Annotated in this window: 48 protein-coding genes and 1 pseudogene (1 of these 49 running past the window's edge); 26 read left to right on the forward strand and 23 right to left on the reverse strand. The window is 60.5% G+C overall.

Annotated elements, in window-relative coordinates:
* Positions 1 to 240: 240 nt before the first annotated feature.
* Complete coding sequence (locus BFP89_RS20670; RefSeq protein WP_065887272.1) at positions 241 to 672, reverse strand: bleomycin resistance protein; 432 nt, start codon at positions 670 to 672, stop codon at positions 241 to 243.
* Between the two features lie 220 nt (positions 673 to 892).
* Between BFP89_RS20670 and BFP89_RS27815 the strand changes: the two genes are divergently transcribed.
* The 3 genes from BFP89_RS27815 (at position 893) to BFP89_RS20680 (ending at position 2,642) form a co-directional block, all read left to right on the forward strand.
* On the forward strand, positions 893 to 1,363 hold the full coding sequence (locus BFP89_RS27815; RefSeq protein WP_083208123.1) for a hypothetical protein: 471 nt from the start codon (positions 893 to 895) through the stop codon (positions 1,361 to 1,363).
* Between the two features lie 87 nt (positions 1,364 to 1,450).
* Entirely contained in the window at positions 1,451 to 1,729 is a 279-nt protein-coding gene (locus tag BFP89_RS20675; RefSeq protein ID WP_057722259.1) for a hypothetical protein, read from the forward strand.
* Positions 1,730 to 2,084: 355 nt separating this feature from the next.
* Positions 2,085 to 2,642 carry a hypothetical protein gene (locus BFP89_RS20680; protein ID WP_065887275.1) on the forward strand — a complete coding sequence of 186 codons (558 nt, stop codon included), beginning with the start codon at positions 2,085 to 2,087 and terminating at the stop codon, positions 2,640 to 2,642.
* Positions 2,643 to 2,787: 145 nt separating this feature from the next.
* On the opposite strand, the gene BFP89_RS20685 is transcribed toward BFP89_RS20680, so the two are convergent.
* Positions 2,788 to 3,306 carry an isochorismatase family protein gene (locus BFP89_RS20685; RefSeq protein ID WP_065887277.1) on the reverse strand — a complete coding sequence of 173 codons (519 nt, stop codon included), beginning with the start codon at positions 3,304 to 3,306 and terminating at the stop codon, positions 2,788 to 2,790.
* A gap of 1,039 nt (positions 3,307 to 4,345) precedes the next feature.
* On the opposite strand from BFP89_RS20685, the gene BFP89_RS20690 reads away from it, so the two are divergent.
* Positions 4,346 to 5,161 carry a hypothetical protein gene (locus BFP89_RS20690; RefSeq protein WP_065887279.1) on the forward strand — a complete coding sequence of 272 codons (816 nt, stop codon included), beginning with the start codon at positions 4,346 to 4,348 and terminating at the stop codon, positions 5,159 to 5,161.
* A gap of 175 nt (positions 5,162 to 5,336) precedes the next feature.
* On the opposite strand, the gene BFP89_RS20695 is transcribed toward BFP89_RS20690, so the two are convergent.
* On the reverse strand, positions 5,337 to 5,885 hold the full coding sequence (locus BFP89_RS20695) for a hypothetical protein (protein ID WP_065887281.1): 549 nt from the start codon (positions 5,883 to 5,885) through the stop codon (positions 5,337 to 5,339).
* 148 nt (positions 5,886 to 6,033) lie between these two features.
* Positions 6,034 to 6,927 (reverse strand): LysR family transcriptional regulator, encoded by an 894-nt coding sequence (locus BFP89_RS20700; RefSeq protein ID WP_065887283.1) that lies wholly within the window; start codon positions 6,925 to 6,927, stop codon positions 6,034 to 6,036.
* A 94-nt stretch (positions 6,928 to 7,021) separates the two neighbouring features.
* On the opposite strand from BFP89_RS20700, the gene BFP89_RS20705 reads away from it, so the two are divergent.
* The 4 genes from BFP89_RS20705 to BFP89_RS20720 all read left to right on the forward strand — a co-directional run bounded on the left by BFP89_RS20705 (position 7,022) and on the right by BFP89_RS20720 (position 11,469).
* Positions 7,022 to 8,227 (forward strand): MFS transporter, encoded by a 1,206-nt coding sequence (locus BFP89_RS20705; RefSeq protein ID WP_065887285.1) that lies wholly within the window; start codon positions 7,022 to 7,024, stop codon positions 8,225 to 8,227.
* Positions 8,228 to 8,243: 16 nt separating this feature from the next.
* Positions 8,244 to 8,630, forward strand: coding sequence for an ester cyclase (locus tag BFP89_RS20710; RefSeq protein WP_065887287.1), 387 nt, complete (start codon positions 8,244 to 8,246; stop codon positions 8,628 to 8,630).
* A 299-nt stretch (positions 8,631 to 8,929) separates the two neighbouring features.
* Complete coding sequence (locus BFP89_RS20715) at positions 8,930 to 10,306, forward strand: pyridoxal-phosphate dependent enzyme (RefSeq protein ID WP_065887289.1); 1,377 nt, start codon at positions 8,930 to 8,932, stop codon at positions 10,304 to 10,306.
* Positions 10,303 to 11,469 (forward strand): cystathionine gamma-synthase, encoded by a 1,167-nt coding sequence (locus BFP89_RS20720; RefSeq protein WP_065887291.1) that lies wholly within the window; start codon positions 10,303 to 10,305, stop codon positions 11,467 to 11,469. Before BFP89_RS20715 ends, BFP89_RS20720 begins: the two co-directional genes overlap by 4 nt.
* Before the next feature lie 656 nt (positions 11,470 to 12,125).
* Here the strand turns inward: BFP89_RS20720 and BFP89_RS20725 are convergent.
* From BFP89_RS20725 to BFP89_RS20735, 3 genes are all read right to left on the reverse strand, one after another.
* Positions 12,126 to 14,324, reverse strand: a complete 2,199-nt coding sequence (locus BFP89_RS20725; RefSeq protein ID WP_065887294.1) for an OsmC domain/YcaO domain-containing protein — start codon at positions 14,322 to 14,324, stop codon at positions 12,126 to 12,128.
* Positions 14,325 to 14,468: 144 nt separating this feature from the next.
* Positions 14,469 to 17,951, reverse strand: coding sequence for an AAA domain-containing protein (locus BFP89_RS20730; RefSeq protein ID WP_065887295.1), 3,483 nt, complete (start codon positions 17,949 to 17,951; stop codon positions 14,469 to 14,471).
* 141 nt (positions 17,952 to 18,092) lie between these two features.
* Complete coding sequence (locus tag BFP89_RS20735) at positions 18,093 to 18,794, reverse strand: glutathione S-transferase (RefSeq protein WP_065887296.1); 702 nt, start codon at positions 18,792 to 18,794, stop codon at positions 18,093 to 18,095.
* 141 nt (positions 18,795 to 18,935) lie between these two features.
* Here BFP89_RS20735 and BFP89_RS20740 point away from each other — a divergent pair, with 141 nt between their 5' ends.
* Positions 18,936 to 19,499, forward strand: a complete 564-nt coding sequence (locus tag BFP89_RS20740) for a TetR/AcrR family transcriptional regulator (protein WP_065887297.1) — start codon at positions 18,936 to 18,938, stop codon at positions 19,497 to 19,499.
* Positions 19,500 to 19,537: 38 nt separating this feature from the next.
* Here BFP89_RS20740 and BFP89_RS20745 read toward each other — a convergent pair whose 3' ends face one another.
* The 3 genes from BFP89_RS20745 to uvsE are packed head-to-tail and all read right to left on the reverse strand — an operon-like array spanning position 19,538 to position 21,859.
* Positions 19,538 to 20,314 carry a nucleotidyltransferase domain-containing protein gene (locus tag BFP89_RS20745; RefSeq protein WP_065887299.1) on the reverse strand — a complete coding sequence of 259 codons (777 nt, stop codon included), beginning with the start codon at positions 20,312 to 20,314 and terminating at the stop codon, positions 19,538 to 19,540.
* Positions 20,311 to 20,790: an AAA family ATPase gene (locus BFP89_RS20750; protein WP_065887301.1), complete on the reverse strand. Its 480-nt coding sequence runs from the start codon at positions 20,788 to 20,790 to the stop codon at positions 20,311 to 20,313. Before BFP89_RS20750 ends, BFP89_RS20745 begins: the two co-directional genes overlap by 4 nt.
* Before the next feature lie 40 nt (positions 20,791 to 20,830).
* Entirely contained in the window at positions 20,831 to 21,859 is a 1,029-nt protein-coding gene (uvsE, locus tag BFP89_RS20755) for a UV DNA damage repair endonuclease UvsE (protein WP_065887304.1), read from the reverse strand.
* A 252-nt stretch (positions 21,860 to 22,111) separates the two neighbouring features.
* Here uvsE and BFP89_RS20760 point away from each other — a divergent pair, with 252 nt between their 5' ends.
* From BFP89_RS20760 to BFP89_RS20770, 3 genes are all read left to right on the forward strand, one after another.
* Positions 22,112 to 22,435, forward strand: a complete 324-nt coding sequence (locus BFP89_RS20760; protein WP_065887307.1) for a hypothetical protein — start codon at positions 22,112 to 22,114, stop codon at positions 22,433 to 22,435.
* Positions 22,436 to 22,530: 95 nt separating this feature from the next.
* Positions 22,531 to 22,953 carry a DUF2231 domain-containing protein gene (locus tag BFP89_RS20765; RefSeq protein WP_065887309.1) on the forward strand — a complete coding sequence of 141 codons (423 nt, stop codon included), beginning with the start codon at positions 22,531 to 22,533 and terminating at the stop codon, positions 22,951 to 22,953.
* Positions 22,950 to 24,242, forward strand: coding sequence for a PQQ-dependent sugar dehydrogenase (locus BFP89_RS20770; RefSeq protein ID WP_065887311.1), 1,293 nt, complete (start codon positions 22,950 to 22,952; stop codon positions 24,240 to 24,242). Before BFP89_RS20765 ends, BFP89_RS20770 begins: the two co-directional genes overlap by 4 nt.
* 187 nt (positions 24,243 to 24,429) lie before the next feature.
* Here BFP89_RS20770 and BFP89_RS20775 read toward each other — a convergent pair whose 3' ends face one another.
* A complete protein-coding gene (locus tag BFP89_RS20775; protein WP_065887313.1) occupies positions 24,430 to 25,338 on the reverse strand; it encodes a LysR substrate-binding domain-containing protein in 909 nt (302 codons plus the stop codon).
* Between the two features lie 93 nt (positions 25,339 to 25,431).
* Here BFP89_RS20775 and BFP89_RS20780 point away from each other — a divergent pair, with 93 nt between their 5' ends.
* The gene (locus BFP89_RS20780; protein WP_065887315.1) at positions 25,432 to 26,400 is read left to right on the forward strand and encodes a DMT family transporter; all 969 of its coding nucleotides are present in this window, start codon (positions 25,432 to 25,434) and stop codon (positions 26,398 to 26,400) included.
* Here the strand turns inward: BFP89_RS20780 and BFP89_RS20785 are convergent.
* From BFP89_RS20785 to tpx, 7 genes and pseudogenes are all read right to left on the reverse strand, one after another.
* Positions 26,387 to 27,798: pseudogene (locus tag BFP89_RS20785) on the reverse strand (MFS transporter). The gene BFP89_RS20780 and the pseudogene BFP89_RS20785 sit on opposite strands and share 14 nt — an antisense overlap.
* A 143-nt stretch (positions 27,799 to 27,941) precedes the next feature.
* A complete protein-coding gene (locus BFP89_RS20790) occupies positions 27,942 to 28,472 on the reverse strand; it encodes a GNAT family N-acetyltransferase (protein ID WP_065887317.1) in 531 nt (176 codons plus the stop codon).
* An 808-nt stretch (positions 28,473 to 29,280) separates the two neighbouring features.
* Positions 29,281 to 30,822 carry an efflux transporter outer membrane subunit gene (locus BFP89_RS20795; RefSeq protein ID WP_065887319.1) on the reverse strand — a complete coding sequence of 514 codons (1,542 nt, stop codon included), beginning with the start codon at positions 30,820 to 30,822 and terminating at the stop codon, positions 29,281 to 29,283.
* The gene (locus BFP89_RS20800) at positions 30,819 to 33,926 is read right to left on the reverse strand and encodes an efflux RND transporter permease subunit (protein WP_065887321.1); all 3,108 of its coding nucleotides are present in this window, start codon (positions 33,924 to 33,926) and stop codon (positions 30,819 to 30,821) included. The genes BFP89_RS20795 and BFP89_RS20800 overlap by 4 nt, the downstream gene beginning before the upstream one ends.
* Complete coding sequence (locus BFP89_RS20805; protein ID WP_065887323.1) at positions 33,923 to 37,024, reverse strand: MdtB/MuxB family multidrug efflux RND transporter permease subunit; 3,102 nt, start codon at positions 37,022 to 37,024, stop codon at positions 33,923 to 33,925. Before BFP89_RS20805 ends, BFP89_RS20800 begins: the two co-directional genes overlap by 4 nt.
* Positions 37,021 to 38,319, reverse strand: coding sequence for an MdtA/MuxA family multidrug efflux RND transporter periplasmic adaptor subunit (locus tag BFP89_RS20810; protein ID WP_065887325.1), 1,299 nt, complete (start codon positions 38,317 to 38,319; stop codon positions 37,021 to 37,023). Before BFP89_RS20810 ends, BFP89_RS20805 begins: the two co-directional genes overlap by 4 nt.
* Before the next feature lie 232 nt (positions 38,320 to 38,551).
* Entirely contained in the window at positions 38,552 to 39,052 is a 501-nt protein-coding gene (tpx, locus tag BFP89_RS20815) for a thiol peroxidase (RefSeq protein WP_065887327.1), read from the reverse strand.
* Between the two features lie 159 nt (positions 39,053 to 39,211).
* Here tpx and BFP89_RS20820 point away from each other — a divergent pair, with 159 nt between their 5' ends.
* Together BFP89_RS20820 and BFP89_RS20825 are read left to right on the forward strand one after the other, a co-directional pair.
* A complete protein-coding gene (locus tag BFP89_RS20820) occupies positions 39,212 to 40,501 on the forward strand; it encodes a glycosyltransferase (RefSeq protein ID WP_065887328.1) in 1,290 nt (429 codons plus the stop codon).
* Between the two features lie 71 nt (positions 40,502 to 40,572).
* On the forward strand, positions 40,573 to 41,478 hold the full coding sequence (locus BFP89_RS20825; protein ID WP_065887330.1) for an AraC family transcriptional regulator: 906 nt from the start codon (positions 40,573 to 40,575) through the stop codon (positions 41,476 to 41,478).
* A gap of 217 nt (positions 41,479 to 41,695) precedes the next feature.
* Here the strand turns inward: BFP89_RS20825 and BFP89_RS20830 are convergent, their stop codons facing one another.
* The 4 genes from BFP89_RS20830 to BFP89_RS20845 all read right to left on the reverse strand — a co-directional run bounded on the left by BFP89_RS20830 (position 41,696) and on the right by BFP89_RS20845 (position 44,685).
* Complete coding sequence (locus tag BFP89_RS20830; protein ID WP_256097368.1) at positions 41,696 to 42,115, reverse strand: DUF6392 family protein; 420 nt, start codon at positions 42,113 to 42,115, stop codon at positions 41,696 to 41,698.
* A 250-nt stretch (positions 42,116 to 42,365) separates the two neighbouring features.
* Positions 42,366 to 42,842, reverse strand: a complete 477-nt coding sequence (locus BFP89_RS20835; protein ID WP_065887333.1) for a DUF6392 family protein — start codon at positions 42,840 to 42,842, stop codon at positions 42,366 to 42,368.
* Positions 42,842 to 44,308 (reverse strand): S-type pyocin domain-containing protein, encoded by a 1,467-nt coding sequence (locus tag BFP89_RS20840; RefSeq protein WP_065887335.1) that lies wholly within the window; start codon positions 44,306 to 44,308, stop codon positions 42,842 to 42,844. Before BFP89_RS20840 ends, BFP89_RS20835 begins: the two co-directional genes overlap by 1 nt.
* Entirely contained in the window at positions 44,305 to 44,685 is a 381-nt protein-coding gene (locus tag BFP89_RS20845) for a PAAR domain-containing protein (protein ID WP_065887337.1), read from the reverse strand. The genes BFP89_RS20840 and BFP89_RS20845 overlap by 4 nt, the downstream gene beginning before the upstream one ends.
* Before the next feature lie 446 nt (positions 44,686 to 45,131).
* On the opposite strand from BFP89_RS20845, the gene BFP89_RS20850 reads away from it, so the two are divergent.
* The 9 genes from BFP89_RS20850 to BFP89_RS20890 all read left to right on the forward strand — a co-directional run bounded on the left by BFP89_RS20850 (position 45,132) and on the right by BFP89_RS20890 (position 56,708).
* Positions 45,132 to 45,380, forward strand: a complete 249-nt coding sequence (locus BFP89_RS20850; protein WP_065887339.1) for a DUF6124 family protein — start codon at positions 45,132 to 45,134, stop codon at positions 45,378 to 45,380.
* 199 nt (positions 45,381 to 45,579) lie between these two features.
* Complete coding sequence (locus BFP89_RS20855) at positions 45,580 to 46,902, forward strand: ABC transporter substrate-binding protein (RefSeq protein WP_065887341.1); 1,323 nt, start codon at positions 45,580 to 45,582, stop codon at positions 46,900 to 46,902.
* A gap of 150 nt (positions 46,903 to 47,052) precedes the next feature.
* A complete protein-coding gene (locus tag BFP89_RS20860; protein WP_065887342.1) occupies positions 47,053 to 47,943 on the forward strand; it encodes a carbohydrate ABC transporter permease in 891 nt (296 codons plus the stop codon).
* Between the two features lie 10 nt (positions 47,944 to 47,953).
* Positions 47,954 to 48,784 carry a carbohydrate ABC transporter permease gene (locus tag BFP89_RS20865; RefSeq protein ID WP_065887345.1) on the forward strand — a complete coding sequence of 277 codons (831 nt, stop codon included), beginning with the start codon at positions 47,954 to 47,956 and terminating at the stop codon, positions 48,782 to 48,784.
* A gap of 23 nt (positions 48,785 to 48,807) precedes the next feature.
* Positions 48,808 to 49,911, forward strand: a complete 1,104-nt coding sequence (locus BFP89_RS20870; protein ID WP_065887349.1) for an ABC transporter ATP-binding protein — start codon at positions 48,808 to 48,810, stop codon at positions 49,909 to 49,911.
* A gap of 18 nt (positions 49,912 to 49,929) precedes the next feature.
* Positions 49,930 to 51,411 carry a mannitol dehydrogenase family protein gene (locus BFP89_RS20875; RefSeq protein ID WP_065887351.1) on the forward strand — a complete coding sequence of 494 codons (1,482 nt, stop codon included), beginning with the start codon at positions 49,930 to 49,932 and terminating at the stop codon, positions 51,409 to 51,411.
* 139 nt (positions 51,412 to 51,550) lie between these two features.
* On the forward strand, positions 51,551 to 53,032 hold the full coding sequence (gene xylB, locus BFP89_RS20880; protein WP_065887352.1) for a xylulokinase: 1,482 nt from the start codon (positions 51,551 to 51,553) through the stop codon (positions 53,030 to 53,032).
* A 12-nt stretch (positions 53,033 to 53,044) separates the two neighbouring features.
* The gene (locus BFP89_RS20885; RefSeq protein WP_065887353.1) at positions 53,045 to 53,983 is read left to right on the forward strand and encodes a carbohydrate kinase family protein; all 939 of its coding nucleotides are present in this window, start codon (positions 53,045 to 53,047) and stop codon (positions 53,981 to 53,983) included.
* A 118-nt stretch (positions 53,984 to 54,101) separates the two neighbouring features.
* A complete protein-coding gene (locus BFP89_RS20890; RefSeq protein ID WP_065887354.1) occupies positions 54,102 to 56,708 on the forward strand; it encodes an autotransporter family protein in 2,607 nt (868 codons plus the stop codon).
* Positions 56,709 to 56,765: 57 nt separating this feature from the next.
* Here the strand turns inward: BFP89_RS20890 and BFP89_RS20895 are convergent, their stop codons facing one another.
* Positions 56,766 to 57,032 (reverse strand): DUF1652 domain-containing protein, encoded by a 267-nt coding sequence (locus tag BFP89_RS20895; RefSeq protein WP_065887355.1) that lies wholly within the window; start codon positions 57,030 to 57,032, stop codon positions 56,766 to 56,768.
* 370 nt (positions 57,033 to 57,402) lie between these two features.
* Here BFP89_RS20895 and BFP89_RS20900 point away from each other — a divergent pair, with 370 nt between their 5' ends.
* Positions 57,403 to 57,606, forward strand: coding sequence for a ParD-like family protein (locus BFP89_RS20900; protein WP_065887356.1), 204 nt, complete (start codon positions 57,403 to 57,405; stop codon positions 57,604 to 57,606).
* On the forward strand, positions 57,603 to 57,671 hold the beginning of the coding sequence (map, locus tag BFP89_RS20905) for a type I methionyl aminopeptidase (protein WP_065887357.1). Its footprint extends 687 nt past the window's final position; only the first 69 of its 756 coding nucleotides appear in the window; its start codon is at positions 57,603 to 57,605; its stop codon lies beyond the right edge, outside the window. Before BFP89_RS20900 ends, map begins: the two co-directional genes overlap by 4 nt.

Consider the following 57,671-nt stretch of genomic DNA (forward strand, 5'->3'; position numbering starts at 1 on the left):
CATGGAAATATTGGAGCGGGCTCTGCGTGATGAGGTGCGCCATCAAGCGCAGAGCTTAGGGTGAATTTGTGGGGATCCCTCAGGGTCAGACCACCCATATATAGAGTGTGGTCTGCCCCTGATTTCCCTGATTTCCCTGATTTCCCTGATTAGTAATGGTCTGCACCCCATAGTCTTCTTCATACACACAAATCGCGCCCGCAGGTTCTTCGTCCTGCGGACGTTAGGCCTGGTCCAGATTCAGATTAAGCACGCTGGTCGCTCGCCCAACCGCTCTACCAACCTTACGAGATAACCGTCGGCATCCTGGACGATGAATTCTCGCTGCCCTACTTCTACATCTTCAGCCCGATACCAGGTGTCTTTGCATTCTCGATAGAGCACATATCCAGCATCATCAAGTTTTCGGATGATGGGGGCGACAGCCTCAACATCTATCTGCAGGTTCATGCCTCTTCCAAACGGCCTGGTCAACGGCGCCGTCAACCATTGCCCCGCGTCCGAATCAATCTGTTCAAGCATTACTTGAGCACCGTTCAAATCAAGATATGCAAATTTATCTTCCGGGCGTTGATAAACCACTTTGAACCCTAGGCAAGAAACCCAAAAAGCCAAGCTGCTCTCCAGGTTGGTTACCATTAACTCTGGAACCAGTTTGTTACGTTCGAACATGAGATGACTTCCATTTCATAAAGCTTATTTTTTGCAGACAGGAGGTTTCTGCGTTTACGACTTCCATGCCACGATGGGGTCGTGGCGAGCATGATGATGCATGGTCGGGCAGGAATCGACTCCAATCGGCCATAACCAACCCGTGGCGATCAGAAACATTTGACGACAACGCGTCGTTCTCCCACTCTGATTGCCCCCTGTTTATTCACTAGGCTTCGATATGTCATTTGCAACAGTAGTGCTGCTCGACCGCTGGCCACAACCAAGTACATCCCCCGAACCCGTGGTGTTTGCCACCGACACGCAGCTATGTTTACGGTATTGCACCGCTGGGGAACAAATAGTTGTAATCCATTTCCCCCTGGTTAAAAAAATTCAGTTCGGCGCCCCAAACGACGAGGCTTTGGGGGGACATCCGCTTATTAGACTTGGCCTCAAGCATTACCACATTCATCGAATAGATAATTCGCCTTGGCTAGCAGAGCTTGAGCAGAGAAACGCCATTCATCCGCGACACGATAAACAGCGATTTCTAGAAGATGCCATCCATTATGTCTTTACGTTTCAAGACTCTACCCTGGAATGCATCGTAATTGAGGGAGAGTTCTGGCATCCAAAAGTACAAGTTTTTACCTCGGAACAGAAGGCCAGGGATGTCTGGCGCGAACTGATAAATGACATAGACGCCTGACCCCAATCGTCACTTTTGCCCGATCGAGCGTTTATGTAACCTTACGAATTCACTAGCACTCTCGTTTTTAGAATACGGGATCATTTTATGCAAACTGACCAGACCAGGCTACTCGCGCTCGCACTGCTTGAGATCAGGACATTGCTTGCCGATTATCTGGGCACAGATGTAGATGCTTCCATGAGCGTTCGTGTCGCGGCGCACATGGCTTACGCGCTCCACAATGAGGCCGAGGCTGCATACAACAACGCAGATTTTCAGATCGCCAATGCAAGCTTTAAAATCGCTGCAATCGATCAGATTCTTGGTGTCACTGACGGTGCCGAATTGTTGAGCAAATTTAACTTGGATAAAAGGCCGCGTTAGCGGAGGGCGGGTGCCGTTGCCCCATACCCTCATGGCGACAGCGGCGAGTCGCCCCTGCAACTGCCCGGGCGACATTCCGAACACTCTGTCGGGGTTATCGAGCGACCTCACATCCAGTTGATAAGCATGCGTCACGCTCCCGATGGCAGGGTCCAGAAACCCGGCGGCGATCAGTTCGCGGGCTCGCATTGGATTGGGGCAAAGAAAGCATCGCCGCGGCCTTTTCTCTCTCCCGATGTGTCGCGCGTACAGCCTGCCCTGTTATTCTGATTCAGCAATATGGTGTGTAGATAAGATGCTATACGGTATTAAGTCACAGGAATGTCGGCTAATTGATAGTTAGGGAAAGCTGAGTATGCGTCGCTTAAAAGCCAATGGGTTGGTGTTTGTCAGCATTGCGATATTCTGTTCCGGCTGCACATCTTATTCGTCCCAGCCGACAATCCACGAACCCGCTGAACCCGAAACACAAGAAATCATCTCCAGCTTCAGTTACGCAATAAACTCCCCATGGAAAAACAGTCGCTTCGGCAAAGGCGCATACGCAGCGACACTCAAGGTTGTTCCCGATGCACGGGATACGGGCTCCAGCCTCGCCGCCCCAACCCTGCCGGCGTTAGAAATAAAGATCTCGGAGTTCTCATCTGGCGGCGCTTGCGGACAAGATTACCTGACGGGCTTGAGTCTGGGTTTGATCCCCAGTTGGTGTACGCGGACTAACCTTTTCAAGTTTGATTTTATATTGAATAAGGATCAGCGCTTTTGCAGGCAGAAAACCTACACGATAAACTCTACGTCGTTTTCACATCTCACGTTGATTCCATTTGCACTATTCAATACGGACAATCAGCCATTTAAGCTCTATCAGGCGGCGCTTAAAGATTTTCTTCGAATAGGTCAATGTGCGCGTTGAGACGCATGTTAACAGGCTTTGGGGCGTTCGAAATTTATCTCAAGTGAGCGGCAGCTTTTGGCCGATAGCCGCCCGATGCTTAGGGCTGCAATCGACCCAAAACGGACAGATCGACCCAGAACTTGAGTCGATCTATCAATGCAGGTTAAAAACGCCAGTCCTCAGCATGAACGACACGACAGAATGGGCCCGCCAGGGTTGCATTGTGATGAGCGACGATACTTTCAGCCTTCAATGCGGGAGTGTCAGTGCAGCTATGACCATCGGCGATCAGCACTGCATCGAATCCAAGATCTTGTGCGGCGCGGCAGGTGCTATCGACACAATACTGGGTCTTCATTCCGGCAATAACCACGCCTTGAGAACCACAAGCCTTTAGTCGATCGGCCAGGTCAGTCATGGCGAAAGCGTTAGGTCGGCTTTTTTCGAAAATCACTTCGTCGCCTTGCAGCAACAGTTCCTGCACCAGTTGCGTCAACGGGCTTCCAGGTTCGATAGGCGAGCCGGGCGGCCCCACGTGGCGAGCAAGAAAAATTGGCGTGCCGGCCCTGCGGGCTTTATTCAACAGACTATTCAACGTATTTAGCAGCGCCTCACCAGCCCATGGTTTATCTGGGCCATGAAACAATCCAACCTGCATATCGAGAATCAACAGTGCATGCATAGTGCTTTTCCTTGCGTTTGGACCAGCGACACAAGGGCAAAAGAAAAGGCCCTCTCCATCACTGGCGGGCCTTTGAAGTTCGTGCGTTATTGGCTCACGACACCTCTCACGACCCGCCTCGGGCGGTCGTGGTAGTGGTGGTCGAGGCAATACGTAGCTGATTCATAAGTGGACAGTATCTGCACGGTGCTTGGTTGGCAATGGGACAAGATCTGCGCGATGGCTACTTCTTGTATTGCTCATTGAGGTCCGCTTCTGGCCGATAGCTGCCTGTCGCCTCCGTCAGCTTTGGGTCCAGACTGTGATAGCCGGTTGCGGCAACCGGCACCACTGCGCAAGCTATTGAAATTTAAGGGTTGCAGGCTGGATATGTGTTAGTTCCGGCAGGTTGTGAAATCTTTATTCATCCGATATGTCAAAAACAGTAACCCTTGGCTTAAAGAATTCTGATTACCTGCCGCTATAAAGGTTGAGTCTCGCTGTCTTTTCCATACAAGACGACGCGCAAGGACAAGAGTCATAGTGATTATCAAATTAAAGGGATATTTATGAGATTCGCTAAAGTGTTCGGGGCAGCAACTCTATTCGCCTCTATGATTGCATCTGCCCAAGCAGGCACAATCGTCACCGTAAAGGTGAAGAACTCTACGACCGGTCCAGCCGCGTACACTTTCGAGTACTTTTCAGGGAGTGTAGCGCCCACCCCAAGTACGATTCTGCCTTCTGCAACGACAACATTTGCCCTGGCCAGTGTCGCGGATACGGTTTCAGGAATGCGATTCGTCTATACGTCAGGTAATAAGAAATGTCGTTTTGCAGCAAGCCACAAAGTCAATCCAACGACTAAAGCTCCTAGCTGGACTAAAATGGGCACTAGCGCTGGCTCCGATAACGCTACTTGCAACGCCACTATCACAGCAATTCAATCGGCGCCTCCCTATAACTACACTGTCGAATTTGAAATCAAATAATCCGACATTTGTATAGGCACCTAGCTGAAGATAGCTTTCGAGCTATCTTCAGCGCATGGAGTATCACCATGGATATTTCGATCAAATCGTATCAAGCCAGTACACAAGCAAAGGTTTCTACACAAGAGAAGCTTCCTTCGTCCAACCCTGTAAATTTACCTTCAAGGGATGCCGCCCCCAAGACGGCGGAGACCGTCACAATCTCCGATTCTGCACGGGCACTGTACGCATTAAGTAACGCTGATGATAAACAAGCCTCTATGTCCAATAGGGATTTAAAAGGACAATATGCAAAAGGTCAGAGCGATATGTACAATTTCGGGCAGCGGATTGCTGGCGGGAATCTTAATAATGAGGATCTACTTCCCAAAACAGACGACCCTGCCCGTTTGGCGTTAGGTCAGCAGTCACTGGATTACGCAATTGGGCTTTCTAAGCGCCCCCCCGAAAAACTTCCAAACCCATTTGAAGGTATGGCCCGAAACGGGCTAAGCAATATTGTTTATGATGATTCAGGAACCTATACGGATGCAGAACGATATGCTGCTTATGGGGAGCTTAGCAAGCAAGATGAAACCTATTTTTCCAAGTTGTACGCCACTATAACGAACGGCGGTGACAACAGTGAAATATTCAAAGGCATCATGGACTATTTCGATGATCTTCCAGCGGTCGAGAAAGCGGCATACCCTGATGGCTTTAGGGACAGTATAAAAAGTCTTTACCAAGAGCAGTTAGGACAATCGGGGCCGCTCGCCCTGCTCAGGCAATCGACTGAAAATGACTCTGATAAATTTTCCCCGAGCTTCTTTAACAAGGAACAATCACCGGACCAGATGTTACAAGCGGTCTTGAAAAAAGCGATTGCTCTTTCGACGGTCTGACCAGTTCAAAGCAACCAATGTGTCACTGCACGGATCAATGACGAAGGGTTTTCACCCACTCTGGGTCGATTCAAGCCTTTCATGAGAAGCAGAAATCGTCCCAAAGCGAACTGCTCCAAAGCCCTTCAGTCAGCCAAGAGCCGCCCGTTACTGTAATGAGTACGGGCGTACTGAACTAAAAAACATCCATCGCTCTACAGAGCCCTGCCTTCTCGGCAGTCTCGTTTTCAGGTTTCCCGGTTGGATTCAAGCGTTGCAACGCGACCAGGCACTGGCCACTGTCCAGCAGGATCAGCTCATAGTCCTCGCCTACCTTCGGGGTGAAGCGAAAGCTTTGCCGGCAACTATAGGAATAGCCGCCGGAGGCGTAGCCTTCACTCTGGAAGTTCATCGCGAAAGGTTTACCCGCCGGCACTTTCAGTTCAGTACGCGCCAGCGCTTGCCCTTCCACTCGGTGGTTGCTCTCGGGCATGCCCAGGCTGCGACCATTATTTTGATCGGCAAAGCCGGATTCGGACACGGCCATCACCCCGGCGCCGGGAACGCGCCAGTCGATGCAGTCGCGGCCCGGTACGCCACGCGCCATGCCATTGGTGATGATGCGCAAGCGCGCGGTATCACCCGAGGCGGGTTCAACATAGGCCGTGGAGTAAGCACGGATGTTGGAAATATTGCCGCAACCGCTCATGGCTAAGGCCAGGCCTGCGATCAGAAACGTTCTCATGGAAATCCCTTTTTATGGTTCAACGGCAGCGATATGGACTTTCACTGCGCAGTTCTTCGCCGGTCCTGGCGTCACGAATGATCACCGTAGCCCCCGGGCTTACCGACATATACCAACTATCCGCCAAGCGATACAGCCGGGGATATCGTCAACCCCCATGCCGCTCCACCAAAAAATCCACAAACGCCCTCACCCGCGCGGGCATCGCCGTGCCTCCCACAAACACCGCATGAATCGGCTCCACATCCCCCGGGTTGTAAGCCTCCAGCAACGGCACCAGGTCGCCGCGTTCAAGATCCTGCGCCACGCTGAACGTCCCTACCCGCGCAATCCCCGCCCCCAGCTTCGCCAATTGCGCCAAGGCCTCGCCGCTGTTCCCTTCAATCGTTCCCGCCACCTTCAGCGAAAACTCCCGCCCGTCCATGCGAAACGGCCAGTCGGGAGCCGCCCGGCGGAAGTTGAAGCGCAGGCAGTTGTGCTGAAGTAGATCCTGCGGCGTCACCGGAGTGCCGTGCCGGGCCAGGTAGTCCGGGGAGGCGACGATGACTTGGCCAGTGGCGCCGATGTGTCGGGCGGTCAAGGGGCTGTCGGGGAGTGGGCCGAAGCGGATGGCCACGTCTGCCTGGCCGCTGAGGATGTCCACCACTTCATCGCCGAGCATCAGGTCGACCACGATGGCAGGATAGCGGGCGCTGAAGGCGGCGATCAGTGGGACGATGGTCATGCGGCCATGGGCCAGTGCTGCGCTGACTCGCAGGCGGCCGCGTGGGGCGCCCTGGTCGGTGATGGCGTCTTCGACTTCGGCCATGTCCGCGAGGATGCGCCGGGCGCCGCGCAGGTAGGCTTCGCCTTCGGCGGTGAACGTGATGGCGCGGGTGGTGCGCAGCAGTAGCCGGGTGCCGATGCGCTGTTCGGTGCGGGTGATGATGCGGCTGATGGACGAAGGCGTCAGCCCCAGGGCGCGCGCCGCGCCGGACAGGCTGCCGTGTTCGGCGACCAGGGTGAACACTTCCATCTCGCCTGAGCGGCCGCCCACGTCCATTTTTGCCTCCTGCGCAAAGGTATAGTTCCCAATCGAGGGCTACTGCTTGAAAAGCCTGGATTGTAGCATTCGACACACAGATGAGGAGTCACCCATGCGTATCAATCCCCCCCTTGTAGCGTTGTCCGTCGGTGCCTTTGGCATCGGGGTCACAGAGTTTGCCCCCATGGGCATGTTGCCCGGTATTGCCGCTGATCTTGGCGTTTCCATTCCCGCCGCCGGGCTGTTGGTGAGCGCCTACGCCATGGGCGTGTTGATTGGCGCGCCGATCATGACGCTGGCGACGGCCAGGGTCCCGCGCCGCTATCTGCTGATCGGGCTGATGGCGATTTTCACCCTGGGTAATTTGCTGTCGGCGCTGGCGACCAACTACCAGACCTTGATGATCGCGAGGCTAGTGACGTCGTTGAACCACGGAGCGTTCTTCGGCATTGGCGCGATCGTGGCGGCGAGTGTGGTAGCGCCGGAAAAACGCGCGGGTGCGGTCGCGGCGATGTTTCTGGGGCTGACCCTGGCCACCATCGGGGGCGTGCCGCTGGCGACCTGGTTTGGCGAGAACTTCGGCTGGCGCACGGCGTTCTGGGGCATCAGCGGGTTGGGTGCGGTGGTGATGGCGGCGCTATGGTGGGCATTGCCGAATGCGCCCGCGCCGAAAGGCGGCAGCCTGATGGCGGAGATTCGTGTGCTGGGCCGCGGGCCGGTGCTGGCCGCATTGGCGCTGACGGTGGTGGGCTCCAGTGCGATGTTTACGGTATTCACTTACATCGCGCCGATTTTGCGGGATGTCACCCACGCATCGACTAACTTCGTCACTGGCATGCTCGTGCTGTTCGGTATCGGACTGACCCTGGGCAACGTGTGGGGCGGCAAGTCTGCGGATCGCTCGGTGGACCGCACGCTCATCACGTCGCTGGTGGTGTTGATCGCCGTGCTGCTGGCCTTCTCGGTGCTGATGCAATGGCCGCTGCCTGCCGCACTGTCGATCCTGCTGTGGGGCGCCGCCAGCTTTGCCCTGGTGCCGCCGTTGCAGATGCGCGTGATGGAGGCGGCTAAAGCTGCACCCAACCTGGCCTCGGCGATGAACATCGGTGCCTTTAATTTCGGCAACGCGATTGGCGCGGCAGTGGGCGGCGCGGTGATCAACGCCGGGCTCGGCTATCCCGCCATTTCCCTGGCCGGTGCGCTGATGGCAGGGCTGGGTTTGCTGATGGTGCTGGGGTTGGGCTGGCGTTCGCGGCGTAAGGGTTCACGCACTTGCGCAGGCATCCATTTGCCGACGATAGTGGATGAGCGCGTTTAACCGAAGAGAGTAGCCCATGACCCGCGACCAACTCGCCAGCTTCTACAAACGCTATATCGATTGTCTGAATCGCCAGGATTGGCAGCACCTGGGTGATTTTGTCCACTCGGATGTCACCTACAACGCAAGCCCGGTCGGCCTGGAGGGTTATCGGGCGATGCTGGAGCGAGACTTCCGGGAAATTCCCGACCTGGTGTTCCGCATTCAGTTGCTGGTTGCCGACCCGCCGACGGTCGCCAGTCGGCTGAACTTTCGGGTCAGCCCCAGGGGTGAATTTTTCGGCCTGCCGATCAATGGCAGGACGGTGGTGTTCGACGAGAACGTGTTCTATGAATGCGTCGACGGGAAATTCGCTCATGTCTGGTCGGTGATTGACAAGGCCGCGATCGCCCAGCAGTTGTGAGAGAACACGCGCCGGCTTTGTGGGAGCGCTCGAGCCTTGGCGAGGCCGCGATAGCGGTGGGTCAGGTAACCTGAATGCCAGCAGTGCCGCCGCCATCGCGGCCTCGCCAAGGCTCGTGCGCTCCCACAGTTGATCTGCATCGCAATCCCCGATTTTGCGCTGTCCCATCGCCCATGCGCCAAAAAAAGTCATGCATCGGACCGCCCGGTTGCGAGCCTGGCGATACCGGCCTATGTTTCAAGCCATGCTGTGATTTGCTGTGCCCCGCCCTGTGCCCATCCCGCAACCCAGGTGACGACATGCCTACCCTCTCCCGCCCCGCCGTACTTGAACTGATTGGTAACACGCCGCTGGTCAAGGTCAGCCGCTTCGACACCGGCCCCTGCACGCTGTTTCTCAAGCTTGAATCGCAAAACCCCGGTGGTTCCATCAAGGACCGTATCGGCCTGGCCATGATCGACGCCGCCGAGCGCGACGGCCGCCTGCTCCCTGGCGGCACCATTATAGAAGCCACCGCCGGCAACACCGGCCTGGGCCTCGCGCTGGTCGGTCGGGCCAAGGGCTATCGGGTGGTGCTGGTGGTGCCGGACAAGATGTCCACGGAAAAAGTGCTGCACCTCAAGGCCATGGGCGCCGAGGTGCATATCACCCGCTCCGATGTGGGCAAGGGGCATCCCGAGTATTACCAGGACGTGGCCACGCGCCTGGCCAAGGATATTCCGGGTTCGTTCTTTGCCGACCAGTTCAACAACCCGGCCAACCCGCTGGCCCATGAAACCAGCACCGCACCGGAGATCTGGGCGCAGACCCAGCATGATGTCGATGCGATTGTGGTGGGCGTCGGCTCGGCCGGCACCCTCACCGGCCTGACCCGTTTCTTCAAGCGCGTGCAGCCCGAACTGGCCATGGTGCTGGCTGATCCGGTGGGTTCGGTGATGGCCGAGTACAGCCGCAGCGGTCGGCTTGAAATCCCGGGCTCCTGGGCCGTGGAAGGCATCGGCGAGGATTTCATCCCGTCGATTGCCGACCTGTCCAGCGTGCGCCACGCCTACTCCATCAGCGATGAAGAAAGCTTCGACCATGCCCGCCAACTGCTCAAGGCCGAAGGCATTCTTGGCGGTTCTTCCACCGGCACCCTGCTCGCCGCCGCGCTGCGCTATTGCCGCGAGCAAACCGAGCCCAAGCGCGTGGTGACGTTCGTGTGCGACACCGGCACGCGCTACCTGTCCAAGGTCTACAACGACCAATGGATGAACGACGCAGGGCTGTTGCAGTACAAGCATTACGGCGACCTGCGCGACCTGATCGCCCGCCGTTTCGAAGATGGCCGGGTGATCAGCGTCAGCCCTGACGACACCCTGCTCACCGCCTTCCAGCGCATGCGCCTGGCGGATGTCTCGCAACTGCCGGTATTGATCGACGGCCAGCAACTGGCGGGCGTTATCGATGAGTCCGATCTGCTGCTGGGCCTGCATCAGGACGCCGCGCATTTTTCCATGAGCGTGGCCAGCGCCATGACCCGCACCCCGCACACCCTGGCCCCCGGCGCCAGCCTGGCCGAACTGCAGGCGGAACTGGATCGCGGCCTGGTCGCCATCATTGCCGATGCGTCAGGCTTCCATGGCCTGATCACCCGCGTCGACCTGCTCAACCATCTACGGAGATCCCTTGCATGAGTCAGCCCGATAAAAGCGCGTTTGCCACCCGTGTGATTCATGCCGGACAGTCCCCCGACCCGACCACCGGCGCGCTGATGCCGCCGATCTATGCCAACTCCACCTACCTGCAAGACAGCCCTGGCGTGCACAAAGGCTTCGACTACGGGCGCTCCCACAACCCCACGCGCTTTGCGCTGGAGCGTTGCGTGGCCGACCTTGAAGGCGGCACTCAGGCCTTCGCGTTTGCCTCCGGGCTGGCGGCGATTTCCACGGTGCTGGAGTTGCTCGATGCCGGTGCGCATATCGTTTCCGGCAATGACCTGTATGGCGGCACCTTCCGCCTGTTCGACAAGGTGCGCCAGCGCAGTGCCGGGCACCGGTTCAGCTACGTAGACTTGAGTGACGTGTCGGCCTTCGAAGCGGCGCTGCAAGACGACACGCGCATGGTCTGGGTCGAAACGCCGAGCAACCCGCTGCTCAGCCTCACCGACCTCAGCGCCATTACCCGCGTGTGCCGTGCGCGCGGCATTCTGTGCGTGGCCGACAACACCTTCGCCAGCCCGTGGATCCAGCGACCGCTGGAGTTGGGGTGCGACATCGTCGTGCACTCCACCACCAAGTACCTGAACGGCCACTCGGATGTGATCGGCGGCATCGCCGTTGTTGGCGACAACCCGGAATTGGCCGAACGCCTGGGCTTTCTGCAAAATTCGGTGGGCGCCATCGCCGGGCCTTTTGATGCATTCCTGACCCTGCGCGGCGTGAAAACCCTGGCCCTGCGCATGGAGCGCCATTGCAGCAACGCGCTGGAACTGGCGACCTGGCTGGAACAGCAGCCGCAGGTGGCGCGGGTGCACTACCCGGGCTTGAAATCCCACCCGCAGCACGAGCTGGCCAAACGGCAGATGCGCGGGTTTGGCGGGATGATTTCGGTGGACCTGAACAGCGACCTGGCGGGCGCCACACGCTTTCTGGAAAACGTAAAAATCTTCGCCCTGGCCGAGAGCCTGGGTGGCGTGGAAAGCCTGATCGAACACCCGGCGATCATGACCCACGCGAGCATCCCGGCGGCAACGCGGGCGCAGTTGGGGATTGGGGATGGGTTGGTGCGCTTGTCGGTGGGGGTTGAAGATGTAGAGGATTTGCGCGCAGATCTGGCCCAGGCCCTGGCACACATCTAAAATCAGAAATCGATCAAATGTGGGAGGGGGCTTGCCCCCGATGGCGGTGGATCAGCCAGCTTATTGGCAACTGACCCACCGCTATCGGGGGCAAGCCCCCTCCCACATTGGTTATGCTAATCGGCCCGAGGTTAAGCGGCGCGGGCGGATCTGGCCTCAGGCCCTGGTACGCATCTAATAGTCAGAAATCGATCAAATGTGGGAGGGGGCTTGCCCCCGATGGCGGTGTATCAGTCAGCTTGTTGGCAACTGACCCACCGCTATCGGGGGCAAGCCCCCTCCCACATTGGTTATGCTAATCGGCCCGAGGTTAAGCGGCGCGGGCGGATCTGGCCTCAGGCCCTGGTACGCATCTAATAGTCAGAAATCGATCAAATGTGGGAGGGGGCTTGCCCCCGATGGCGGTGTATCAGTCAGCTTGTTGGCAACTGACCCACCGCTATCGGGGGCAAGCCCCCTCCCACATTGGTTATGCTAATCGGCCCGAGGTTAAGCGGCGCGGGCGGATTTGGCCTCAGGCCCTGGCACACATCTAAAGTCAGAAATCGATCAAATGTGGGAGGGGGCTTGCCCCCGATAGCGGTGGATCAGCCAGCTTGTTGGCAACTGACCCACCGCTATCGGGGGCAAGCCCCCTCCCACATTGGTTGTGCTAATCAGGCCTGGGTGATGTTGGCCCGTGCGCTGTGCAGCTTCTTGTAGCTGTCGATCAAGCGCAAATGCCGGTCCAGCCCTTCCAGCTTCATGCTGGTCGGTGTCAGCCCATAGAAGCGCACACTGCCCTCGACCGAGCCGATCACTGCGTCCATGCGTTCATTGCCGAACATGCGCCGGAAGTTGGCTTCGTAGTCGGCCAGTTCCAGGTCGTCGTCCAGTTCCATTTCCAGCACCGCGTTCATCGCCTGGTAGAACAGCCCACGCTCGACGGTGTTGTCGTTGTACTGCAGGAACATTTCCACGCATTCCTTGGCCTCTTCATACTGCTTCAACGCCAGGAAGATCAGCAGTTTCAATTCCAGGATGGTCAGTTGGCCCCACGCGGTGTTGTCGTCGAATTCGATGCCGATCAGGGTGGTGATATCGGTGTAGTCGTCCAGCTCGCTTTCGATCAGGCGCTCGACCAAGGCCTGCAACGCGTCCTCATCGAGGCGGTGCAGGTTGAGGATGTCTTCGCGGAAGAACAGCGCCTTGTTGGTGTTGTCCCAGATCAGGTCGTCCACCGGGTAGATTTCCGAATAATCCGGCACCAGGATGCGGCAGGCGGTGGCGCCCAGGTGTTGGTAGACCGCCATGTACGACTCTTTGCCCATGCCTTCCAGGATACCGAACAGCGTCGCGGCTTCCTGGACATTGGAGTCTTCGCCGTGGCCGGAGAAGTCCCATTCGACGAATTCGTAGTCCGACCGGGCGCTGAAGAAGCGCCACGACACCACACCGCTGGAGTCGATAAAGTGCTCGACGAAGTTGTTCGGCTCGGTGACCGCCTGGCCTTCGAAGGTCGGCTGCGGCAAGTCGTTCAAACCTTCGAAACTGCGGCCTTGCAGCAGTTCGGTGAGGCTGCGCTCCAGCGCCACTTCAAAGCTTGGGTGCGCGCCGAACGAGGCGAATACACCGCCGGTGCGCGGGTTCATCAGGGTCACGCACATCACCGGGAATTCACCGCCCAGGGACGCATCCTTGACCAGCACCGGGAAGCCCTGCGCCTCCAGGCCCTCGATACCGGCGAGGATGCCAGGGTATTTGGCCAACACATCGGCGGGTACGTCCGGCAGGGCAAATTCGCCTTCGATGATTTCGCGCTTCACCGCCCGCTCGAAAATCTCCGACAGGCACTGCACCTGGGCTTCGGCCAAGGTGTTGCCGGCGCTCATGCCGTTGCTCAGGTAGAGGTTTTCGATCAGGTTGGAGGGGAAATACACCACCTCGCCGTCGGACTGGCGCACAAACGGCAGCGAGACAATGCCCCGCGCTTCGTTACCCGAGTTGGTGTCGAACAGGTGCGAACCGCGCAGCCCGCCATCGCGGTCGTAGACCTTGCGGCAGTAGGCGTCGAGGATCTCACTCGGCAGCTCGTCGTTCGGACCCGGCTGGAACCAGCGCTCATCCGGGTAATGCACGAACGGTGCATTGGCCAGCTCTTCGCCCCAGAACTGATCGTTGTAGAAAAAGTTGCAGTTGAGCCGCTCGATAAACTCGCCCAGTGCCGACGCCAGCGCGCCCTCCTTCGTCGCGCCCTTGCCGTTGGTGAAACACATCGGCGAGTGGGCATCGCGCACATGCAGCGACCAGACGTTGGGCACGATGTTGCGCCACGAGGCGATCTCGATCTTCATGCCCAGGCGCGCCAGGATCGCCGACATATTGGCGATGGTCTGCTCCAGCGGCAGGTCCTTGCCGGCGATGTAGGTGCCCGCCTCCGACGTCGAGTTGGGCATCAACAGCGCCTGGGCGTCGGCGTCGAGGTTGTCCACTTGCTCGATCACAAACTCCGGTCCGGCCTGCACTACTTTTTTCACGGTGCAACGGTCGATGGAACGCAGGATGCCTTGGCGGTCCTTGTCGGAAATGTCCGCCGGCAGCTCGACCTGGATCTTGAAGATCTGGTTGTAGCGGTTTTCCGGGTCGACGATGTTGTTCTGCGACAGGCGAATATTGTCCGTGGGGATATTGCGCGTGGCGCAGTACAGCTTCACGAAGTACGCCGCACACAACGCCGACGAAGCCAGGAAGTAATCGAATGGCCCCGGCGCCGAACCGTCGCCCTTGTAGCGAATCGGCTGGTCGGCAATCACCGTGAAATCATCGAACTTGGCCTCAAGCCGAAGGTTGTCGAGAAAGTTGACCTTAATTTCCATGCGGGCACACCAGAATAACGGGCTAAACAAAATGGCCGCCATTATGAAGATTTTCGCCGGGAAGTCGCAGGGTTTTGCGCGTGGGCTGCTGATCGGTAGCGCTATGCCAACAGCCTGCGGCCGCTGGCATAGCGTTGCGCGGGACTAGGGCTGGCTTGAGCTCAGGCGTTGCGCCAGGCTCTTGCGGTTGATCGCCAGTTCGCTGCTGACGTCCGGCCCGTGGTAGACCATGGACGTTTCATGGTGCACAAAATCGCCCGAGCGTGCAGCGCTCAGCCAGTTGAATGAGCCGACACACAGCAGTTCCTCATCGGCCATTACCAGCTTGCTGTGTACCTTGTTGACCACGCGCACCTGCACGGCATGGTTTTTCAGCGCTGCGATTGCATCCTGAAAGTAAGCGGCTTTGGCCGGCTTACCTTCGGTGTTGAAGCGCAGGTCAGTGTAGACCGTCACCGGCACGCCTCGCTGCACGGTGTCGCCCATCGCGTCCAAGGCACCGCTTTCGCGCATCCCGCGCAACTTGACCCACGGCGTGACAATCTGCACCTGCTGGCGCGCAGTTTCCAGGGTTCGCAACAGGAAGCGATCATGCTCGGCGAATTCATGCAGGTGGCTCAAGCCGGTGCGCACCGTGAGCAAATCCGCTCGGGGTTGGAAGTCGAATGTGAGCTCATTTTCCGGGCTGTTCAGCAGGTACTGCGCCAGACGTCCACGGGGTTTGCTGGCGGGTATCTGGCTGAACAGGTCCATGTCGCCGAACACCAGGAAACTGTCTTTGGCGCGGGAAACGGCCACGTTCAACATGCTGTCGCGGCGGTCGATAAAAGGCCCGTCGGCATGCTTGGAGTACACAGCGGAAAAAATCACCACCGGCCGTTCGGCGCCCTGGAAGGAGTGCACGGTGCCCACGGTGAGTTCGCCGTCGCCTTTGCCGGTACGAATACCCAGCGCGCTGCACGCGTCAGTAATGGCCTGGGTCTGGGCGCCAAACGGGGTAATCACCCCGAGGATTTCCCAGAGTTCCTTGCCGTAGCGCTCAGTGAGTGGCTGTTCATGGGCCTTGATCCAGGCCGCGATGGTCTGGGCTTCCAGCAGGTTATGGCGGCTGCCGCCCTGCTTTTGCTGACAGATCCCGTCGATATGCAGATACCCCAGCCCCGGCAGGCCGCCATCGGGTTTGGCGCCGCGCCGTGGTTGCAGCTTGCCCTTGTAGCAGAGCGCGTTGCAGTAATCGATGATCGAGTCATAACACCGGCGGTGTTCGTACAGGTAAAGGCCGCGCGCCAGGTCGCGGTCGTAATGATAGCGGCTGGTGGACTGTGCAATCGCCATGACGCTGCCACTGGCGGCGCTGCGTCCACTGTCACAAAAGGCCTCGTACTCATCGTCCACGCGGCTGCGTGACAGCAGGCCGGTGGCGAGCAGATTGCCGATATCCACCGCCGGCGGCACCGACCAGATGGGCTCGATCTGCTGCGTGTCGCCAATCACCAGCGCTTGCCGCGCGAGGGCGAATGACGGCGCCGCCACCTCGGGCAGCACCTGGCCGGCTTCGTCCACGATCAGCAGGTCGATGAAATTCAGCGCGTAATCGTCGACAAGGCCGTTGCCATCATGGCGCTCGCAGGACAACTCTCTCGGTAGCCGGTAGAACGTGGCCACGACGCAGGGCGTGAGCTTCATCCAGCGGCGCCAGTTTTTTTCCAACGTCTTGCGGCCGGTTTTTTTGCGGCTCTTGAGAATCAGCGGCAGCTCGTCGATGACTTCCAGCAGCCAACGGCCCTCCCAGTAATGCGTGGTCAGCAGGAAGGTCTCGAAGCGCAACGAGGTGTCCGCCCAGCGGTCGCAGTCTTCCAGGGTCACCTGGGCGGCGGGCTTGCCGGCCGCCTGGGGTAACCGGCCAATCACCGCCTGCCAGTTCAACAGTTCACGCTGTTCGCCGCGCAGCAGTTGCTCCACACGCTCACGCTGGGTTTCGAGGGTTTTCAGGCTTTGTGCGTGATGCGCCACTGCGGCCGTCAACCGGCGCTCGATGTCATGCACATCGGTGGCCTCCTGCAGCTGTGCGTCAGCCTCATCGATGTGCAGTTTGGCCAGGCGCAGGCGCTTGGCGGCAATCGGGCCGAACCAACCGAACAGCGTATACACCAGCGACTCATGGGCCAGGTAATGCCTGAAATCTTTCAGACGTGCCTTGGCATTGGTCAGCCGCTCCGAATATGCCCGCAGTTGAGCGTCTAGACCCGCAATCGCCGCCTGTGGATCATCGCCCAGCACGGCCTTGAGGGCGTCGCGCGCCACCCGCAATCTGGCCCATCCCTGCTCGATATCACTCAGTTGCTGCAGGCGCAGGCGAATCCGCGCCTGCAGCGCGTCTACGGTGTTTTTGAGCGTGGGCGGCGACTGTCCCGGAAAAGCGATGGCGGCGCGCGCCAGATAAGCCTGCTGCGCTTTATCGACGTAGGCCTGCGTCTCCAGCGCCAGGTAAAAGCTCTTGGTCTGGTAGGTGCGGGCCATCTCCGCTTCCGCCGAGGCCGTCGGAAAGTAGGCGCCAAAGCTGCTGATATCGGGAAGCCAGCGCCCGGCAAAGGGGCCGGTGCCTTCGGAGAAGTCCTTACCAAAGGCCTTGATGATGTTGGTGACCGCCTGGTTGTTCGTCGAACTGGCGACGATCACCGGCGGCTCGCCGCCCTCGGCGGCGGCCCTGGCCCAGAGCGACGCGACCACGGACAACAGCAATGTGGTCTTGCCGGTGCCCGGCGGCCCGTTGACCGCGAGGATATCCCCGGTGTTACCCACCAGCAGGTGCGCGAGACTGTCGCGTTGGGCCGGCGCCAGCGCGTATTCGTCACCGGCATGCCCGCCTCGTCCGGCGAACAGGCCATTGGCCGGCAGGCAGGGTTCATCGGGCGTGGGTTCACGTTGTGCAAAGCGCTCGAACAACGGCGCCTCCGGTTTGGCGAGGCGCAAGTGATCGTATAGCGCAACGATATTGCGACTGAAACCGTCCGCCTTCTGCTCCTTGAACACGTAGCAATAGTTGGCCGGATCGAAACCGTCGTCCTCGCCGTTCCAGGCGTTGCACACCGTTTGGAACATCGTCTTGCAGTAACGCAGGTAAGTGAGCCATTTGTCGCGATATTCGTCCGGCTGCACCTCTGTGCCGTGGGCCGGCACTTCGAATCGGGGTGCGTCTTGCGTGGTTAAAAACCTGTCCAGGTCAGGTTGGGCGCCGATGGTGAAATTGTCGCGGTCCAACGGTTCCAGGATGTCGCGGGGTACCAGCGTGGGGCCGGTCGGATAGATAAGCCCGTCACGGGTGACCGACACCCGGCAAATGATCGGTGTGATGAACGCCGGCAGCCCTCTGCGCGCCATGCGGTGTTCCCGGCGCGAGGCGTACACAAACGGGCGCAGCGTGATATCCACGTCGAGCCGTTGCGCCGGTTCGTCGGCGAACAGGAGTTCCACCTGCTCAGCCGGCAGACAACCGGCGGCCAGGGCGGCCAAAGGTATGACCGCGTAGGTTTTGACATGGCTGGGGGACAAGGCACCGTTGCCGTTTTCCGCGTCGGCCAACGAGTTTCGCCAGTAGTTGGCAAGCTTCAGAGAGTAATCGTTCATCGTCCTGATTCGGTGCAGACCGTGACTCACTGTTACGGTCGGTGGCTGGGGAGTTCAAACCCAAGGGTAGCGGTTCCGTGTGCGGATGGGCAATCACCTGCGTCTTACGGCGCTTGCCTGGTATCAGGCGTGTCCGCCGTTTCAGTTTTGCAGATCGCCCTCCTGCACCATCGCTCGCCAGGCCTTGACGCTGGCGCGCTCGTTCATCGTCGCGTGCCAGGCATGCAGCGCTTCACATTCCGCAGGCACGGCCAGCTTGACCAACGCCACGAAGATCAGGCCGCCCAGCAGGGCAATGTCGGCCATCGAAAACGCCTCGCCCGCCACGAACGGCCGGGTCTTGAGAATGGCGTCGAAGTGGCGCATGCCCCTTACCGCCTTGTCACGCATGCGCTCGCCCCATTCAGCGTTCTGGTACAGCTCGACCTCAGGCCCCAGCCCCGGTGTGGCGTGATGAAAGTAGACGCTGACCGCATCCATCACTTCAATTTCCGCACGCCGCGTCATCATATGAATCAGGCCTTGCTCCTTGGGCGTGTTGCCGGTGAGCAGCAGGTGGCCGTCCAGCATGTCGAGGTATTGGGTGATGGCCGTGCACTCGGCGATCAGCGTGCCGTCCTGCAACGCCAGTACCGGTAGGGTTCCGGAGTAGTTCAAGGCCAGAAAAGCCGGCTGCTTGTGCTTGCCTTCCCAGAGATTGATGGAGACGAATTCGGTGTGTGCGAGCAGCCCTTTTTCGGCCAGGGCGATTCGGACACGCGCCGGATAAGGCCCGTTATACCAATCGTAGATTTTAAGCACGGGGTCTTGAGCGCTCGTGGACTGTGTTTGCTGAGAAGTCATGATTTATCTGCCTACCTGTCAAGTGGTAGGCAAAGATTGCGAGTTTTATCCGCAGCTGTCAACCACTACCTGTCAGTTGGCAGGTAAAATATTTTGCGCGTAGAATCGTCCCCCTGTCGCCAACCCACGAGGACTCAATACGTGAGCGAGAACGCCCGGGAAGCCATTCTGGAAGCCGCCAAAATCGCCGCGCAGCATTTCGGCTACAGCGGCATCAACTTTCGCAGCATCGGCGAAACGGTGGGGATCAAGAACGCCAGTATCTATTACCACTTCCCCAGCAAGGCCGAGCTCGGCGCGGCGGTCGCCAAACGCTATTGGGAAGACACCGCCGGCGTGCTCGAAGCCATCCACCGCGAAACCCCTGACCCGCGCGACAGCCTGCGGCGCTACCCAGGCATTTTTCGGACCTCACTCGAAAACGGCAACCGACTGTGCCTGTCCAGCTTTATGGCGGCCGAGTACCAGGACTTGCCCGAGCCGGTCAAAAAAGAAATCGTCGCGTTCGCCGACATCAACGTAGCGTGGCTGGCCGCACGCCTCATTGAGCTGGAACTGGGCGACACAGAAACCTGCCAGCGCCGCGCCCGCGCGATCTACACGGCTGTCGCCGGCGCACAATTGATTGCGCGCACACGTGCAGATATCGGTTTGTTTGATGAACTGGTCGAGAGCTATCAGGAGGCGGGGTTGCTGCCGGTGTGATTACCAATCGGCGGCCTGCCTTGCGCTCGGGTATTGGTTTATTCCGACTGCGACGCCATCCACACAACAAAAGCGTCAAGACGCTGCAAAAATGCCGCGCACTCGGCGCTCGGGTTTCTGGCTTCGAAGAGAAAATACGCGATTTGCGCGACTCTGGTGGGATAACGCTGGGTGAACATCGCCACATGCTCCTCCAGCGTTTGCGGCCACATCAGTGCGTCGGGTGAACGCAGCGTATGCGTGGAGCGGATCAACTTGCGTGCGGCTTCGCGCTGCAAGCGCAGGCGCTGCAGTGGGTTCGCGGCGTGCAGGATAGTCGCGCGATAGCGGGACAACACCTGCGCAAAATCACCGTTGAGCGCCAGGGCGATGTCTCGGCTTGGCCGGAATGGCTCGAACCGCAATCCAAGGTCATCGCCCCACACACATCGGCAATGGTGCTTGATCCAGAAGCCCCAGCGATTGTGGTTTTCCGGCGCCAATACCTGCGCGCGGTGGCCGATGTCGAAATCGATTTTGCTGACACAGGAATGCCGCTGTTCCAGTGCCAGCCGCGCCAGTTCGAGTTGTTCAAGCACCGCCGCCTGGGGAGGATCACGCAGGACCAGGGTGAGATCGAGGTCGGACGCTTCGACATTGGCATCACCCCGGGCGACACTGCCGTACAGGTAGATACCCTCCAGGCCGAATGCAGGCTGTGAAAGCGTCGCCAGGACATCCTTCAATAAAGGCTCGAACTCGGGCTGCACAGGGACGGCATCGACGGTGACAATGTGGCCCTCGACGTCAACACCGATAGGACATTCAGCGCTCACGGCCGATGCACCTCAATCACCAACCCCTCCTCCTCACTCGGCACACAAAAGTGGCGGGTAATCAGGTCGAACTCGGCGTCGGTTGCAGCAAAGTCATGCTCGCCGCTGGCGTTGCGTGCGTGCAGCCGCGCACGACAGGCGGCGTCATCCAGTTCCAGGTAATGCAGGCAATGCGCTGCCTTGGCGGCCTGGGCGAGGCCGAGCAGCCATTCGCGATTGGCCAGGGTGTTGGCCGGAAAATCCAGCACCACGTTGACCCCGGACGCCAGCAGATCGATCACCAGCGGCCCCACCACACCGCGCATCTGCCGGGCACAGGTCAGGTAATCGGCAATCGTCTGGATCTGGCCGGGATACAGCGTCGCGAGCCAGTGGTCTTCGCTGAGCAGGACAGCGGCGTGATCGGTGGCAAGACGTCCGGCAAGAGTGGATTTGCCGGACGCGATCTTGCCGCAGAGCAGGTGCAGGGTAGCCATGGGACGGTTCCTTTTGTCAGGCCGTGAAGCATGCCATGGTTCACGCCGATTGGCTCTGCCAATACCCATAGAACGCCAGGGCCGCGACGTTCTTGTCCTTGGCCTCGAGCATGATGTCGAAGCGATCCAGAAACTGCAGCGCGTAGTCGTTGGTCCAGCGGTTCCACATTTGCGCGCTGTGGCCGTAGAGGTCGCGCTTGGAAACCACCTTCAACAAGGCGGACATTTCCAGTTTGTGCTCGGCGTCAAACCCGAGGGCCTGCAGGCTTTCCTGGGGCTGGGAGTAATGCAGGGTCGGGCGCACGCCGCGCCAGCTGTCAATGACCCTGGCGACGCGGGGCGAGTGCGGGTCGATGTACTCGTCCTCGTTGATCCAGCAATGGTGAATATCCAGTACCACCGGCGCCAGGTCGGCGACTTGCAGGCAATGGTCCAGGCCGTAGGTCTTCTCATCGTTCTCGAAAGTGATGCAGTTGCGCGCCACGTCGGACAGGCGCGACCACACCGCTCGGGTACCCGCCACGCCCAGGCGGCCGGCGATATGCACGTTGCATTTGAGGTCCTGGAAGCGGCGGCCGTAGCCCATCATGCGGATCATGTCGGCGTGGTATTCGAACTCGGCCAGGCTGTTTTCCACCACACCGGGGTTTTCCGAGCCCAGCACGCAATACTGGCCGGGATGGAACGACAGACGGATATCCGAGGCCCGCGCCAGCTCGCCGATGGCGGCAAAGCCCTCCTGCAACTGGCGCGCGATGGCAGGGTCCTGATACACAGCGGCGACTTTCGGGTGACTGTAGAACGGCAACAGGTCACTGCTCAGGCGCAGCATGCGCAAGGTCGGCGGCAGTTCGGCGACGTAGGCCAGCAGGCGCAATTGGGCGGCGAGGTTGTGCGTGACCACCTCGACCAGTTTGTCGCGGGCCACCTGCGGTTCGACGCTGTCCATCCAGCGCAAGGTGGTGGTACGCGGGTTGAACGGGCCTTCGATTGCCTTCAGGGCGCTGGCGGACGGAAGTCGTTCGGGATGCCTGTATTGGCATGCAAAGCCGATGCGGGGGTGGGTCATGGGAGCGCCTGGTGATATGCCATCGGGAAGATTATAGAGGCTTAGGCGATGCAGGCCGCCAAGGGTTCATTCGGTCAATCCGGTTGAATCCTGCGTGCGCAGCGGGGTCACCTATTGCACGACAACATTGGAACGACGACGTTATGGAGGTGGTTATGAACCTTGCAATGACACTCTTCAGCCTGTTCGCCGGTTGGCTGGCGATTGTGATGTCGATGATGTGGGGCGTGTTGCGGGTGCTGCGCTGGCACCATGATTGACACCCCGGATGGCCGCTATTTCGTGCTCAAGGGCCGACTCTGGCGACGCACCAACCCGGCGCTGGATGAACCCACACGCCAGCGCTGGGTGGATGCGTTGATGGATGCACGGCGTGCCGTCAAGGCGGCCAAGACCTGCGGCGACACACAGCAGTTGAAGCAGGCCCGCGAGCAAGTGCAACGCGCGAAGGTCGCGCTCGGTGAGCGCGGGCCGGTGTGGTGGACGGATGGCAGCCCGGATTTCAACCGCTATAACGTGGTGAACACACCCTACGCCGACTGGTTCGATAAATATTCGGACACGAACCCTCAGTGAACTTTCTCACACGCAGCAAGCTCCTTTCCTATGCAAAGTCTCTATGCAAAGCCATCGCCACCAGGCCCGCCGAACGATAAGGAGCTGCATCGCCCATGACCACCCTCCCCACCTATCGCTGCACACCAGGCCCGCTGCATGCGACATTGCTCGCCGGCAGCGTGCCGCTGTTCCTGGGCGCCCTGCTCAGTGACATTGCCTATGGCCAGACTTACCAGATTCAATGGGCCAACTTCGCCTCATGGCTGATCGCCGGTGCGTTGGTCTTCAGTGGATTTGCCCTGTTGTTCGCCCTGGTCAATCTGCTGCGCGCCCAACGCAAGGCCGGGCGTCCTGCCGCCTACTTTCTCCTGCTGCTGGCCGCCTGGGTGCTGGGGCTGATCAACGCCTTCCAGCACGCCAAGGATGCCTACGCCATGATGCCGACCGGCCTGGTGCTGTCGGCAGTCGTCACCCTGCTGGCGATGCTGGCGACCTGGATCGGCCTGACTAACCTGCGTTCGGGAGCTGCCCAATGAAAACCACCAGCACATTGACCCTGTTAAGCGCAGCGTTGTTGCTGAGCGCCTGCGGCGGCGAAGGCGACAAGACCCAGGCACACGGCCCCGATCCCAAGCTGCCGGCCCAACAAAGCAGCCTGCTGCCAAGCATGAAGATCGCCGAGCCGGTCGCCTGGGGCGATCAGAAGCCCAAGGTGCCAGAGGGTTACAGCATCACCGCCATCGCCACCGACCTGGCCATCCCGCGCCAGACCCTGGTCCTGCCCAACGGCGATATCCTCGTCGCCGAAGGCCGTGGCGGCAGCGCGGCCAAACTCAAGCCCAAGGACGTGATCGCCAGCCTGATCAAGGCCGAGGGCAATACCAAGGTCAAGAGCGGCAACCGCATCACCCTGTTGCGCGACGCTGACGGCGACGGCACCTACGAACTCAAGACGGTGTTCGCCGACAACCTCAACGCGCCCTATGGCCTGGCGTACGCCGACGGCAAACTGTACGTGGCCAACCAGGATGCGCTGGTTCGCTTCGACTACACCGACGGCCAGACAAAGGCCAGCGGCGCTCCGACCAAAGTCACCGACCTGCCGGCGCAGATCAATCATCACTGGACCAAATCCCTGGCGGTGAGCGAGGACGGACGCCAGCTCTATGTCGGGATCGGCTCCAACAGCAACATCACCGAGCGCGGCATGGAAGTGGAAATCGACCGGGCGATGGTCTGGCAGATCGACGCTGCCACCGGCGCGCACAGGCCCTACGCAACCGGCCTGCGCAACCCTACGGCCCTGACCATCCAGCCCGGCTCGGGGCAGTTGTGGACCGTGGTCAACGAACGCGATGAATTGGGCCCGGACCTGGTTCCGGACTACCTCAGTTCGGTACGCGAAGGCGCTTTCTACGGCTGGCCCTACAGCTACTGGGGCCAGAATGTCGACCCGCGTGCGCAACCGCAGAACCCGGCGAAGGTCGCTTCGGCGATCAAACCGGATTACAGCCTGGGATCCCACGTGGCCGCGCTCGGCGTGGATTTCTCCATCCCGGCCATGGGCGAAAAATTCGCCGACGGCGTATTCGTTGGCGAACACGGCAGTTGGAACCGCGACAATCCGGTGGGCTACAAGGTGATCTTCGTACCGTTCAGCAACGGCAAACCGGCCGGCGAGCCTGTCGACTTCGCCACCGGTTTTCGCGGTGACGACGGCAAGACCCGTGGGCGTCCGGTGGGCGTGACAGTCGATCCGAAAGGCGCGCTGATCATCGCCGATGATTTGGCCAACACGGTGTGGCGCGTTACGCGTAATCAATAACCGGGACTGACAGGGGCATGCCAGTCAGTTAAGGCTTTTTGTAGGAGCGAGCTTGCTCGCGAAGAACGTCGACGATAACGCGTGTTTTCTGAATGAACGCGGTGCCTGTGAGTTTTTCGCGAGCAAGCTCGCTCCTACAGAGGACGGTGTACGCTTAACTGACTGACAGGGGCCATCGCGCCCCCTGTCAGCCGTCACTCTGCAACTGCGCTTCAAGCCAGGCCAGCAATGCCACGACCTCATCCCGATTACCTGCCCCTTGCTGCCTGTACACCGAAATAGCCTCTGGCAAAAACACGCTTTCGGCACAGGGCCTGACCAATGCCCCACTTTCAATCAGCCTGCTTGCGGTACGACGCCAGCCCATGGCGATACCGTGCCCTTCCACAGCGGCCTGCAACATCAGTGGGTAGCTGTCGAACGTGATGCCGCGCGCATCACGGGCCAATGACTGGCCGAACACCTTCAGCCACTCATCCCACTCCATCAGGTGCGGAGGTTCGCTGCTGTGGTGCAAAAACGTGCAGGTCGCCAATTCAGCCAGCGCCAGCGGTTGTTCCGGGCACAGGTAAGCGGGACTGCACACCGGGAAAACCTCGTCGCAGGCGGTAAACATCAGCGCATGGGCGCCACTGGCGCGCCGGGTACTTTGCAGGGCGACATCGAAAGGGTCATTGAACTGCGTGATCGGCCGCGTGCACGTCACCACCTGGATTTCAATCTGCGGATATTGCTGGTGGAATGTTGCCAGGCGCGGCATCAACCAATAAAACGCCTCGCACAACTGGCACAGCAGCACCACGCGATTGCGCTGCGGGGACGCCCTCAGGCTGGCCGCGCCCTCACTGATGCTTTGCAACGCAAGGCTGACCACCCGCCCCAACTCGCGCCCTTCTTCAGTCAGGAACACCGCACGGTTGCGTCGATAAAACAGCTTCACCCCCAGATTATCTTCCAGCCCGCGTATCTGGCGGCTGACCGCCGCCTGGGTGATGTGCAACTCATCGGCCGCCCGGGAAAAACTCTCAAGGCGCGCTGCGGCTTCAAACGGCAACAGACTGGCAAGAGGCGGTAGGGTTTTTCCAAGTAGATTCATAATCTCAGGTTATGTACTCAGGACCGAGAACTCGTTTGTAGCACACCCGCGTGGCTGCGCACCATGGACCCCATCACTTCATGGACCCGCCTGATGCGCACTTCCCACACCTCTGTAGTCGCCGGCGTGATATTCGCCATCGTCGCCACGCTCGGCTGGGCGCTGAATTTCATTGCGCCCTATGTCACGGGCGCCTACAGCGTCTACGACCTGATGAGCGTGCGCTTCCTGATGGCCGGTGGAGTGGGCGTAGCCGGGGTAATCCTGTGCCGCGCGCAACTGCGTGCGCTGAGCCGCGGCCAATGCCTGCTCGCGGCAGTGCTGGGCGCATGGGGCTGCCTGGGTTATGGCGTATGCATCGCTGCGGGCGTGATATTCGGCGGCCCGGTATTGACGCCGGCTTTTGTTGGAATGGTCCCGGTGCTGCTGGCGCTGATCGGCAATGCCGGCCATAAGACCCTGCGCTGGCGCCTATTGGTGATGCCATTGGGCTGTATCACGCTGGGGCTGTTGCTGACCAATATCAGCAGCCTCCACCAGGCCTCGCTAAGCCCCCAATCCTGGCTGGCCGGGCTGTTTTTTTCCTTGGGCGCGGTAGCCTTATGGCTGGGCTTCAGCGTGATCAACCAGAAGCAGCTGGCACACTTGCCTGCCAACGTGACAAGCCTGTGGACCGCCCTGATGCTGACGGGCGCCGGTGCCGCAGCGCTGTTCATCCTCCCATGGACATACGCGACAGGCCTGTTGCGGTTGCCAACCCTTGGCGCCGGCTGGAGCCAGGCATGGGCGCTGTATGCCTGGAGCCTGGTGATTGCCGTGATGTCCACCGTCGTCGGTGCCTGGGCCTGGAATGCGGCGACGCGGCGCCTGCCCATGGTACTCAGCGGCCAATTGATTGCCCTTGAGTCCTTGTTCGCCACGCTGCTCGGGCTCTGGTTTCATCAGCGTTGGCCAGCCCCCATGGAAACCGCAGGGCTGGCCGCAGTGCTGGTCGGTGTCGTGATGTCAGTTCGGATCATTCTGGCCGATGCAACGTTTCCAGGCAGCGCTACAGATCAGTGATTTCCTTGTGGCGCTGCTCAGCGCCTTCATCACGCTCCACGCCACCAGGTACGCCAGGGCACAGATCGCAAACATGATCATGTAGCCGGTGTGGATGTCATTGACGGACTTGTAGTAATCAAAGACCCAGCCGCCGATCTTGGTCATCACCACACCGCCCAGGCCGCCGGCCATGCCGCCGATACCGACCACCGACGCGACGGTCTTCTGCGGGAACATGTCCGACACCGTGGTGAAAATATTGCACGACCACGCCTGGTGCGCCGAAGCCCCCACGCCGATCAGCAATACCGGAACCCAGAAGCTGATGTAGCCCAGCGGTTGCGCCAGCAACACCACCAGCGGGAACAGCGCGATCACCAGCATGGCTTTCATGCGGCCGTCATACGGCGCATCGCCCCGCGCCATGAAATAGCTGGGAAACCAGCCGCCACCGATACTGCCGACCATGGTCATGCTGTACAGCACGGCCAGCGGCATCACGATATCGGCGCCCTTCATGCCGTACTGCGCCGACAGGAACGTGGGCAGCCAGAACAGGAAGAACCACCACACACCGTCGGTCATGAACTTGCCGAAGGCAAAGGCCCAGGTCTGGCGATAGGTCAGCAACTTGAACCATGAGACTTTTTTTGCGGTTGCGCCCGCAGCGCCCGTAGGGGTTGGCGCCAAGGGTTGTGCGGTCTGATCACTGCGAATGTAGGCCAATTCTGCGGCCGACAGACGCTTTTGCTGCTCCGGTTTTTCGTACACGGCGGCCCAGACCGCCACCCACACAAAACCCAGCATGCCGATGATCATGAAGGCCGCTTCCCAACCCCACATGCCGGCGATCAAGGGCACACAGATCGGCGCCAGGATAGCGCCCACGTTGGCCCCCGAGTTGAAGATGCCGGTGGCAAAAGAGCGTTCTTTCTTGGGGAAGTACTCGGCCGTAGCCTTGATCGCGATGGGAAAATTGCCCGCCTCACCAATCGCCAGCACCGCGCGTGACAGCATGAAACCGGCAATCGACACCGGAATCACCGCCAGGCCGATGGCCGTGCTGACGGCCGCAATGCCCTCGCCCATCTGCACCGAGAACGCATGCATGATCGCGCCGGTGGACCAGATAACGATCGCCACGATGTAAGCGGCCTTGGTGCCGATCCTGTCGACAAAGCGCCCGGCGAACAGCATGGAAATCGCGTAGACGAACTGGAACACCGCCGCGATATTGGCGTAATCGGTATTGCTCCAGCCAAATTGCGTCGACAACTGCGGCGCCAGCAGGCTGAGCACCTGACGGTCGAGGTAGTTGACGGTCGTGGCAAAAAACAGCATCGCGCAGATCGTCCAGCGATAGCTGCCGACCGCCTGGCCAACACGATGGGCACTGATGGGCTCGTTCAGATTCATGGCATCACTTTTTTATTTTTGTTAGGCAGGACATATGCAACGTCATATGTCGTCGTACAACCATGACTTTTATATCGGTCCGTTTTGACAGTGTCAATCGCAAAGATTGCTGTCAGCCAGGCTCTACCGGGGATGAAAGAACTTCAGGTAGTTACAGTTGTAGGATGACAAATGCGCATTACCAGACTAGGGGCTTGGCCGGGCACGTCGTCCAGCAGACCGAATGGCTGCATGCCGATTTTTTTCAAAACCCGGATCGACGCCGCGTGATCGGGTCTTACCAGTCCGAACACTTCTGGCACCCCCAGTGTGTCGAACGCCAGCGCCAGGGCATCGCGTCCGACCTCGGTGGCATAGCCCTGCCCCCAGGCTTGCACGGCGAATCGATAACCGAGGTTGATGCGCCGCACGGTCAGATAGTCGAGCGGTGCAATGCCGCCGAAACCGATGATCTGCTCGGGGCTCTCGCGCCGCGCAATCGCCCACCAGCCGTAGCCCTCGCAGGACCACTGCTCGATCCATCGGCCCAGCAGTCGCCGGGCATCCTCGATACCGGCCATAGGGCCGGCAGGATTGAACAGGTTGGTCTGGGGATCGCCGAAGATGGCGAATAACCGTTCCAGATCTTCTGGAACAGGTGCTCGGTAGACGAGGCGTGACACGCTGTCTGGCATCAGATGGTTCCACTGGGGTAAAAAACTAATGCTCTCAAACCCACCCTGCATAGGCATAGGCATTTACACAACACTGTAGCGCCCAACACTAACCACGATGCGCAGCGAGTCGCTCTTGATCTGCTTTTGATCTTAGGCGCCCCGTTAAACCACGCTGGCCGAACGCAGGCTTGAATCCGTGGGCAACCCGGCAGGACGCCGGGTTAGCCGCACTGGGCCATGGATGGCCCATTGCGGCGGCCCACGGATTCAAGCCGGAGAGAGGGCACACCGAGCCTAAGCGAGGTGCCGAGTGGTGGGGCAAGAGCGTTTTGCTTACTTTTGCGCTTTTCAAAAGTGAGCCGCTGTAAAAGCGGAACCCATAGCAGCCGTTACCGCAGAAATGGATATGTACTCGATCTGATCCAACATCCTGGTCGGCTCGGAGGCCGCCATCGGGGCAAGCCCCCTCCCACATTTGGCTCAGGATCGACACAACATCCTGGTCGGCCCTGAGGCCGTCATCGGGGGCAAGCCCCCTCCCACATTTGGGCCGGGATCGACACAACATCCTGGTCGGCCCTGAGGCCGTCATCGGGGCCAAGCCCCCTCCCACATTTGGCTCAGGATCGACACAACATCCTGGTCGGCCCTGAGGCCGTCATCAGGGGCAAGCCCCCTCCCACATTTGGGTCAGGATCGACACAAGATCCTGGTCGGCCCTGAGGCCGTCATCGGGGGCAAGTCGAATCGTCGCACCGCCCCTCCCACATTGACCGAGGCGTGTCATTCGGGTAGCAGCATAGGCCATCCCGAGATTGAGTTACCCCTACTTATCTTGGTCGGCCGGACGGGTGTTCCCATCCCACCCCCCACCCAACGCCGCAATCAACTGCACACTCGCCACCAACCGCGACTGCAGCAAGTTCAGTACCGTGCGCTCGTTACTCAGGGCCGTTGCCTGCACGGTAACCACGTCCAGGTAGGCAATCAGCCCCGCCTTGTACTGGTTCTCGGTCAACCGCAACGACTCGCGAGCAGACTCCAGCGCCTCGTTGCTGACCACCGCTTCGTCGGCCAGCACCTTGAGCTGCACCATGTAATTTTCCACTTCGCGGAACCCATCCAGTACGGTCTGACGGTACTTGGCCACGGTTTCGTCATAGCTGGCCACGCTGCGGTCGACTTCCGCCGAGCGCTGGCCGCCGTCGAACAGCGTCATGGCCAACTTCGGGCCCACCGACCAGAAACGGTTCGGCAGGCTGATCCAGTCTTCATAGGTGCTGCTGGAGTAGCCCCCCGCCAGGCTCAAGGTCAAGTCGGGGTAGTAGGCGGCCTTGGCCACACCAATATTGGCGTTGGCTGCAATCACCGAACGTTCGGCCGACGCGATATCCGGGCGGCGCTCCAACAGCTGCGACGGCAGGCCCACGGGAATCTGCGGCAACGCCGGGATGTCCTTGCTGACGGCCAGACTGAAATTGGCCGGCGCTTCGCCGATCAATACCGCGATCGCGTTTTCCAGCTGGGCACGCTGCCAGATCAGGTCGATCAGGCTGGCCTGGGTGGTCTTGAGCTGGGTTCGCGCCTGGGCGATGGCGTCCTTGCCGGCGACACCGGCGCGGTACTGGTTTTCGGTCATCTGCTGCGAACGCTGGTAGGTGTCCAGCGTGGCTTGCAACAAACGCGTCTGTTCATCCATGACGCGCAACTGCAGGTAGCTCTGCACCAGTTCCGACTGTTGGCTCAGGCGCATCGCCGCCAGGTCTGCCGTGCTGGCCTCGGCGCTGGCTTCGTTGGCCTCCAGGCCACGGCGCAATTTGCCCCAGACGTCGGCTTCCCAGCTCACGCCCAGTTGCGCATTGAGGGTGTCGCGAATACCGCTGCTGGAACTGCTCAGGCTGGCGCTGCTGCTGCCGGTGCCCTGGCTGGCGCGGGTTTTACCGACGCTCAGGTCGACGCTGGGGTAAAACGCCCCGCGAGCACTGCGCACCAGTGCCTGGGCCTGACGGAAACGCGCCTCGGCCTGGGCGACGGTCTGGTTGGAACTGTTGAGGCGCACCACCAGCTCGTTCAGTTGGCGGTCGCCGTACAGCTCCCACCACGCGCCACGGGCCAGGGAGTCGCTCGGGTTGGCCTGGCGCCAGCCCTGGGCTTGCTTGAATTGCGCCGGTTCGACCACGGGTGGACGCTGGTAATCGGGGCCGATGGCGCAGGCGCTGAGCAACAACGCCAACCCCACTGTAGGAGCGAGCTTGCTCGCGAAAAACGTGCAGACACCGCGTTCTTCCAAGCTCGGCGCGTTATCGTTGACGACCTTCGCGAGCAAGCTCGCTCCTACAGGGGGCTTGGCGTTGGTTGAATCATTCATAGCGCAGTGTCCAGGGCAGCATCGGTACGCACGCCGCGCCAGGCGTTGAAGCGGTGGCGCGCGCGGTCTAGATAGAGGTAAACCACCGGGGTGGTGTAAAGGGTCAGGATCTGGCTGAACACCAGGCCGCCAATGATGGTCAGGCCCAGGGGCTGGCGCATTTCCGCGCCATCGCCGGCGCCGAGCAGCAGCGGCAAGGCGCCAAGAATCGCCGCCAGCGTGGTCATCAGGATCGGTCGCAGGCGCAGCAGGCAGGCACTGCGAATCGACTCCAGCGGGCTCATGCCGTCATGCCGCTCAAGCTGCAGCGCCAGGTCGATCATCAGGATCGCGTTTTTCTTCACCACCCCGATCAGCAGGAACAGCCCCAACAACGAGATCAGGCTGAACTCCCCGCCCAGCAGGTAGATGGACAGCAACGCGCCGACGCCGGCCGAGGGCAAGGTCGACAGAATCGTCAGCGGGTGGATATAGCTCTCATACAGCACGCCCAGCACCAGGTACACCGCCACCAGCGCGCCGAGAATCATGAACGGCTGGCCCTTCTGGGTCGCGGCGAATGCGTCGGCGGTGCCGGCCATCTTGGCGATCACGTCTTCCGGCAGGCCGACCTTGGCAATCGCGCGCTCGATGGCGGCAGTGCCCTGCTCCACCGTCACGCCTGGCGCCATGTCGAACGCGATGTTTTCCGAGGCGAACTGGCCTTCATGGCTGACGCGGTCATCGGCCAGGCTGTTTTCATAATGGGCAATGGTCGACAGCGGCACGCGCGCGCCATCGGCGGTAATCACCTGCACCTGGTTGAGGGTAATCGGGTCCTGGGCATATTTCGGATTGACCTCCATTACCACCTGATACTGGTTGAGGCTGTCGTAGATCGTGGAAATCTGCCGCTGGCTGTAGGCGTTGTTGAGCACCGAGGTGACCATGGCCATGTCGATTCCCAGGCGCTTGGCCTGGTCGCGGTCGACGATCAGGGTGACCTGGGCCGCGCCGCGCCCCTCGCGGGCGTCGATGGCGGTCAGCTCCGGCAGCTCGCGCATGGCGGCCACCACTTTGGGGTACCACAGGCGCAACGCGGCCAGGTCACCGCTTTGCAGGATGTAGGAATACTGCGCGCTGGTCTGGTCGCGGCTGCCGCCGAATTGCAGGTCCTGGTCGGCCATCAGGAACAGGCGCCCGCCCGGTACCAACGGCACTTCCTTGCGCAGACGCTCGATGACCGCCTGGGCCGAGATTTTGCGCTCGGCAATCGGTTTGAGGCGCACCAGCATCACCGCGTTGTTGGTGCCGCTGTTGCCGCCGATAAAGCCGGCCACGCTGAGCACCGCCGGGTCCTTGAGCACGGCCTGGCGGAAGATTTCCATTTTCGGCTGCATCACGTTGAATGACAGCCCGTCATCCCCGCGCACAAAACCGATCAACTGACCGGTGTCCTGCTGGGGCATGAAGGTCTTCGGCACCACCACGTACAGCGCGATGTTCACCCCCACGGTCAGCAACAGGCTGAGCAGGGTCAGGCGCCGATGGCGCAGCACCCAGTCCAGGCTGGTGGCGTAGGCGGCGACCATGCGTTCGTTGATGCGGTGGCTCCAGCGCTGCAGGCCGGTCATCTGCCCTTTGACATGGGGCTTGAGCCAGCGCGCACAGAGCATCGGGGTCAGGGTCAGCGACACGATCAGCGAAACGATGATCGCCGCCGATAAGGTGATGGAGAATTCACGGAACAGGTTGGTGACGATCCCGCCCATGAACAGGATGGAGAGAAACACCGCCACCAGCGACACGTTCATCGACAGCAAGGTAAAGCCGACTTCCTGGGCGCCCAGGTACGCGGCCTTCATCGGCGGCACGCCTTCGTCGATATGCCGGGAGATGTTCTCCAGCACCACGATGGCATCGTCCACCACCAGGCCGGTCGCCAGGATCAGCGCCATCAGCGAGAAGTTGTTCAGCGAAAACCCGTACAGGTACATCACCGCAAAGGTGCCCACCAGCGACACCGGCACCGCCAGGGTGGGGATCAACGAGGCGCGGAAGTTGCCCAGGAACAGGTACACCACCAGCACCACCAGGGCCACGGCGATCAGCAGGGTCATCTCGGCTTCGTGCAAGGTGGCGGTGATGACCGGCGAACGGTCCATGGCCAGGTTGAGTTTGACGCTGGACGGCAGCACCGCCTGCAACGCCGGCAACTGCGCCTTGATCTGGCGCACGGTTTCAATGATGTTGGCGCCGGACTGGCGGTTGATCACCAGCAACACCGCCGAATCGTTGTTGAAAAACCCGCTGTTGTAGCGGTCTTCCACGCCGTCGCTGATCTTCGCCACGTCGCTCAGGCGCAACGCCGCGCCGTTCTGGTAGCGAATCAGCAGCGGCTCGTAGTCCTTGGCTTTTTCCAACTGATCGTTGGCCTGGATCTGCCAGTTGCGCTCGCTGTCTTCCAGGGAGCCCTTGGGCCGGCGCTGGTTGGCGTTGGCGATGGTATTGCGCACATCATCCAGGGCCACGCCGTACTGATCGAGGGCCTTGGGCTCCAGCTCAATGCGCACGGCCGGCAAGGAGCTGCCACCAATCTGCACTTCGCCCACGCCCGGCACCTGGGACAGGCTCTGGGACAGGATGGTCGAGGCCAGGTCGTACAACTGGCCCTTCTGCAACACGTCGGAGGTCAGCGACAGCACCATGATCGGCGCCTGGGACGGGTTGATCTTCTTGTAGGTGGGCATGCTGCGCATGCCGCTGGGCAGCAGGTTGCGCGACGCATTGATTGCCGCCTGCACTTCCCGCGCCGCGCCGTTGATATCGCGGTCGGAATCGAATGCCAGGATCACCCGCGTGGAGCCCTGGCTCGATGAACTGCTCATGGTGGTGATACCGGCAATCGCGCCGAACGAGCGCTCCAGCGGCGTGGCCACGGTAGACGCCATCACCTCGGGGCTGGCACCCGGCAAGCTGGCCGACACCACGATCACCGGGAAGTCGATCTGCGGCAACGGCGACACCGGCAGCAAATTGAAGCTGACGCCACCGAGCAACATGATCGCCAGGCTCAGCAGCATGGTCGCTACCGGCCGGCGAATGAAAGGTCCGGACAGGTTCATGGTTCAACCGGCTCCAGGCTTTGCGGCTCTTTACGCCAGCGCCGGCCAAGACGGTCGAAATACAGGTAGATCACCGGCGTGGTGAACAGCGTCAACACCTGGCTCACCAGCAACCCGCCGACCATCACCAGGCCCAGGGGCTGGCGCAATTCCGCGCCGGAGCCGCTGGCCAGCATCAACGGCACCGCACCGAACAAGGCCGCCAGGGTGGTCATCAGGATCGGCCGGAAGCGCAGCAGCGCCGCCTGGTAGATGGCGGTCTGCGGGTCCAGGCCCTGGTTGCGCTCGGCGTCGAGGGCGAAGTCGATCATCATGATCGCGTTCTTCTTGACGATACCGATCAGCAGGATGATGCCGATGATCGCGATCATGCCCAGGTCATTGCCGCTGAGCAGCAAGGCCAGCAAGGCACCCACCGCCGCCGAGGGCAAGGTCGAAAGAATGGTGATCGGGTGGATATAACTCTCGTAGAGCACGCCGAGCACGATGTACATGGTGACCACCGCCGCCAGGATCAGCAGCAAGGTGCTCGACAGCGAGGCCTCGAACGCCTGGGCCGCGCCCTGGAACTGGGTCTGCACGCCGACCGGCATGCCGATGTCCTTCTGGGTCTGGTTGATCAGCTCCACGCCTTTGCCCAGCGCGACCCCGGGGGCCAGGTTGAACGACATCATCACCGCCGGGAACTGGCCGATATGGGCAATCGCCAACTGCGCCTGGCGCTGCTCCACATGGGCCAGGCTCGACAGCCGCACCTGGCCGCCGTCGGTGGTCTTCACGTGGATCTGGTTGAGCGCGGCCGGGCCGAGGGTTTCGCCGGACTGCGCCTGCAAGACCACGCGGTACTGACTGGCCTGGGTGTAGATGGTGGAAATCTGCCGCTGGCCGAAGGCGTCATAAAGCGCGTCAGTGATGGTCGAGACGCTGACGCCCAGGCGCGAGGCGGCATCGCGGTCGATTACCAGGTACACCTGCAGGCCCTTGTCCTGCAGGTCGCTGGCCACGTCGGTGAGTTCCGGCAACTGGCCGAGGGCGTGCACCAGCTTGTCGCTCCACAGCGCCAGCAACTCGGCGTCCGGTGAGGACATGCTGAATTGATACTGGGTACGGCTGACGCGGTCTTCGATGGTCAGGTCCTGCACCGGCTGCATGAACAGGCGGATGCCCACCAGCTTGTCGATGGCCGGTTGCAGGCGAGCGATCACCTGCACCGCGCTCAAGTCGCGCACGCCATGGGCCTTGAGGTTGATCAGCAAGCGACCGCTGTTGAGGGTGGCGTTATCACCGTCCACGCCAATGTAGGAGGACAGGCTTTCCACCGCCGGATCGGCCAGGATGATCTTCGCCAGTTCCTGCTGGCGCTGGCTCATCGCGGCAAACGAAATCGACTGCGGCGCTTCGGAAATGCCCTGGATCACCCCGGTATCCTGCACCGGAAAGAAGCCCTTGGGCACCACCAGGTACAGCACCACCGTAAGGCCCAGGGTGGCGATGGCCACCAGCAGGGTCAGCGGCTGGTGCCTGAGCACCCATTGCAGCTTGCGCCCGTAGGCGTCGATCAACCAATCGATCCAGGCGCCGCTGGCTTTGTAAAAGCGGCCCTGCTCTTCTTCCTTCGGTTCACGCTTGAGCAAGCGCGCGCACATCATCGGCGTGAGCGTGAGGGACACCACCAGGGAAATCAGGATCGCCACCGCCAGGGTGATGGCGAACTCGCGAAACAGGCGCCCGACCACGTCGGCCATGAACAGCAGCGGGATCAGCACGGCGATCAGCGACAGGGTCAGGGAAATCAGGGTGAAACCGATCTGCCTGGCGCCCTTGAGCGCGGCGGCCATGGGCGTCTCGCCTTCCTCGATATAGCGGGAGATGTTCTCCAGCATCACGATGGCGTCGTCCACCACAAAGCCGGTGGCAATGGTCAGGGCCATCAATGTCAGGTTGTTGACCGAGAACCCCGCCAGGTACATCACGCCAAAGGTGCCGACCAGTGACAGCGGTACGGCGATGGACGGAATGATCGTGGCGCTGACCCGGCGCAGGAACAGGAACGTCACCATCACCACCAGAGCGATGGCGATCAGCAATTCGTGCTGCACATCCTTGACCGACGCGCGGATGGTCTGGGTGCGATCGGTGAGCACCGTCACGTCCAGGCCCGCCGGCAGGTTGTCGGTGATGCTCGGCAGCAGGGCCTTGATACGGTCCACCACCTCGATCACGTTGGCGCCCGGCTGGCGCTGGATATTGAGCAGCACGGCCTGGTTTTCGTTGGCCCAGGCGGCAAGGCGCTCGTTTTCGGCGCCGTCGACGATCTGCGCCACGTCCTTGAGGCGCAACGGCGCGCCGTTGTTGTAGGCCAGGATCAGTTCGGCATATTGCTCGGGGGACACCAACTGGTCGTTGGCATCGAGCATCGACACCCGCGTGGGCCCGTCGAAGTTGCCCTTGGGCTGGTTGACGTTGGACGCGGCGATCAGGGTGCGCACATCCGACAGGTTCAAGCCATTGGCCGCCAGGGCCTCGGGGTTGACCTTGATGCGCACCGCCTGGCGCTGGCCGCCGGCGATGCTGACCATGCCGACGCCGCTGATCTGCGCGATCTTCTGCGCCATGCGCGTGTCGACCAGGTCATTGAGCTTGGGCAGCAGCATGGTCTTGGAAGTGATTGCCAGGGTCAGCACCGGGGTGTCCGCCGGGTTGACCTTGTTGTACACCGGCGGCGCCGGCAAATCCTTGGGCAACAGGTTGGTGGCGGCGTTGATCGCGGCCTGCACCTGCTGCTCGGCGACATCCATATTGATGTCGAGGTTGAAGCGCAGGGTCAGTACCGACGCACCGCCCGAACTGGTGGAGGCCATCTGGGTCAGGCCGGGCATCTGCCCGAACTGGCGCTCCAGCGGCGCAGTGACCGCGCTGGTCATCACGTCGGGGCTGGCTCCGGGGTACAGCGTCATCACCCGAATGGTCGGGTAATCCACCTGGGGCAAGGCCGAAACCGGCAACAAGCGGTAAGCGATCAGGCCGGCCAGCACGATGGCGAGCATGCTCAGCGTGGTGGCGACCGGGCGCAGGATAAACAGGCGCGACAGGTTCATGCGCCGACCTTTTGCGCCTTGCCGGCGTCAGTACCGGTCTCCCCTTTCGCCGCGGGCTTGCCTTGCAGGTGTTCGGTCGGCGTGGTCGGCACTTCGTTGCTGTCGTTGACCACTTCGATTTCGCTGCCGTCCTTGAGACGGTCGGTGCCTTCCATGACCACCCGATCACCCGCCGCCAGGCCTTGCTTGATCACGGTGTTGTCGCCATCGGTATCACCCACCACCAGCGGCTGGACCTTGACCTTGTTGTCGCCATCGAGCTTGTAGACAAAGGTGCCGCTGTTACCGAACTGGATCGCGGCGGACGGTGCCAGCACCACGTTGTGCAAGGTGTCGGCCAGCAAGTGCACATTGACGAACTGGTTGGGAAACAGCGCCTGATCCTTGTTATCGAAGCGCGCCTTGAATTTGAGCGTCCCGGTGGTCACGTCGATCTGGTTGTCCAGGCTTTGCAGCACGCCCACCGCCTGCTTTTTCGTGTCGCCACGGTCCCAGGCTTCCACCGGCAGCTTGTTGCCGGCGTGATAACGGGTGAGGACGGTGTCCAGGGTGTTTTCCGGCAGGGTGAAAGCCACGCTGATCGGTTGGGTCTGGGTGATCACCGCAAGGGCTGTGGTGTCGTTGGCGGCGACCAGGTTGCCGACGTCAAGCTGTCGCAAACCGACGCGACCGGCAATCGGCGCGCGGATCTTGGTGAATTCAAGGTTGAGCCTGGCATCGTCGACCGCACCCTGGTTGGTCTTGACCGTGCCCTGGTATTGCAGGACCAGCGCTTCGGCGGTGTCCAGGGTCTGCTTGGCGATACTGTCCTGGGCGTACAGGCCGCGATAGCGTTGCACATCGACCTGGGCGTTTTTCAACTGCGCCTGGTTCTGCAGCAACGTGCCCTGGGCCTGGAGCAAGGCGTTCTGGTAGCTGCGCGGGTCAATCTCGGCGAGCAAATCGCCGGCCTTGACCATTTGCCCCTCTTCAAAGGCGATCTTCACCAGCTCGCCGCCCACCCGGCTGCGCACGTTGATCGTGTTGAGCGCGGTCACCGTGCCCAGGGCCTTGTAGTACACCGGGAACTCCCCCAATACTGCCGGCGCCACGCGCACCGGCACCGGGCCGGTGGAGCCGCCGAACCCTGGGCGCGCCATGCCGGTCTTGCCGGTGTGCCCGGCCGGGGCGTCTTTATGGGTCGCGCCGCCGGGCCAGAATTTCCAGCACAGGCCGGCGATAACCAGCAGCACGAGCAGGCCAAACAGCCAGCGGCGGGAGTTGCGGGGGGAGGATTGCATGGAGTGATCAACCATTGGGCGCGAGAGCTTCTTCTTTGGGAGGCTGAAAGATAAGCACTGGAGCGCATTTAGAAAAGCGCCTTTACCGGCTATTTACCTTGGGCTTACAACTTTTGAAATTCGGGTCCTGGTGCCTGGGCGGTTTCGCTAAGCTGCTGACACCCAAATAAAAACGGCCTGGACTAGGCCAGGCCGCAAGCTTGCATCATACGTGTGACTGCCTTACGACAGTCACGCGTAGAAACAGTTACTTCAAAACAGCCAGGGCTGCTTCGTAGTTTGGCTCCTGGCCGATTTCGGCAACCAGTTCGCTGTGCAGCACCTTGTCGTGCTCATCCAGCACCACAACGGCGCGAGCGGTAAGGCTGCGCAGCGGGCCTTCAACGATGTCTACGCCGTAATCCTGGGAGAACGCGGCGCTGCGGAAGTCCGACAGGCTCTTGACGTTGTCCAGGCCTTCGGAGCCGCAGAAACGTGCCTGGGCAAACGGCAGGTCCGAGGAAATGCACAACACCACGGTATTGTTCAGGTCGTTGGCCTGGGCATTGAACTTGCGAACCGAGGTGGCGCAGGTCGGGGTGTCGACGCTTGGGAAGATGTTCAACACTTTGCGCTTGCCGGCGAAGCTCGCCAGGGTCGCGTCCGACAGGTCGCCGGCGGTCAGGGTGAACTCGGGCGCCTGGGTGCCGACTTGTGGCAATTCGCCTTCAACCTGGACCGGGTTGCCTTTAAGGGTGACTTGAGCCATGAACGGAATCCTTATGCTGGGTTTTGGTTAAACGAATTCGAGAGGCCGAAGTTAACCACAAAGTGCCGACGCTACCTACCGCCAGACACAAATTGTCATGTCGCCGGGTTGTGGTTTAATTGCGCGCTTTTAGCCTGTCCCTCAAGGAAACCGCTGTTAATGAATCAGCCTGCCACCAAAGTCCTGGTCATTGGTTACGTCTGGCCGGAGCCGCGCTCCTCGGCTGCGGGCGGGCATATGATGCAGATCCTTGAGAGTTTTCTTACACAAGGTTGGGACATTACCTTCAGCAGCCCGGCGACTATCGGCGAACACAAGGCCGACTTGCCCGCACTCGGCATCGCTGAATGCGCCATTGAACTGAATAACAGCAGCTTCGATGATTTTGTTCGCGAATTGGCCCCGGATATCGTGCTGTTCGACCGTTTCATGATGGAAGAGCAATTCGGCTGGCGCGTCGAAAAGTGCTGCCCCGACGCCCTGCGCGTGCTGGAGACCTCCGACCTGCAAAGCCTGCGCGACGCCCGCCACCAGCGTTTCAAGGACTACGTAAAGGCCAACCCCGACAGCGACGACCTGAGCGCCCTGTTCGCGCCGGCGCTGGAGGACGAGTTCCAACGCATGGCCGACACCGACCTGGCCAAGCGCGAAATCGCCGCGATTTACCGCTGTGACATCAGCCTGATGATCTCCGACGTGGAAATCCGTCTGCTCACCGAACAGTTCAAGGTGCCGGCCGCCCTGCTCCACTGGTGCCCGTTGATGCTGCAGCCGCCCAAGGCCGCGTTTGCGCCGTTTGAAGAGCGTGCGCACTTTCTCAGCATCGGCAACTTCCGCCATGCGCCCAACTGGGACGCGGTGCTATGGATGAAGAACAGCCTGTGGCCGCTGATCCGCCAGCAATTGCCGGGCGCGCAGTTGCATATCTACGGCGCCTATACGCCGCCCAAGGCCACTGCCCTGCACAACCCGGCCCAGGGTTTTCATGTGATGAACTGGGCCGAAGACGCGCTGCAAGTGATGAGCGCCGCGCGTATTTGCCTGGCACCGCTGCGTTTTGGCGCGGGCATCAAGGGCAAGTTGATCGATGCGATGCTGTGCGGCACGCCCAATGTCACCACCCCTATCGGCGCCGAGGCTATGGGCGATGATCAGCCCTGGCCCGGCGTAATCGCTCACAACGCCCCGGCCCTGGCCGCCGCTGCCGTGGCCCTTTACCAGGACCGCGAACGCTGGACCCAGGCCCAGGAAAACGGTCGTCAGCTGCTTGCCCGGCGCTACGACCAATCGGTCCACGGGCCTGCGCTGGTGGCCTGCCTGGAACACTGCCGCCACCACCTCGCCGCCCATCGGCGGGACAACTTCACCGGCAGCATGCTGCGCCATCATGCGCATAAAAGTACCCAGTACATGTCCCAGTGGATCGAAGCAAAAAACCGCACCCTGTAAGGCTACCGCTGGCGAGGTCGCGCGCGACGGGGCATTATCCTACGCAGCGACCACAATAAAGCGACGGCAACATGACCCGAGCAACGCGCATCACCGACCCTTCCTACGAGCTGATGGACGACCACAACGGCCTGTCCATCATCTATCGCCAGCACGGCTTCCCCTGCCCGCTGGTGCGCTGGCATTTCCACAAGGAATACGAACTGCACCTGATCGTCGCCAGCTCGGGCAAGGTGTTTATCGGTGACTACATCGGCAACTTCTACCCGGAAAGCCTGTTTCTCACCGGCCCCAACCTGCCCCACAACTGGATCAGCCAGGTGGAGGAAGACGAGGTAGTGCCCAAGCGCGACATGCTGGTGAACTTCACCGATGAGCTGTTCGAACACGGCAGCCACATCTTCGCCGAACTCAAGAGCCTTGCGCCGTTGCTTGAGCGTGCCCAATACGGCATCGAATTCCGCTGCAAAAAGACCATCGCCCAGGCCATGACCCTGATGCAGCAGATCGAAGACGCCCACGGCATGGCACGCCTGGGGCACTTTTTTATCTTGCTGGAGGTGTTGAGCGCCTGTGAGGACTACCAACTGCTGTCTGGCGTGACCACCCCACAGCAAGCCGACGAACACAGCATCGACCGCACCAACCGCGCGGTGGACTACATCTTTGCCCACTACGCCCGGGAGTTGCCGCTGGAGGAAGTGGCGGAGTACCTGGGGATGAAGCCGACGTATTTTTCCCGGGTGTTCAAACAGGCTACGGGCCGCACGTTCATTGAGTTCGTCAACCGGCTGCGCATCAGCAAGTCCTGCGAATTGCTGGCTGATGGCGACAAGGCAGTGACGGATGTGTGCTTTGAGTCAGGCTTCAACAATATTTCCAACTTCAATCGGCGGTTTCAGCAGCTCAAGGGGATGACGCCGTCCCATTATCGGCGGTTGGCGGTGCAGCGGTTGACGGAGCAGAATTTGGCTTGAACGCCATCACTAGATGCCTGATCCGACGCTCAATTGTCACGAGGCCCATCAATACCACATGTATTTTTTATTGACATCGTGTATCTGAGAAAGAGCGATCTCTGTTCTTGGCCACATGGAAAATTATGGGGGGCTTGCTTGAGCGAACAGCTAATTGCCACTGGCGATCATGTTAGCAATTCGACGCTCTATAGTTATAGCAAGCCCCTGTGGGAAATCAATCGTGTCCGGAATCAATCAAGGAGAAACTAATATTGTTAACTCTAAGATTTCCCAGATAGCTGACAGTTACCATCACGTTGGGATGTGCCTTTTGGTCCAAGTAATATATGTCCGCTCCGCCCCGCACACCCAATCCACCTGGCAGTTTTACGGAGGGCTTGGATTTAGTGGGCACACCTAAAACCTCACGTACGTATCGCTGATCCATACCTAACCTGAACGGCTGAGGTAATTGCCCGGTATAGACAGGCTGCCCGACTGTTTGAATCAGGATGATCATTACTTGCTCCAGCCGTTTTGTTTCTGCCCAGAACCATAATTTCACGCCGGGTTCTGGATTTTGAATTAGCTCCTCGTTATCAGACGTATCAAATAGCCGCTTGAGCAGTAATTCCTGAATGAGTCCTTCGCTCACCAATTTGTGATAAGGGAAACCGAGCCCCCCCTACTAAATGACTGATCGTAACGGCGTCCATCAGTACCACCCCTGTGTTTCATTTATTTTGTGCATTTTAACGCGAGCGTCTTGAAGATCTGATTCGGTGAATCCCTGCTCCAGCATATGAAGGCATAAAGGGGACGCATTTGTTTCGGCTTAAATAAATGCGTGCCCCTTTTTCAGTATTCAAAGCTTTTCCACGTTAAAGATAAATTTTTCTGCTGCACTAAGGGTGCCCTCGGTTGATTAACGAAAAAACCAACGTTTTAATCTGCATTGTGGATGTGTACTGAAAGGACACTTTCAGATTTGGGAAGTTAATCTGATCCAGCGAATAAGTATCGAAGCCACCCAATACGGTATCCAAAGGCAGCTTCGTCAGGCCTTGTGATTCCATGGGCATACCGAAAGCTGCTCGCACCTCTGACTTGGATGCTAGTAACGCAAAAGGCTTGGGAAGCTCACCCTTGTACTCTGTTGTACCTTCAACAGTAGAGCGCAGGGTGATAAAGAGTCGCTCGTACCTCCTCGTCTCCGCCCAGAAACTTAACTCCAGGCCGTCAGCTGGTTTTTTCAGCGATAACCAATCACGCCCGCTATAGAGTTCAGTGAGTGGCAGGCCTGGAATAATTCTGTGGGAAATTAAATCCTCATAGAGCCATCCTAGATGTTTGATCCAACTTTCAATTGTCACGGCGTCCATCAATACCACCCCTGGGCTTGGTTGATGTCATGTAATTGTTGACGGGCGACCTCGATATCGAACTCAGCGAACCCCTCTTCGAGCAGCCCTCTCTTAATCGCATCCACGTTACTGTTCACCGCTGCTCGAAGGTCTTCAGCATCTTTACTCTGTCTGTATTTGGTATTTCGGCCGCCATAAGTCTCACTGTGATTCTGATGCACTCTGACTGGTATAGCGATGCTGGCGCCACGACGAAGAAAGCTCTGAACCTCCTCATCCGTCAAATCCGCCATACGATGCCTTAACGCCAGTTCCAGCGCCTTTTGCGCAGGAATATGGTCAATATCCAGCCCATCCTTACGGCTACGACTCATCAAATCAGCTGCCTGCCCAACCTCCAATGGCCTGACCGCCGGCTTGGCAAACACCAGATACAACGGCGGCACACCCGAATCAGCCGGAAACGAAATGATCGTATCCTGCCAGGTGATGTTTTCTGCATCCCGTCCTGGATAGTGACTGATTGCCGAATCTTGCCCCACCGCAACTGGATGAACAAACACGTTATCCAAGCGTTCCGGTGTACCGGGATACGGGCTCGGCACGCTGACAACCGGGCCGTGGTTCGGCGTCCATGTGATGCTGATGCCATCCAGCACCGCGACCATCGCGCTGTGGTCCTCATTCCACCGGGCTTGCGCAACGGGTACGCGGTCGGCGCCACTGCCAGGGTGAGTATGTATGCCGTAAACACGCAGTTCACCGGATTCATCCTGGCGAAACTGGAAGCGCACCCGCGTACTGGCCAAACGCATCCCATCCAACTGCGCCGGGGTATACAACGTTGAGTCACCGATATCCCGTGGCCAGAATGCCAGCAGCACAAGGTTGAGGACCGAACTGGCTCCGGCCAAGCCTCGTACAGCCCAGGCACCGAGGTCGCTGCCGAGTGTGCCTGCTACCCTGCCGACGGCGCCCGTCGTACCGGTTGAGGCCATGACGGCCGTGGCGCCGAAGTTTCTGGCGTTTTCCGGGCCGGTTCCCGCGGCTGTAGAACCGGCGGGTACCGAAACGCATGATTTGGCGAAAACGCAGGTATCAGCGGCACGATTCGGCGCAGCGGGCGCGGCTACGTTGAAAGGTGTCGCGGCGGACGCGGTCGGCCCCATTCCAACGGTGGTGAATCGTTGAGGCTGGGGACCGAACTCCTGGCATTTGAAGCGCTGATTGGCAATCAACTCCGGCGGCGGATCGCATTTGCAGATACACAGATCCCCCTCAAGTGCCGCTTGTTTGCCGTTCCACTCTTCGTGCAGATGAGGACCGACGAGCGCGATGAAGCCTTCAGTGCCGCAAGCCGGGCAAGCGACCCGGTCACCCTCCCTTGAGATTAATTCGCCGTTGAAACTGGTGCGCTCACAACCACTGGTCACTTTGCCACCCGCTGTGGTGGTTGAACCCGTGGTGATGTTGTAGCGCCTCACATCTGACTCTCCACGCGATATCCAGGCTTTAGAAGGCCAGGAATACCCTCGCCGTCCGCGTACTCCACCACCTGAGCCAGGTTTTGCAGGCTGCCCGTCACGGTGTCGCCGTTGTCGGTAGCGCTGCCGACAATGGCGATGGGCAGACCTTTGTAGATGGCTGCGAAACCTGCTCCCGAGACAATTTCGCTCTCTTTGCCATCGGGGTAGCGCACTCGGTCGCCGACGCACGCGATGCGCAAGTCATGGATCTCGAGGCTGGTGCTTGCAGTAATGATTTCTCCACCCATACGCGTTCTTGAGCCGAGTGTCGCGTAGTCGTAGATAGCTTTGATTGGGCGAGTTGATTGTTGGATTTCAGTATCGGTGTCTTTCATGCTTCGTCCTTTTTTAGCGTGCAGCGGTGCTCAAACGCGGTCATGGCGTTGATGTATGCAGCGGGAATGGCGCCGAACTGGCGCAAGAAAGATGTTGCTGGCTGGCGCGAAGCCAAACAACTGTCCGTTCGGCTAGGTATTGGGAAAAACAGAAACGTCTTACAAGGCTTTGAGGTTGCCCCCAGGACACTCGATCTCTAGTCTCCCTACACCGCTGCACACTCAGCGGTCGGGCGTCGCGGCCCGGTTTAATCAGATGCAAAGTGCCATTTCCGCTTTTAGTCGGCGTTTTTTTATCGTCTACTGTGCGGTCTTATGGTGGCTGTGCGCGGGATACCTTCGGGTATGCCGGTTTCCTGATTCCGGTCCGCGAACCTGCGTACAGCTACCACCCAATAGCGTCGCGGCGAAAGGGTGGTAACTCCACTTAAATCAGGAGTTTCACCATGATCAAACCCACCCCAAATCCCCCAATCGATCCAGCACCCAGCGTGCTGTTCACCGTAAAAGACGGCATCTCCACGCAAGACCTGCTGGTCAACCTAAGCGAATCCCTCGCCTCTGCCTACGCCCTCACCTGCGATTTCGCCTTTGAGCTCGACGCCTCGCGGCGCGAAGGCGCGCTGGGGATTGCCCAGTTGATCGAGGTGTCTCGATTGTTGGCTGAGCGGGTACTGGCTGATATCGAGCGTTAAATACGGCATCGATCGTCCCCACGCGTCACGGGGACGATCATCGAGTGCAAAAAAGTATCAGTGAGCGTGCTCCCAAGGATTTGTCACAACCGCATTTGAAGGCTGTAATCAACGCACACTCTTCCTGACTCCTTGATGGGAAGACACAACAACAATAACTGTCCTTCCGTAGCCCCTGGGCGCGGAAATGGAGTGCGCGATGAAGTTCACAGCAAAAGTACTGCTTGCCTCTACCTGCATGACTGCATGCATGACCCTCAGCGCCGTCAGCTTTGGCGCGCAAACCCTGACCATTGCCACCGTCAACAACAGCGACATGATCCGCATGCAGAAGCTCTCGAAAACCTTCGAGGCCGAGCACCCGGAGATCAAGTTGAACTGGGTGGTGCTCGAAGAAAACGTACTGCGCCAACGCCTGACCACCGACATCGCCACCCAGGGCGGGCAGTTCGATGTGTTGACCATCGGCATGTACGAAGCCGCACTCTGGGGCGCCAAGGGTTGGTTGGAACCCATGAAGGACCTGCCGGCGTCCTACGACCTTGACGACGTGTTCCCGTCGGTACGTGACGGCCTGTCCGTCAAGGGCTCGCTGTACGCCCTGCCGTTCTACGCCGAAAGCTCGATCACCTATTACCGCACCGACCTGTTCAAGGACGCCGGGCTGAGCATGCCCGAGCACCCGACCTGGACCCAGATCGGCGAATTCGCGGCCAAACTCACCGACAAATCCAAAGAGCAATACGGCCTGTGCCTGCGCGGCAAAGCCGGTTGGGGCGAGAACATGGCGCTGATCACCACCCTGGCCAACGGCTACGGCGCGCGCTGGTTCGATGAGAAGTGGCAGCCCGAATTCAACGGCCCCGAGTGGAAGGACGCGCTGAATTTCTACGTCGACAACATGAAGAAATCCGGCCCGCCGGGTGCCTCCAGCAACGGCTTCAACGAGAACCTGGCGCTGTTCAACAGCGGCAAGTGCGCGATCTGGGTGGACGCCAGCGTGGCCGGCTCGTTTGTCACCGACAAAACCCAGAGCAAGGTGGCCGAGCACGTCGGCTTTACCTTCGCCCCGCACGAGAAGACCGACAAGGGCACCTCGTGGCTGTACTCCTGGAGCCTGGCGATCCCCACCAGTTCCAAGGCCAAGGACGCCGCCAAGGTGTTCACCAGCTGGGCCACCTCCAAGGAATATGGCGCATTGGTCGCCAAGACCGACGGCGTCGCCAACGTCCCGCCAGGCACGCGCAAGTCGACCTACAGCGATGAGTACATGAAGGCCGCACCGTTCGCCAAGGTGACCCTGGAATCGCTGAAAGTGGCGGACCCGACCAAGCCCACCGAAAAACCGGTGCCGTATATCGGTATCCAGTTGGTGACCATTCCCGAGTTCCAGGCGATTGGTACCCAGGTCGGCAAGTTCTTCTCGGGTGCGTTGACCGGTCAGCAGACCGTGGATGCCGCATTGACCGCCGCACAGACCACCACCGAGCGTGAAATGAAGCGGGCCGGTTACCCCAAATAACCCAGCCTCACCACCGTCAAATGTGGGAGGGGGCTTGCCACCGATAGCAGTGGATCAGCCAACTGATTCATCACCTGATACACCGCTATCGGGGGCAAGCCCCCTCCCACACTGACCGCGTTTGCATGTACCTGACTGGTTCTGATCACCATGAATACAACGCCCAAAAACCGCCTGGCCAACCCCGGCTGGTTCCTCGTCAGCCCCTCGGTGGCCCTGTTGCTGCTGTGGATGATCGTGCCGCTGGGCATGACCCTGTACTTTTCGCTGATCCGCTACAACCTGCTCTACCCCGGCGAAAACCAGTTCGTGGGGCTGGAAAACTTCACCTACTTCGTCACCGACTCGGGCTTTCTGCCCGGCGCCACCAATACCCTGTTGCTGGTAGGCAGTGTGTTGCTGATCAGCGTGGTGTTCGGCGTATTGATCAGTGCACTGCTGGAGGCCAGTGAATTCCTCGGGCGTGGCATCGTGCGGGTGATGCTGATTTCGCCGTTCTTCATCATGCCCACCGTCGGTGCGTTGATCTGGAAGAACCTGATTTTCCACCCGGTGTCGGGGATTCTCGCCGCCGTGTGGAAGTTCTTCGGCGCCGAGCCGGTGGACTGGCTGGCGCATTACCCACTGCTGTCGATCATCATCATTGTGTCGTGGCAGTGGCTGCCCTTCGCGATCCTGTTGCTGATGACCGCCATGCAGTCCCTGGACCAGGAACAGAAGGAAGCCGCGCGCCTGGACGGTGCCGGCGCCATTGCGATCTTCTGGCACCTGACCCTGCCCCACCTGGCCCGTCCGATTGCCGTGGTGGTGATGATCGAAACCATCTTCCTGCTCTCGGTGTTCGCCGAAATCTTCACCACCACCAACGGCGGCCCCGGCTACGCATCGACCAACCTCGCCTACCTGATCTACAACCAGGCGCTGGTGCAGTTCGACGTGGGCATGGCCTCGGCCGGCGGCTTGATTGCCGTGGTCATCGCCAATATCGCGGCGATCATCCTGGTGCGGATGATCGGCAAAAACCTGACTGACAAGCCTTGAGGGCCGCGCCATGACGCTTCAACAATCCCGCCGCCTGCAAAGCCTGTTGCTCGGCACCCTGGCCTGGGCCATCGCGATCCTGATCTTCTTCCCGATCTTCTGGATGGTGCTGACCAGCTTCAAGACCGAAATCGACGCGTTCGCCACGCCGCCGCAGTTCATCTTCACGCCGACGCTGGAGAACTACCTGCACATCAACGAGCGCAGCAACTATTTTGCCTACGCGTGGAATTCGGTGCTGATTTCCTTCAGCGCCACCGCGCTGTGCCTGCTGATCTCGGTGCCGGCCGCCTACTCCATGGCGTTCTATGAAACCCAGCGCACCAAGGGCACGCTGCTGTGGATGCTGTCGACCAAGATGCTGCCACCGGTGGGCGTGCTGATGCCGATCTACCTGCTGGCCAAGAGCTTTGGCCTGCTCGACACGCGCATTGCGCTGATCATCATCTACACCCTGATCAACCTGCCGATCGTGGTGTGGATGGTGTACACCTACTTCAAGGACATCCCCAAGGACATCCTCGAAGCCGCCCGCCTGGACGGCGCCACCCTGTGGCAGGAAATGGTCCGCGTGCTGCTGCCGATCGCCAAGGGCGGCCTGGCGTCAACCGTGCTGCTGTCGCTGATCCTGTGCTGGAACGAGGCCTTCTGGTCGCTGAACCTGACGTCCTCCAGCGCCGCGCCGCTGACCGCGCTGATCGCCTCCTACTCCAGTCCCGAAGGCTTGTTCTGGGCCAAATTGTCCGCCGTGTCGACCCTGGCCTGCGCGCCCATCCTGATCTTTGGCTGGATCAGCCAGAAGCAGTTGGTACGCGGCTTGTCCTTTGGCGCCGTCAAATAATAATTCCAAGCGGAGGGCCCATCATGGCCAACCTGAAAATCAAGAATCTGCAAAAAGGCTTCGAAGGTTTTTCCATCATCAAGGGCATCGACCTGGAAGTGAACGACAAGGAATTCGTGGTGTTCGTCGGCCCGTCGGGCTGCGGCAAATCCACGCTGCTGCGGCTGATCGCCGGCCTTGAAGAGGTCAGCGAAGGCACCATCGAACTTGACGGCCGCGACATCACCGAGGTGACCCCGGCCAAGCGCGACCTGGCGATGGTGTTCCAGACCTATGCGCTGTACCCGCACATGAGTGTGCGCAAGAACATGTCGTTCGCCCTGGACCTGGCCGGCGTCGACAAGAAAATCGTCGAGAGCAAAGTCAATGAAGCGGCGCGCATCCTGGAACTGGGCCCGCTGCTGGAGCGCAAGCCCAAGCAGCTCTCCGGCGGCCAGCGCCAGCGCGTGGCGATTGGCCGGGCAATTGTGCGCAACCCGAAGATTTTCCTGTTCGACGAACCGCTGTCCAACCTCGACGCTGCCCTGCGCGTGCAGATGCGCCTGGAACTGGCGCGCCTGCATAAAGAGCTGCAGGCGACCATGATCTACGTGACCCACGACCAGGTCGAAGCCATGACCCTGGCCGACAAAGTCGTGGTGCTTAACAGCGGTCGCATCGAACAGGTCGGCTCGCCGCTGGAGCTGTACCACCAGCCGGCCAATTTGTTCGTGGCGGGTTTTCTCGGCACGCCGAAGATGGGTTTCCTCAAGGGCAAGGTCACCCGTGTCGAAGGCCAGGGCTGTGACGTGCAACTCGACGCCGGCACCCTGATCAGCCTGCCGCTCAGCGGCGCCAGCTTGAGCGTGGGCAGCGCGGTGACCCTGGGCATTCGCCCCGAGCACCTGGAAATCGCCGCGCCGGGCCAGACCACCCTGACCGTCACCGCCGACGTCGGCGAGCGCCTGGGCAGCGACACCTTCTGCCACGTCATCACCGCCAACGGCGAGCCGCTGACCATGCGCATCCGTGGCGACATGGCCAGCCAGTACGGCGAGACGCTGCACCTGCACCTGGACCCGGCGCACTGCCATCTGTTCGACACCGATGGCGTGGCCGTCACCCGCCCCCTGCGCGCCGCCGCCTGATTTCGCGAGTATTACGTCATGAAGCTGAATAAACACACCCTCAACCAGCTGGCACCCGAAGTGCAACGGCCCACCTATGCCATCGCCAGCACATCGCAGGGCATCGCGCATATCGGCGTCGGCGGTTTCCATCGGGCGCACCAGGCGTTTTACACCGATGCCTTGATGAACACCGGTGAAGGCCTGGACTGGAGCATCTGCGGCGTGGGCCTGCGGGCCGAAGACCGCAAGGCCCGCGACGACCTGGCCGGCCAGGATTATCTGTTCACCCTGTATGAACTGGGCGACACCGACGACACCGAAGTGCGCGTGATCGGCGCGATCAGCGACATGCTGCTGGCCGAAGACGGCGCCCAGGCGCTGATCGATAAACTGGCCGAGCCGGCCATCCGTATCGTGTCGCTGACCATCACCGAAGGCGGCTACTGCATCGACGACAGCAACGGCGAGTTCATGGCCCACCTGCCGCAGATCCAGCATGACCTGGCGCACCCGAACGCACCGAAAACCGTGTTCGGCTTTCTCTGCGCCGCCCTGACGCAGCGCCGCGCCGCCGGCACCCCGGCGTTCACGGTGATGTCCTGCGATAACCTGCCGCATAACGGCGCGGTGACGCGCAAGGCCCTGCTGGCGTTTGCCGCGCTGCACAATGCCGAGTTGCATGACTGGATCCAGGCCAATGTGAGCTTCCCGAATGCCATGGTCGACCGCATCACGCCGATGACCAGCACTGCCCACCGCCTGCAATTGCATGACGAGCACGGCATTGACGATGCCTGGCCGGTGGTGTGCGAGCCTTTTGTGCAATGGGTGCTGGAAGATAAATTCGTCAACGGGCGCCCGGCCTGGGAAAAGGTCGGCGTGCAGTTCACCGCTGACGTGACGCCTTACGAGGAAATGAAGATCGGCCTGCTCAACGGCAGCCACCTGGCCCTGACGTACCTGGGGTTTCTCAAGGGCTACCGGTTCGTTCACGAAACCATGAACGACCCGCTGTTTGTCGCCTACATGCGCGCCTACATGGACCTGGACGTCACGCCGAACCTGGCGCCGGTGCCGGGCATCGACCTGACCGAGTACAAACAGACCCTCGTCGAGCGGTTTTCCAACCAGGCGATTGCCGACCAGTTGGAGCGCGTGTGTTCGGATGGCTCCTCGAAGTTTCCAAAGTTCACCGTGCCAACGATCAACCGCCTGATTGCGGGCGGCCGTGAGACTGAACGGGCTGCACTGGTGGTCGCTGCGTGGGCGTTGTATCTCAAGGGTGTCGATGAGAATGGCGTGAGCTACACCATCCCTGACCCGCGCGCGCAGTTCTGCCAGCAACTGGTCAGCGATGACAGCTTGATCAGCAAGCGCTTGCTGGGGGTTGAAGAGATTTTCGGCACGGCTATTCCCAACTCACCCGCGTTTGTGGCAGCGTTCGAGCGGTGTTATGCAAGTTTGCGCGATCACGGCGTCACTGAAACCCTAAAGCGGTTACTGAAGAAACCGGCTTAAAACTGTGGGAGGGGGCTTGCCCCCGATGAGGGTGTGTCAGTTAATAAATCTTTCACTGACCCACTGCTATCGGGGGCAAGCCCCCTCCCACATTGACCACATTGACAACTCCAACAATAAAACTGCTGAGCACTCCATCATGACCCAGCAAAACCTGTTCCTCGGCATCGACTGCGGTACCCAGGGCACCAAGGCCATCGTCCTCGACGCGTCCAGCGGCAAGGTGCTGGGCCTGGGCGCCGCCGCGCACACCCTGCTCAGCGGCGCCAACGGCCGGCGTGAGCAACACACCCAGGAATGGCTGGACGCCTTCACCGAAGCCACTCACCGCGCCTTGCAACAAGCCGGGGTGGACGGCCAGGACATCCTCGGCATCGGCGTGTCCGGCCAGCAACATGGCCTGGTTCTGCTCGACGCCCAAGGCCAGGTGCTGCGCCCGGCCAAGCTGTGGTGCGACACCGAGACCGCCGCAGAAAACGAGCGCCTGTTACAGCACCTGGGCGGCGAAAGCGGCTCGCTGGAGCGCCTGGGCGTGGTCATTGCGCCGGGCTACACCGTGTCAAAGCTGCTGTGGACCCGCGAACAGCACCCGGACCTGTTTGCGCGCATCGCCCATATTCTGTTGCCCCATGACTACCTCAACTACTGGCTCACCGGCCGCGCCGTCGCCGAATACGGCGATGCTTCAGGCACCGGCTATTTCGACGTGCGCCGCCGTGAATGGGACGTTGCGCTGCTGCAGCACATCGACCCCAGCGGGCGCCTGCAAGCGGCGCTGCCCGAGCTGATCACAGCCGATCAGGCGGTGGGCACGATCCTGCCCGCCATCGCCGAGCGCCTGGGCATCAACCCCAACGCCATCGTCGCCAGCGGCGGCGGCGACAACATGATGGGCGCCATCGGCACCGGCAATATCGCCCCCGGCGTGATCACCATGAGCCTGGGCTCATCGGGCACCGTCTACGCGTTTGCCGACCAGCCCAACGTCAGCCCCCAGGCGTCGGTCGCCACCTTCTGCTCCTCCAGCGGCGGCTGGTTGCCGTTGATCTGCACCATGAACCTGACCAACGCCACCGGCGTGGTGCGCGAGCTGTTCGAGTTGGACTTGAACGCCTTCAACGCCCTGGTCGAACAGGCCCCCATCGGCGCGGACGGGGTGAGCATGCTGCCGTTCCTCAACGGCGAACGGGTGCCCGCCCTGCCCCAGGCCACCGGCAGCCTGCACGGCCTGACCATGACCAACCTGACCCGCGCCAACCTGTGCCGCGCGGTGGTCGAAGGCACCACCTTCGGCTTGCGTTACGGCCTGGACCTGCTGCGCCAGACCGGCCTGCAAAGCCTGGGCATCCGCTTGATCGGCGGCGGTTCGAAAAGCCCGCTGTGGCGGCAGATGGTTGCCGATATCATGAACACCGAAGTGGTGTGTACCGAACAAAGCGAAGCCGCAGCCCTGGGCGCGGCGATCCAGGCGGCGTGGTGCCAGTCCGGCGAATCCCTGGCCAGCCTGTGCGACAAATGCGTGAGCCTTGACCCGGCCAGCCGCACCCTGCCGGTGCCGGCCAATGTCAGGGCCTATCAACAGTCCTACGAGCGCTATCAACAGCTTGTGGCAACCCTTTAAGAGCGAGCGACTATGTATCTGGTGTGCGGTGAAGCGCTGTTTGATTTTTTCAGCGAGGAGGATGCCAGCGGGCTTGCGTCCAAGGTCAACTACAAGTCGATTGCCGGCGGGTCGCCGTTCAACGTGGCCGTGGGCTTGCGCCGCCTGGGCATCGAGGCCGGACTGTTCGGCGGGGTGTCCACCGACTTTCTCGGCCGGCGCCTGGCGCAGGTGCTCGAGGATGAAGGCGTGAGCCGGCAATTTCTCGTGGAGTTCGCCGCACCGACCACGCTGGCAATGGTTGCCGTGGGTGCCAATGGCTCGCCGCAATACAGCTTTCGCGGCGAAGGTTGCGCCGACCGGCAACTGCAGGTCGCGCATCTGCCGGTACTGGGCGATGAGATTCGCGGGCTGCATATCGGCTCGTTCTCGCTGGTGGTGCAACCCATCGGCGACACGCTGCTGGCCTTGGTCCAGCGCGAAAGCGGCAAGCGCCTGATCAGCCTCGACCCCAATGTGCGCCTTAACCCGCAACCGGACATCCAGCTGTGGCGCGACCGTATCGCCAAGCTGGTCAAGCATGCCGACCTGATCAAGGTCAGCGATGAAGACCTGCACCTGCTCTACCCCGAGCAATCGCCCGAAAGCGTGCTGCAAGACTGGCTGCAACACCGCTGCCAACTGATATTTCTCACCCGTGGCGGCGACGGCGCCAGTGTGTTCAGCCGCCGGCACGGCAACTGGTCACAACCGGCTATCGACATCGTGATGGCCGACACGGTGGGCGCCGGCGATACCTTCCAGGCGGCGTTGATCGCCTGGTTGACCGAACAGCAATTGGATTCGGTTGAAGGGCTGCAACAGCTCAGCCGCGAACAGATCGACGCCATGCTCGGCTTTGCCATCCGCGCGGCGGCGCTGACCTGCACCCGCACCGGGCCGGACCTGCCCTACCGTCGCCAATTAGGCTGATAGCCCCACCGGCCGTGCCCTGCGCGGCCTTTACCTTTTATCCAAAAAGCTTGCCATGCAGCGAAGCTGTGCTACACCGAAGAACAGCAGTAACTAAAAACAATACGTAGGACGCGTCATGACCAAGGCATCTGGTTTCCCAACCCGAGCCGTTATTGCTGTCGGCATCCTTTCACTGCAGTACTTCACGCCCCAGCCCGCGCATGCCGCGTGCGCTTTCAGCCCAGGTCCCGGTGACGATACGTTCGTCTGCGACAGCGGCACCAGCACCGCCGGGCTCACCGATCTTCAAGGCAACAACCGCCTGACGCTGCCCGCCGGTGGTACGGGAACCATCAATGGCCCTGTCACGTTCGGCGCGGGCGCCGATCGCATCCTGATCGATGCCGGCAGTATCCTGGGTGCTGTGCAACAAGGCGCCGGCATCGATGACTTCGTCATGAACGGCGGGCGGATTGCTTCGCTGGCCCAGGGTGACGGACTCGATACCTTCCTGATGACCGGCGGCGTCATCGAACGGGAATTCGTCGACGGTGACGTGGCGCGACAAACCGGCGGCACGATTGGCCGGGTCGACATGAAGCTGGACGATAACGTCTACGAGATGACCGGCGGCGAGATCCTCGGCAACCTGGTCACCGGGTTCGGCAAGGACCGGGTAGAAGTCTCGGGAACAGGCAGCGTCGGCGGCAATATCAGCACCAGCGGCGGCGATGACATCATTACGGTGAGCGGCGGCGTGATCAAAGGTGAAATCCGCGCCAGTTTCGGCAACGACACGTTCACCTGGCGCAAGGGCGGCGAAATCCGGTCTTCCGTCTTGATGGGCGATGGTGACGACACCGCCTTGCTCAGCGGTCTTGATGAAAGCCGGTTGGCCGCCACGTCGTCGATTGACGGCGGCCTGGGCAGTGATCAAATGACGTTCGATAACACCACGTCCAGTACGCCCACCCGCTATGTCGGCTGGGAGACGGTCAACCTCAACAATGCTTCGCGCTTTGATCTGGCCGGGGACTTTTTCCTCGGTGACAGTGCGAGCAACACCGGTACGTTCAACATCGATGGCAGCAGTATCCTGGCGGTGAGCCAGGGCGCAATCCGCCCCTACACGGCGGGCCAGCTGGCGACGCTGAACAATGCCGGCACGATTGACATGACCACCGACAACAGCGCGAACAGTTCATTGACGGTGCATGGCAACTATGTGGGCAATAACGGCCAGCTGTGGCTGCAAAGCGCCCTCGGTGATGACAACTCCGCGACCGACAAGCTGGTGGTGTCCGACGGAATTATCGGCGGTCACACGCAACTGGGCGTCACCAATCTGGGCGGTGCGGGCGGGCTGACTCGGAACAGTGGCATCGAGGTGGTCCAGGCCCTCAACGGCACGACCAGCAGCGCAGATGCCTTTGCGTTAAAGGGCTCAGTGTCTGCCGGCGCCTATGAATATCGGCTGTTCAAAGGCGGCGTGACCGCCGGCACGGAAAACAACTGGTACCTGCGCTCGTCGGTGGTGGCCGTGCAGCCACCCGTCGTGCCGCCGGTACCGCCCACCCCGCCGGTGGTGGTGCCTGTTGCACCGATTACACCGACGCCTCCCGTCGTCGACCCCGATGAACCAGCGGTGGAGCCGCCGACCGCGCAACCGGTCGCGCCAATCGAGCCTGCGGTGCCACCGCCGAGCCAGGTCGCGGCAGCCGACTCACCGCAACCTGCCGCCGGCAGCCCGGCGCTGCCAACGGCCGTGGTCGGTGCAGAGCCCATCCCGCTGTATCGCCTGGAGGTGCCGGTGTACTCGGTGGTGGTCCCGGCCGCGCAAGTCATGACCCGGATGGCCCTGGGCACCTTTCATGAGCGCCAGGGCGAGCAAAGCCTGCTCACTGAAACGGGGGCGGTTGCGGCCGGCTGGGCGCGTGCCTATGGCGGTGATTTGAACAAGAGCTGGTCGGGCACCGTGTCGCCAAGCTTCGACGGCAGCGTCAAGGGCTATCAGGTGGGGCATGACCTCTACGCTGGGCAAACCGGCGGCGGGCAACTGCAACGTGTCGGCCTGTTCATCGGGCAGAGTCGCTTGCGCGGCGACGTGAAAGGGTTCGCCGAAGGTTTTCAGGACCGGCGCTCCGGGCGGATCAAACTCGACGGTGATAACTTCGGCGCCTACTGGACGCTGACCGACCCCAAGGGGTGGTACATCGACCTGGTGGCCATGGGCACACGCCTGGACGGCGACAACACGTCCGACCGCGGCGTGAAGGTGAACACCAAGGGCGATGCCCTGGCACTCTCCGCTGAAGCGGGTTATCCCATCAGCGTTTCCGAACATTGGGTGGTGGAGCCCCAGCTCCAGATAATCCGCCAGACCATCGACCTGGACAGCCAGCATGACGGTATTTCCAAGGTGTCGTTCGACTCCCAGGCGTACTGGACCGGCCGTCTGGGTGCCCGCGTCAAGGGTCGCTATCGGGTGGGCAATACGCCCGTCGAGCCGTACATGCGCGCTAACGCCTGGCGTACGTTCGGCGGCAGGGACACGGTGACTTACGACGATGTGGACCGCATCAAGAGCGATCACAAGTCGTCCACCGCCGATGTCGGTGTAGGGGTTGTCGCCCACTTGTCGCCGGCGGTGAGTGTTTACCTGGCGGCGGACTACACCACTGATATGGACGGTAATGCCCAGAAGGGTGTGGGCGGCAACGCCGGGGTGCGCCTGAGCTGGTAAACGGCAAGAGGCCTGGTCAATACAGGCCTCCACGTCAACGCAGGGCCGGCCACACGTTTAAAAACCACGCCCTCCTGCTCGCTGCAGGACCGGCGTGTGCGCCTGCTTGAGGTCTTCACGCAGCCCGGCGATCAGGTTGCAAATGGCGCGACTGCTGTCGAGTTTGTCCGCGCTGATGCCTTTGACCTCCAACTCCACGCGATCACGGTCGCGGTCGTCGTACACCTTGATCGTCAGCGACGCATCTTCGGCTTTGGTGCACTCACACCGCTTGGGCAGGAAACTTCCTTCAATAATGCTGCGAAGCTCGAGTTCAGAAAGCATGGCCAACCTCTCCTTGTTTGAGACTGCCAACAGTTTTTATAGGGTCCGGCAGGCACTTGCCCGCCACGTCTTGCCGGCCTTGGAAGACGCCTTCAACTAATGAGCCTACTCGGCAAAATCCATTGCGGTTGTAACCTTTCTTCATAAGCTCAGCGCTTGCTTATACGCCGTACATCCGGCAGTTCAGATCATCGTCGAACCGCGCCGATTAAACGTTTAACCGTCAGTCTCGGATCGGGCGCAACAGGCGTGGTCGATTTTTCAGCAACATGTGGCAAACAATCAGCCACTCAACCAGCCGTCGAACGGAGCTTTCGAAAAACATACGAAACATATACGCTTCGTATATAAATCCTCCACAGTGAAGCTTATGGGCATCGTCAAGATCACCGACCAACTGCACGAACAACTGCGCCTGGCCAGCGCCGCGATGGACCGTTCCATCAACGCCCAGGCCGAGTTCTGGATCAAGATCGGCCTGCTTGCCGAGCTCAATCCTCAGTTGCCCTACAACGACCTGATCAACAAACTGTTGCTGGACAAACCCGACCTGATCAGGGGGCGCAGCCAATGATCAAGACGCCGCAACAGCTTGCGCTGATGCGCGAATCCGGGCGCCTGCTGGCTCAGGTATTCAGC

The organism is Pseudomonas sp. 31 R 17 (assembly GCF_900004915.1).
Classification (GTDB): domain Bacteria; phylum Pseudomonadota; class Gammaproteobacteria; order Pseudomonadales; family Pseudomonadaceae; genus Aquipseudomonas; species Aquipseudomonas orientalis_A.

Bases quoted from the DNA above. Each gene is read 5' to 3' on its own strand.
- BFP89_RS20875 (WP_065887351.1), top strand. From the start codon at position 49,930: ATGAAGCTGAATAAACACACCCTCAACCAGCTGGCACCCGAAGTGCAA.
- BFP89_RS20700 (WP_065887283.1), bottom strand. From the start codon at position 6,927: ATGGACGTGGGCGGCCGCTCAGGCGAGATGGAAGTGTTCACCCTGGTC.
- BFP89_RS20865 (WP_065887345.1), top strand. From the start codon at position 47,954: ATGACGCTTCAACAATCCCGCCGCCTGCAAAGCCTGTTGCTCGGCACC.
- BFP89_RS20845 (WP_065887337.1), bottom strand. From the start codon at position 44,685: ATGAAAGACACCGATACTGAAATCCAACAATCAACTCGCCCAATCAAA.
- BFP89_RS20850 (WP_065887339.1), top strand. From the start codon at position 45,132: ATGATCAAACCCACCCCAAATCCCCCAATCGATCCAGCACCCAGCGTG.
- BFP89_RS20775 (WP_065887313.1), bottom strand. From the start codon at position 25,338: ATGAATCTACTTGGAAAAACCCTACCGCCTCTTGCCAGTCTGTTGCCG.
- BFP89_RS20750 (WP_065887301.1), bottom strand. From the start codon at position 20,790: ATGGCTACCCTGCACCTGCTCTGCGGCAAGATCGCGTCCGGCAAATCC.
- BFP89_RS20670 (WP_065887272.1), bottom strand. From the start codon at position 672: ATGTTCGAACGTAACAAACTGGTTCCAGAGTTAATGGTAACCAACCTG.
- BFP89_RS20870 (WP_065887349.1), top strand. From the start codon at position 48,808: ATGGCCAACCTGAAAATCAAGAATCTGCAAAAAGGCTTCGAAGGTTTT.
- uvsE (WP_065887304.1), bottom strand. From the start codon at position 21,859: ATGACCCACCCCCGCATCGGCTTTGCATGCCAATACAGGCATCCCGAA.
- BFP89_RS20735 (WP_065887296.1), bottom strand. From the start codon at position 18,794: ATGACTTCTCAGCAAACACAGTCCACGAGCGCTCAAGACCCCGTGCTT.
- BFP89_RS20710 (WP_065887287.1), top strand. From the start codon at position 8,244: ATGACCCGCGACCAACTCGCCAGCTTCTACAAACGCTATATCGATTGT.
- tpx (WP_065887327.1), bottom strand. From the start codon at position 39,052: ATGGCTCAAGTCACCCTTAAAGGCAACCCGGTCCAGGTTGAAGGCGAA.
- BFP89_RS20885 (WP_065887353.1), top strand. From the start codon at position 53,045: ATGTATCTGGTGTGCGGTGAAGCGCTGTTTGATTTTTTCAGCGAGGAG.
- BFP89_RS20800 (WP_065887321.1), bottom strand. From the start codon at position 33,926: ATGAACCTGTCCGGACCTTTCATTCGCCGGCCGGTAGCGACCATGCTG.
- xylB (WP_065887352.1), top strand. From the start codon at position 51,551: ATGACCCAGCAAAACCTGTTCCTCGGCATCGACTGCGGTACCCAGGGC.
- BFP89_RS20835 (WP_065887333.1), bottom strand. From the start codon at position 42,842: ATGGACGCCGTGACAATTGAAAGTTGGATCAAACATCTAGGATGGCTC.
- BFP89_RS20900 (WP_065887356.1), top strand. From the start codon at position 57,403: ATGGGCATCGTCAAGATCACCGACCAACTGCACGAACAACTGCGCCTG.
- BFP89_RS20675 (WP_057722259.1), top strand. From the start codon at position 1,451: ATGCAAACTGACCAGACCAGGCTACTCGCGCTCGCACTGCTTGAGATC.
- BFP89_RS20810 (WP_065887325.1), bottom strand. From the start codon at position 38,319: ATGGTTGATCACTCCATGCAATCCTCCCCCCGCAACTCCCGCCGCTGG.
- BFP89_RS20780 (WP_065887315.1), top strand. From the start codon at position 25,432: ATGCGCACTTCCCACACCTCTGTAGTCGCCGGCGTGATATTCGCCATC.
- BFP89_RS20690 (WP_065887279.1), top strand. From the start codon at position 4,346: ATGGATATTTCGATCAAATCGTATCAAGCCAGTACACAAGCAAAGGTT.
- BFP89_RS20680 (WP_065887275.1), top strand. From the start codon at position 2,085: ATGCGTCGCTTAAAAGCCAATGGGTTGGTGTTTGTCAGCATTGCGATA.
- BFP89_RS20695 (WP_065887281.1), bottom strand. From the start codon at position 5,885: ATGAGAACGTTTCTGATCGCAGGCCTGGCCTTAGCCATGAGCGGTTGC.
- BFP89_RS20820 (WP_065887328.1), top strand. From the start codon at position 39,212: ATGAATCAGCCTGCCACCAAAGTCCTGGTCATTGGTTACGTCTGGCCG.
- BFP89_RS20805 (WP_065887323.1), bottom strand. From the start codon at position 37,024: ATGAACCTGTCGCGCCTGTTTATCCTGCGCCCGGTCGCCACCACGCTG.
- BFP89_RS20765 (WP_065887309.1), top strand. From the start codon at position 22,531: ATGACCACCCTCCCCACCTATCGCTGCACACCAGGCCCGCTGCATGCG.
- BFP89_RS20685 (WP_065887277.1), bottom strand. From the start codon at position 3,306: ATGCATGCACTGTTGATTCTCGATATGCAGGTTGGATTGTTTCATGGC.
- BFP89_RS20770 (WP_065887311.1), top strand. From the start codon at position 22,950: ATGAAAACCACCAGCACATTGACCCTGTTAAGCGCAGCGTTGTTGCTG.
- BFP89_RS20790 (WP_065887317.1), bottom strand. From the start codon at position 28,472: ATGCCAGACAGCGTGTCACGCCTCGTCTACCGAGCACCTGTTCCAGAA.
- BFP89_RS20730 (WP_065887295.1), bottom strand. From the start codon at position 17,951: ATGAACGATTACTCTCTGAAGCTTGCCAACTACTGGCGAAACTCGTTG.
- BFP89_RS20795 (WP_065887319.1), bottom strand. From the start codon at position 30,822: ATGAATGATTCAACCAACGCCAAGCCCCCTGTAGGAGCGAGCTTGCTC.
- BFP89_RS20890 (WP_065887354.1), top strand. From the start codon at position 54,102: ATGACCAAGGCATCTGGTTTCCCAACCCGAGCCGTTATTGCTGTCGGC.
- BFP89_RS20895 (WP_065887355.1), bottom strand. From the start codon at position 57,032: ATGCTTTCTGAACTCGAGCTTCGCAGCATTATTGAAGGAAGTTTCCTG.
- BFP89_RS20715 (WP_065887289.1), top strand. From the start codon at position 8,930: ATGCCTACCCTCTCCCGCCCCGCCGTACTTGAACTGATTGGTAACACG.
- BFP89_RS20725 (WP_065887294.1), bottom strand. From the start codon at position 14,324: ATGGAAATTAAGGTCAACTTTCTCGACAACCTTCGGCTTGAGGCCAAG.
- BFP89_RS20855 (WP_065887341.1), top strand. From the start codon at position 45,580: ATGAAGTTCACAGCAAAAGTACTGCTTGCCTCTACCTGCATGACTGCA.
- BFP89_RS20825 (WP_065887330.1), top strand. From the start codon at position 40,573: ATGACCCGAGCAACGCGCATCACCGACCCTTCCTACGAGCTGATGGAC.
- BFP89_RS20720 (WP_065887291.1), top strand. From the start codon at position 10,303: ATGAGTCAGCCCGATAAAAGCGCGTTTGCCACCCGTGTGATTCATGCC.
- BFP89_RS20760 (WP_065887307.1), top strand. From the start codon at position 22,112: ATGATTGACACCCCGGATGGCCGCTATTTCGTGCTCAAGGGCCGACTC.
- BFP89_RS27815 (WP_083208123.1), top strand. From the start codon at position 893: ATGTCATTTGCAACAGTAGTGCTGCTCGACCGCTGGCCACAACCAAGT.
- BFP89_RS20705 (WP_065887285.1), top strand. From the start codon at position 7,022: ATGCGTATCAATCCCCCCCTTGTAGCGTTGTCCGTCGGTGCCTTTGGC.
- BFP89_RS20860 (WP_065887342.1), top strand. From the start codon at position 47,053: ATGAATACAACGCCCAAAAACCGCCTGGCCAACCCCGGCTGGTTCCTC.